Source organism: Bradyrhizobium ingae (assembly GCF_055791185.1).
Genome location: NZ_JBVUBB010000048.1, coordinates 1 through 51,762 on the forward strand (window position 1 = coordinate 1; position 51,762 = coordinate 51,762).

Annotated in this window: 49 protein-coding genes; 36 read left to right on the plus strand and 13 right to left on the minus strand. The window is 63.9% G+C overall.

Translation table 11 applies throughout. The features are described from left to right. Positions 1-538, plus strand: a 538-nt coding sequence (locus ACV1FX_RS37500; RefSeq protein ID WP_473122546.1) for a MetQ/NlpA family ABC transporter substrate-binding protein, incomplete at its 5' end; no start/stop codon positions are given. Positions 539-550: 12 nt separating this feature from the next. Here ACV1FX_RS37500 and ACV1FX_RS37505 read toward each other — a convergent pair. Further along, positions 551-961, minus strand: a complete 411-nt coding sequence (locus ACV1FX_RS37505; protein WP_473122547.1) for a nuclear transport factor 2 family protein — start codon at positions 959-961, stop codon at positions 551-553. A 129-nt stretch (positions 962-1,090) separates the two neighbouring features. Between ACV1FX_RS37505 and ACV1FX_RS37510 the strand changes: the two genes are divergently transcribed. Continuing rightward, entirely contained in the window at positions 1,091-1,294 is a 204-nt protein-coding gene (locus ACV1FX_RS37510) for a hypothetical protein (protein WP_027524742.1), read from the plus strand. A 17-nt stretch (positions 1,295-1,311) separates the two neighbouring features. Here the strand turns inward: ACV1FX_RS37510 and ACV1FX_RS37515 are convergent, their stop codons facing one another. Next, complete coding sequence (locus ACV1FX_RS37515; protein ID WP_473122590.1) at positions 1,312-2,778, minus strand: mannitol dehydrogenase family protein; 1,467 nt, start codon at positions 2,776-2,778, stop codon at positions 1,312-1,314. A 142-nt stretch (positions 2,779-2,920) separates the two neighbouring features. Between ACV1FX_RS37515 and ACV1FX_RS37520 the strand changes: the two genes are divergently transcribed. The 6 genes from ACV1FX_RS37520 (at position 2,921) to uxuA (ending at position 9,148) form a co-directional block, all read left to right on the plus strand. Further along, positions 2,921-3,733 (plus strand): FadR/GntR family transcriptional regulator, encoded by an 813-nt coding sequence (locus tag ACV1FX_RS37520; protein ID WP_473122548.1) that lies wholly within the window; start codon positions 2,921-2,923, stop codon positions 3,731-3,733. 74 nt (positions 3,734-3,807) lie between these two features. After that, positions 3,808-4,767 (plus strand): sialic acid TRAP transporter substrate-binding protein SiaP, encoded by a 960-nt coding sequence (locus ACV1FX_RS37525; protein ID WP_473122591.1) that lies wholly within the window; start codon positions 3,808-3,810, stop codon positions 4,765-4,767. A 139-nt stretch (positions 4,768-4,906) separates the two neighbouring features. Continuing rightward, complete coding sequence (locus ACV1FX_RS37530) at positions 4,907-5,485, plus strand: TRAP transporter small permease (protein WP_473122549.1); 579 nt, start codon at positions 4,907-4,909, stop codon at positions 5,483-5,485. 4 nt (positions 5,486-5,489) lie between these two features. Then, positions 5,490-6,896, plus strand: coding sequence for a TRAP transporter large permease (locus tag ACV1FX_RS37535; protein WP_473122550.1), 1,407 nt, complete (start codon positions 5,490-5,492; stop codon positions 6,894-6,896). Beyond that, positions 6,893-7,942: an L-idonate 5-dehydrogenase gene (locus ACV1FX_RS37540; protein WP_473122551.1), complete on the plus strand. Its 1,050-nt coding sequence runs from the start codon at positions 6,893-6,895 to the stop codon at positions 7,940-7,942. The genes ACV1FX_RS37535 and ACV1FX_RS37540 overlap by 4 nt, the downstream gene beginning before the upstream one ends. A gap of 15 nt (positions 7,943-7,957) precedes the next feature. Continuing rightward, complete coding sequence (gene uxuA, locus ACV1FX_RS37545; RefSeq protein ID WP_473122552.1) at positions 7,958-9,148, plus strand: mannonate dehydratase; 1,191 nt, start codon at positions 7,958-7,960, stop codon at positions 9,146-9,148. A 241-nt stretch (positions 9,149-9,389) separates the two neighbouring features. On the opposite strand, the gene ACV1FX_RS37550 is transcribed toward uxuA, so the two are convergent. After that, positions 9,390-10,337: a LysR substrate-binding domain-containing protein gene (locus ACV1FX_RS37550; RefSeq protein WP_473122553.1), complete on the minus strand. Its 948-nt coding sequence runs from the start codon at positions 10,335-10,337 to the stop codon at positions 9,390-9,392. A gap of 14 nt (positions 10,338-10,351) precedes the next feature. On the opposite strand from ACV1FX_RS37550, the gene ACV1FX_RS37555 reads away from it, so the two are divergent. Further along, a complete protein-coding gene (locus tag ACV1FX_RS37555) occupies positions 10,352-11,803 on the plus strand; it encodes an MFS transporter (protein ID WP_473122554.1) in 1,452 nt (483 codons plus the stop codon). Between the two features lie 424 nt (positions 11,804-12,227). Beyond that, complete coding sequence (locus tag ACV1FX_RS37560) at positions 12,228-12,656, plus strand: universal stress protein (protein WP_473122555.1); 429 nt, start codon at positions 12,228-12,230, stop codon at positions 12,654-12,656. A gap of 42 nt (positions 12,657-12,698) precedes the next feature. Here ACV1FX_RS37560 and ACV1FX_RS37565 read toward each other — a convergent pair whose 3' ends face one another. Beyond that, on the minus strand, positions 12,699-13,535 hold the full coding sequence (locus ACV1FX_RS37565) for a transporter substrate-binding domain-containing protein (RefSeq protein ID WP_473122556.1): 837 nt from the start codon (positions 13,533-13,535) through the stop codon (positions 12,699-12,701). Between the two features lie 111 nt (positions 13,536-13,646). On the opposite strand from ACV1FX_RS37565, the gene ACV1FX_RS37570 reads away from it, so the two are divergent. From ACV1FX_RS37570 to ACV1FX_RS37590, 5 genes are all read left to right on the plus strand, one after another. Then, a complete protein-coding gene (locus tag ACV1FX_RS37570; protein WP_473122557.1) occupies positions 13,647-14,564 on the plus strand; it encodes an NAD(P)-dependent oxidoreductase in 918 nt (305 codons plus the stop codon). Between the two features lie 151 nt (positions 14,565-14,715). Further along, positions 14,716-16,380, plus strand: a complete 1,665-nt coding sequence (locus ACV1FX_RS37575) for a thiamine pyrophosphate-binding protein (RefSeq protein WP_473122558.1) — start codon at positions 14,716-14,718, stop codon at positions 16,378-16,380. Further along, the gene (locus ACV1FX_RS37580; RefSeq protein WP_473122559.1) at positions 16,380-17,645 is read left to right on the plus strand and encodes an NAD(P)/FAD-dependent oxidoreductase; all 1,266 of its coding nucleotides are present in this window, start codon (positions 16,380-16,382) and stop codon (positions 17,643-17,645) included. Before ACV1FX_RS37575 ends, ACV1FX_RS37580 begins: the two co-directional genes overlap by 1 nt. Before the next feature lie 9 nt (positions 17,646-17,654). Further along, positions 17,655-18,398: an aspartate/glutamate racemase family protein gene (locus ACV1FX_RS37585; protein WP_473122560.1), complete on the plus strand. Its 744-nt coding sequence runs from the start codon at positions 17,655-17,657 to the stop codon at positions 18,396-18,398. Positions 18,399-18,406: 8 nt separating this feature from the next. Further along, on the plus strand, positions 18,407-19,120 hold the full coding sequence (locus ACV1FX_RS37590; RefSeq protein WP_473122561.1) for a GntR family transcriptional regulator: 714 nt from the start codon (positions 18,407-18,409) through the stop codon (positions 19,118-19,120). A gap of 225 nt (positions 19,121-19,345) precedes the next feature. On the opposite strand, the gene ACV1FX_RS37595 is transcribed toward ACV1FX_RS37590, so the two are convergent. Continuing rightward, entirely contained in the window at positions 19,346-20,875 is a 1,530-nt protein-coding gene (locus tag ACV1FX_RS37595) for a glycosyl hydrolase family 79 N-terminal domain-containing protein (RefSeq protein WP_473122562.1), read from the minus strand. A 154-nt stretch (positions 20,876-21,029) separates the two neighbouring features. Here ACV1FX_RS37595 and ACV1FX_RS37600 point away from each other — a divergent pair, with 154 nt between their 5' ends. Then, positions 21,030-21,830 (plus strand): fumarylacetoacetate hydrolase family protein, encoded by an 801-nt coding sequence (locus ACV1FX_RS37600; protein ID WP_473122563.1) that lies wholly within the window; start codon positions 21,030-21,032, stop codon positions 21,828-21,830. 134 nt (positions 21,831-21,964) lie between these two features. Continuing rightward, positions 21,965-22,351: a hypothetical protein gene (locus ACV1FX_RS37605; protein WP_473122564.1), complete on the plus strand. Its 387-nt coding sequence runs from the start codon at positions 21,965-21,967 to the stop codon at positions 22,349-22,351. Between the two features lie 44 nt (positions 22,352-22,395). Here the strand turns inward: ACV1FX_RS37605 and ACV1FX_RS37610 are convergent, their stop codons facing one another. Beyond that, positions 22,396-23,247 carry an HpcH/HpaI aldolase/citrate lyase family protein gene (locus tag ACV1FX_RS37610; RefSeq protein WP_473122565.1) on the minus strand — a complete coding sequence of 284 codons (852 nt, stop codon included), beginning with the start codon at positions 23,245-23,247 and terminating at the stop codon, positions 22,396-22,398. Positions 23,248-23,463: 216 nt separating this feature from the next. Between ACV1FX_RS37610 and ACV1FX_RS37615 the strand changes: the two genes are divergently transcribed. Beyond that, positions 23,464-24,630, plus strand: coding sequence for an acyl-CoA dehydrogenase family protein (locus ACV1FX_RS37615; RefSeq protein WP_473122566.1), 1,167 nt, complete (start codon positions 23,464-23,466; stop codon positions 24,628-24,630). A 2-nt stretch (positions 24,631-24,632) separates the two neighbouring features. Here the strand turns inward: ACV1FX_RS37615 and ACV1FX_RS37620 are convergent, their stop codons facing one another. From ACV1FX_RS37620 to ACV1FX_RS37630, 3 genes are all read right to left on the minus strand, one after another. Next, a complete protein-coding gene (locus ACV1FX_RS37620; protein WP_473122567.1) occupies positions 24,633-25,163 on the minus strand; it encodes a hypothetical protein in 531 nt (176 codons plus the stop codon). A 14-nt stretch (positions 25,164-25,177) separates the two neighbouring features. Further along, positions 25,178-26,488, minus strand: a complete 1,311-nt coding sequence (locus ACV1FX_RS37625) for a hypothetical protein (protein ID WP_473122568.1) — start codon at positions 26,486-26,488, stop codon at positions 25,178-25,180. 66 nt (positions 26,489-26,554) lie between these two features. Beyond that, positions 26,555-28,906, minus strand: a complete 2,352-nt coding sequence (locus tag ACV1FX_RS37630) for a hypothetical protein (RefSeq protein ID WP_473122569.1) — start codon at positions 28,904-28,906, stop codon at positions 26,555-26,557. A gap of 595 nt (positions 28,907-29,501) precedes the next feature. Between ACV1FX_RS37630 and ACV1FX_RS37635 the strand changes: the two genes are divergently transcribed. The 12 genes from ACV1FX_RS37635 (at position 29,502) to ACV1FX_RS37690 (ending at position 39,597) form a co-directional block, all read left to right on the plus strand. Continuing rightward, positions 29,502-30,197: an RNA polymerase sigma factor gene (locus ACV1FX_RS37635; RefSeq protein ID WP_473122570.1), complete on the plus strand. Its 696-nt coding sequence runs from the start codon at positions 29,502-29,504 to the stop codon at positions 30,195-30,197. A 144-nt stretch (positions 30,198-30,341) separates the two neighbouring features. Continuing rightward, positions 30,342-31,166: a flagellin gene (locus tag ACV1FX_RS37640; RefSeq protein ID WP_473122571.1), complete on the plus strand. Its 825-nt coding sequence runs from the start codon at positions 30,342-30,344 to the stop codon at positions 31,164-31,166. A gap of 64 nt (positions 31,167-31,230) precedes the next feature. After that, positions 31,231-32,934 carry a flagellar filament capping protein FliD gene (gene fliD, locus ACV1FX_RS37645; protein WP_473122572.1) on the plus strand — a complete coding sequence of 568 codons (1,704 nt, stop codon included), beginning with the start codon at positions 31,231-31,233 and terminating at the stop codon, positions 32,932-32,934. Between the two features lie 14 nt (positions 32,935-32,948). Further along, complete coding sequence (locus ACV1FX_RS37650) at positions 32,949-33,362, plus strand: flagellar export chaperone FliS (protein WP_473122592.1); 414 nt, start codon at positions 32,949-32,951, stop codon at positions 33,360-33,362. A gap of 158 nt (positions 33,363-33,520) precedes the next feature. Next, on the plus strand, positions 33,521-33,790 hold the full coding sequence (locus tag ACV1FX_RS37655) for a hypothetical protein (RefSeq protein ID WP_473122573.1): 270 nt from the start codon (positions 33,521-33,523) through the stop codon (positions 33,788-33,790). Positions 33,791-33,896: 106 nt separating this feature from the next. Further along, positions 33,897-34,184 (plus strand): hypothetical protein, encoded by a 288-nt coding sequence (locus ACV1FX_RS37660; protein ID WP_473122574.1) that lies wholly within the window; start codon positions 33,897-33,899, stop codon positions 34,182-34,184. Next, a complete protein-coding gene (locus ACV1FX_RS37665) occupies positions 34,184-34,849 on the plus strand; it encodes a flagellar hook assembly protein FlgD (RefSeq protein WP_473122575.1) in 666 nt (221 codons plus the stop codon). The genes ACV1FX_RS37660 and ACV1FX_RS37665 overlap by 1 nt, the downstream gene beginning before the upstream one ends. A gap of 19 nt (positions 34,850-34,868) precedes the next feature. Further along, on the plus strand, positions 34,869-36,134 hold the full coding sequence (flgE, locus tag ACV1FX_RS37670) for a flagellar hook protein FlgE (protein ID WP_473122576.1): 1,266 nt from the start codon (positions 34,869-34,871) through the stop codon (positions 36,132-36,134). A 3-nt stretch (positions 36,135-36,137) separates the two neighbouring features. After that, positions 36,138-36,398 (plus strand): hypothetical protein, encoded by a 261-nt coding sequence (locus tag ACV1FX_RS37675; RefSeq protein ID WP_473122577.1) that lies wholly within the window; start codon positions 36,138-36,140, stop codon positions 36,396-36,398. Between the two features lie 19 nt (positions 36,399-36,417). After that, entirely contained in the window at positions 36,418-36,873 is a 456-nt protein-coding gene (locus ACV1FX_RS37680) for a flagellar protein FlgN (RefSeq protein WP_473122578.1), read from the plus strand. 21 nt (positions 36,874-36,894) lie between these two features. Beyond that, positions 36,895-38,670 (plus strand): flagellar hook-associated protein FlgK, encoded by a 1,776-nt coding sequence (gene flgK, locus ACV1FX_RS37685; protein WP_473122579.1) that lies wholly within the window; start codon positions 36,895-36,897, stop codon positions 38,668-38,670. Positions 38,671-38,685: 15 nt separating this feature from the next. Continuing rightward, the gene (locus ACV1FX_RS37690) at positions 38,686-39,597 is read left to right on the plus strand and encodes a flagellin (protein WP_473122580.1); all 912 of its coding nucleotides are present in this window, start codon (positions 38,686-38,688) and stop codon (positions 39,595-39,597) included. Between the two features lie 5 nt (positions 39,598-39,602). Here the strand turns inward: ACV1FX_RS37690 and ACV1FX_RS37695 are convergent, their stop codons facing one another. The 4 genes from ACV1FX_RS37695 to ACV1FX_RS37710 all read right to left on the minus strand — a co-directional run bounded on the left by ACV1FX_RS37695 (position 39,603) and on the right by ACV1FX_RS37710 (position 42,687). Next, a complete protein-coding gene (locus ACV1FX_RS37695; protein ID WP_473122581.1) occupies positions 39,603-41,174 on the minus strand; it encodes an AMP-binding protein in 1,572 nt (523 codons plus the stop codon). Positions 41,175-41,207: 33 nt separating this feature from the next. Next, positions 41,208-41,843, minus strand: a complete 636-nt coding sequence (upp, locus tag ACV1FX_RS37700; protein ID WP_473122582.1) for a uracil phosphoribosyltransferase — start codon at positions 41,841-41,843, stop codon at positions 41,208-41,210. A 183-nt stretch (positions 41,844-42,026) separates the two neighbouring features. Next, positions 42,027-42,155 carry a hypothetical protein gene (locus ACV1FX_RS37705; protein ID WP_473122583.1) on the minus strand — a complete coding sequence of 43 codons (129 nt, stop codon included), beginning with the start codon at positions 42,153-42,155 and terminating at the stop codon, positions 42,027-42,029. 64 nt (positions 42,156-42,219) lie between these two features. Further along, entirely contained in the window at positions 42,220-42,687 is a 468-nt protein-coding gene (locus tag ACV1FX_RS37710; protein ID WP_473122584.1) for a hypothetical protein, read from the minus strand. A 562-nt stretch (positions 42,688-43,249) separates the two neighbouring features. On the opposite strand from ACV1FX_RS37710, the gene ACV1FX_RS37715 reads away from it, so the two are divergent. The 6 genes from ACV1FX_RS37715 to ACV1FX_RS37740 all read left to right on the plus strand — a co-directional run bounded on the left by ACV1FX_RS37715 (position 43,250) and on the right by ACV1FX_RS37740 (position 51,510). Then, positions 43,250-43,339, plus strand: coding sequence for a K(+)-transporting ATPase subunit F (locus ACV1FX_RS37715; RefSeq protein ID WP_018454042.1), 90 nt, complete (start codon positions 43,250-43,252; stop codon positions 43,337-43,339). Positions 43,340-43,449: 110 nt separating this feature from the next. After that, entirely contained in the window at positions 43,450-45,153 is a 1,704-nt protein-coding gene (kdpA, locus tag ACV1FX_RS37720) for a potassium-transporting ATPase subunit KdpA (protein WP_473122585.1), read from the plus strand. Between the two features lie 87 nt (positions 45,154-45,240). Further along, positions 45,241-47,352 (plus strand): potassium-transporting ATPase subunit KdpB, encoded by a 2,112-nt coding sequence (kdpB, locus tag ACV1FX_RS37725; RefSeq protein ID WP_473122586.1) that lies wholly within the window; start codon positions 45,241-45,243, stop codon positions 47,350-47,352. A 105-nt stretch (positions 47,353-47,457) separates the two neighbouring features. Further along, entirely contained in the window at positions 47,458-48,060 is a 603-nt protein-coding gene (locus ACV1FX_RS37730; protein ID WP_473122587.1) for a K(+)-transporting ATPase subunit C, read from the plus strand. A gap of 40 nt (positions 48,061-48,100) precedes the next feature. Further along, positions 48,101-50,824, plus strand: coding sequence for a DUF4118 domain-containing protein (locus ACV1FX_RS37735; protein WP_473122588.1), 2,724 nt, complete (start codon positions 48,101-48,103; stop codon positions 50,822-50,824). Further along, positions 50,821-51,510: a response regulator gene (locus ACV1FX_RS37740; RefSeq protein ID WP_473122589.1), complete on the plus strand. Its 690-nt coding sequence runs from the start codon at positions 50,821-50,823 to the stop codon at positions 51,508-51,510. The genes ACV1FX_RS37735 and ACV1FX_RS37740 overlap by 4 nt, the downstream gene beginning before the upstream one ends. Positions 51,511-51,762 lie beyond the last annotated feature (252 nt).

Sequence of the window (51,762 nt, forward strand, 5' to 3'; positions counted from 1 at the left end):
TCTCGACAACCAGAAGGCCGACCGTGGCTACAAGATCGAGGCGGTGGGGCTGACGGTCAATTTCCCGATCGGGGTCTATTCCAAGAGGCACAAGAATTGGGCCGACATCCCCGATGGCGGTAAAGTCTCGATCCCGAACGATCCGACCAACGGCGGACGCGTTCTGCTGCTGTTGCGCGACAAGGGCGTGATCAAGCTGAAGGACGGCGTCGGCTTCAAGCCAACGGTGCTCGACATCACCGACAATCCCAAGAAGCTGAAATTCATCGAGGTCGACGCGGCGCAGGCACCGCGCGCGCTCGACGACGTCGACGCTGCGGCGATCAACACCAACTATGCGACGCAGGCCGGGCTCGATCCAGTGAAGGACCCGATCCTGCGCGAGGATCCGAAGGGCCCCTACGTCAACCTGATCGCGGTCCGGGCCGCCGACAAGGACAAGCCGTGGGTCAAGATCCTCGTCGATAGCTACCACACGCCCGAGGTCAAGGAATTCGTGCTGACCAAGTTCAAGGGCGCGGTGCTGCCGAGCTGGTGATCTGCCGGATCGCTAGTGAACGCTGCGGCTCGGACCGGATGGATCGTCGTGCGCCTGCTCGACGATCTGCGCGATCGGGCTCGACTGGTGATGAACGAGCAGCCACGCATTGCCGATGCGCCGGAAATGATTGGTGGCGGCAAGCGCGGTGCCGTCGACGATCTCGATGCACAACACCCGTCCGCTGTCGCCTTCGACAATCGCGTGCGGCTCCGCGCAAGTGATCTGCGGCCGGCTCGGGTTCTGCAGGATGTCGCGCCAGCTTCCGATCACCGTGGCGCGGCCGATGATGCCGGGCCAGCCGGGATGAACGCAGGAGATGCCGTCCTCGTCGGCCCATAGCCGTTCCATGGCCGCGAGGTCGCCGGCCGCGAAGGCGGCATAAAAGGCGGCGTTGGCGGCGATGATCGCAGCTTTGCTCATACCTTCCGGGTGGGCCAAGCGCGGCTAAAAATCAAGAGCAATTTCCGTCGATTGGGCGGCGGAACAGCGGCTTATGGCCAGCGTTGTATCCGGCGAACGCAACAGGATCGAGCCTCGGGAGAGGGACCCATGGGACTTGCCCAATACGCGATCGTGCCGGTGCGCGACCAATGGGGCGTGCTGCATGACGGCAACATCAACGGCGAATACGAAACCAAGGAGTCCGCCTTCGAGTCGGCGGCGGCCGCGGCCTCGCTCGCCATCCGTCAAGGGCACGAGGTTCATCTGAGCGTGCCCGGGCGTGAGCCGGGCGAAGCTGCGCTCGGCGTCTGATCGTCAGGCTTTTGGGATCAGGAGATAAAGCTCTCCACCGTCCGGCGCGCGCCCCGTGCATAGAGCTTGCCGAGTGCGTCGGTCACGGCCTCGCGCAGGCGCGGATCAGAGCCGAGCGGGCCGAACACCTTGCCGATACCAAGCAACGCCGGAGCGAGTCGCTCTGCAACCGGACCCTGCTCGCGCGCGAGGCTCACGAATTCGCGCGCAAGCGGATCGCGCACGTCGATCGCGTGGCCCTGTTCGTCGCGTCCCGTGACGTAGCGCATCCAGCCGGCCACGGCGAGTGCATGCGTTTCTATCGGCAGGTCTCGGCGCAACCGGTCCTGGATCGTGCTGAGCAGCCGCTGCGGCAGCTTTTGCGAGCCGTCCATGGCGATCTGCCATGTGCGGTGGTGTAGCGCTGGATTGGCAAAGCGCTTCAGCAGCGATGCGCGATAGGCGGACAGATCGGTGCCTGCCGGCATCGTCAGCGTCACTGCTGCATCTTCCATCACGCCTGCGGCAAGCCGCGCGAAGTGCGGATCACGCATGGTGTCGGCAATGGTCTCGTAGCCCGCGAGGTAGCCGAGATAGGCGAGCGCCGAATGGCTGGCGTTGAGCAGCCGCAGCTTCATCAGCTCGAATGGCTTGACGTCAGTGACGAGCTCGACGCCTGCAGCGGCGAGATCCGGCCGGCCCGCGGAGAAGCGGTCCTCGACCACCCATTGCGTGAACGGCTCGGTCATCACCGGCCAGGCGTCCTGCATCCCGAGCGCGGTTGAGACGGCCGCGCGATCGGCATCGGTCGTTTCCGGCACGATGCGGTCGACCATCGTGCAGGGGAAGGCGACGTTCTCGCAGATCCACTTGCCGAGATCCTTCGACCGCAGCGCGGCGAACTGCGTCACGATCCGTTGCACGGTGTGACCGTTGGCGGCGAGGTTGTCGCAACAGAGCACGGTGAAAGGGGCCAGCCCCTGGGTTCTCCGCCGCGCCAGGGCGGCGACGATGAAGCCAGGTGCCGAACGCGGCGCGTCGAAATTGTTGAGGTCATGCACGACGTCGGGATGCCGCTCGTCGAGATCGCCGGTCTGCGGCGTGTGGCAATAGCCCTTCTCGGTGACCGTGAGCGACACGATGCGGATGGCGGGATCGGCCATTTTCGCAATCAGCCGCGCCGGGGCCTCGCGCGCGACCTCGCTGCCGACGAGTGCGCCGATCACGCGATGGTCGGTGCCTTCGGCCGAACGTACGACGAGCGTGTAAAGGTGATCCTGCGGGGCAAGCGCGTCGCGGGTATCGGGGCTGCGCAGGCTCGCGCCGATGATGCCCCAGGCGGGCGCGCCGGCAGCGAGGCAATCGTCGATGATGACGGCCTGATGGGCGCGATGAAAGGCACCCAAACCGAGATGCACGATGCCGGGCGTGACGCGTGAGCGATCATAGGCCGGGCGGCGGATGCCGGACGGCAGCCGGTCGAGATTGGCGCGGCCAAGCCGCATGGTCGTCTCCCCCTTTGCTTTCCTGCTGCTTGACATGCCGGCCTTCCTCGGTCAATGCTCTGGTCAATTGGTAAGACCAATTTTCCAAAATTGGCGGACCGGCGGGGAAAGCAACCGCTGCGGTCCTTTCAGGGAGGCCAGCGTGCCGCTGGAAGCTGTGGAGGCGAGACGGCTTTACCGCCAGGTCGCCGATCAATTGCGCGCTCTGATCGACAGCGGTGAATACGCTGTCGGAAGCCGGCTGCCGACCGAGCGGGAGTTCGCCGAGCAGCTCAAGGTCTCGCGCCCGACGGTGCGCGAAGCGCTGATTGCGCTCGAGGTCGAAGGCCGCGTCCGCATTCGCGTCGGCTCCGGCATCTACGTGATCGAGCCCGGTAGTCCCGCAAACTCCGTTCCTGCAACGCTGATTGAAGGTCCGTTCGAACTGCTGCGCGCCCGCGAATTTCTCGAAGGCGCCATCGCCGAGCAGGCCGCGCGCGTGGCGACAAAGGACGATCTCGCGCGCATCGACGCCTCCCTCATCGCGATGGAGAAGGTCGAGCACCCCGGCGAAGCCTCGATGGTTCACGATCGCGCCTTCCACATCGCGATCGCGGGCAGTCTCGGCAACGCCGTTCTGGTGCGCGTGGTCGGCGAGCTCTTCGACCAGCGCCTCAATCCCTATTTCTCGCAGCTCGCCCGCTACTTCGAAAGCCCGCGTACTTGGCGCGCCGCGCTGGATGAGCACCGCGTCGTGCGCGCCGCCATTGCGGCGCGCGACCCCGAGGCTGCCCGTGAGGCGATGCGCGATCATCTGGCGCGCTCGCAGGAGCGCTTTGCACGAAATTTCGGAGCCGAGCCCGGTGCGGCACCGGCGCCCGCGCGCACCCGGGCAGCGCGATCGACCGCGCGTCCGTCAAAACAAAAACGGCCGTCGAAAAAGCCGGCCGCGCGTAGCAGCACGCGGCGGCGATGACCATGGGCGACCATGGGGCCAACGAGAAGCAGACTTAGACAATGGAGGAAAAAGCAGTGTTCAAGAAGATGACGATGGTGCTGGCGGCTTCAGTTGCGGCAATGCTGGCTGCCACCGATCCCGGCATGGCGCAGACCAAGCTCAAATGGGCGCATGTCTACGAGACCTCGGAGCCGTTCCATACGGCCTCCGTCTGGGCCGCGCAGGAGATCGACAAGCGCACCAACGGGCGTTACCAGATCGACGTCTATCCGGCGTCCCAGCTCGGCAAGGAGACGGACCTCAACCAGGGCCTCTCGCTCGGCTCGGTCGACATCATCATCTCCGGCTCGAGCTTCGCAGCCAAGAGCTTCCCGCCGATCGGCGTGACCTATTATCCCTACACGTTCCGCGATGCCGATCATCTCCTGGCCTACACCAAGAGCGACATCTTCAAGGAGCTCACCAAGGGCTATGAGGACAAGAGCGGCCACCACATCATCGCGGTGACCTATTATGGAGTGCGTCACACATCGTCGAACAAGCCGATCAAGACCTGCACCGACATGAAGGGCCTCAAGATGCGCGTCCCCGACGTGCCGGCCTATCTTGCGATGCCGCGGGCATGCGGCGCCAACACCGCGCCGATCGCGTTCGCCGAGGTCTACCTCGCGCTTCAGAACGGCACCGTCGAGGCGCAGGAAAATCCGCTGACCACGATCGAGGCCAAGAAGTTCTACGAGGTGCAGAAGCACATCGTTCTGACCGGCCACATCGTCGATCACCTCAACACGGTGGTGTCGGGCGCGCTCTGGAAGAAGCTGAGCGATGAGGACAAGAAGATCTTCACCGACGTTGCCCAGGAAGCGGCCGCGAAGGCGACCGAGGAGATCAAGCAGAACGAGGCCAAGCTGATCGGCTTCTTCAAGGAGAAGGGCCTGACGGTGTCCGAGATCGACAAGAACGAGTTCCGCGACACCGTGATGAAGAACGTTTCGTTCGAGAGCATGGGCTATCGCAAAGCCGACTGGGAACGCATCCAGGCGGTGAAGTGACCGCTACGGTCATTCCGGGACTCGCGAAGCGAGAACCCCATTGCGCAATTGCGCAATGTGCAATCTCGAGGTTCCGGGTCTGGTGCTGACGCACCATCCCGGAGCGACGTGAGTTCTGGCCATTTTGGGGAGCAAACACATGTCCACCGCCGAATTGCACCGGCAGATCACTGCGGACGAGATCGCCCACACCTTCGAGGAAGAGGCGACGCCGAAGGTCGATCTCGGCCACTACGCTTTCGAGGACTGGCTGGCGCTCGCGATATTCTGGGTGATGGCGCTCTGCGTCTTCCTCCAATTCTTCACGCGCTACGTGCTGAACGACAGCTACGCCTGGACCGAGGAGATCGCGACCTACTGCCTGATCGGCGTGGTCTTCATCGGCTCGTCGATGTGCGTGCGGCTGTCGCGCCACATCCAGGTCGATCTCGTCTACCGCTATCTGCCGCATCTCGCGGCGCGTGCGCTGTCGACCGTGATCGACCTGATCCGCATCGCGTTCTTCGGCTACGCCATCCGCCTGGTGTGGATTTATATCCAGGTGATCGGCGATGAGCCGATGACGACGATCAATTTCCCAAAGAACTATGTCTACTACCTCGCGCTGCTCGGCTTCGTGTTGATGTGCGTCCGATCTCTGCAGGTAGCATTGGAAAACTGGCGGCAGGGCTATTCGATCCTCGAACGTCCCGGTGCCTACGACGGAACGGAAGGGTGATGCCATGCTGCTCTTGCTTGGGGGCTTTCTCATCCTGATGTTGCTTGGCCTGCCCGTGGCGCTCGCCATGGGGGTGTCCTCGCTGCTCTACATCCTGGTCAGCGGCATCACGCCCGATGTCACGCTGGCGCAGCGCATGATCGCGGGCGTCGAGAGCTTTCCTCTGCTCGCGGTGCCCTTCTTCATCCTCGCCGGCAATCTCATGAACATCGCCGGGGTGACTGGGCGCATCTACAAGTTCGCGGTCGCGCTGGTCGGCTGGATGCGCGGCGGACTTGGACACGTCAACATCATCGGCTCGGTGATCTTCTCCGGCATGTCCGGCACCGCGATCGCGGACGCCGCCGGTCTCGGCACCATCGAGATCAAGGCGATGAAGGACCACGGCTACACCACCGAATTCTCGGTCGGTGTCACGGCCGCATCTGCCACGCTTGGCCCGATCATTCCGCCGTCGCTGCCGTTCGTGATCTACGGCATGATGGCCAACGTCTCGATCGGCGCGCTGTTTCTGGGTGGCGTCATCCCGGGCGTTGTGATGACGCTGTTCATGATGGCGACGGTCGCCTATTTCGCCCACAGAAACCGCTGGGGCAGCGACACGCCGTTCTCCTGGCCGCAACTCGGCTCGGCCGGGCTCGAGGTCATCATCGTCTTCAGCTTTCCGCTCGCGATCTGGCTGATGACGCTCGCCGGCCTCTCGACCAACATGGCCGTCGTCATCGGCCTCGGTGCGCTGCTCGCGATCGACTGGTACTTCGACTTCTCCGCGGTGATGGCGCTGATGGCGCCGGTGATCCTGATCGGCGGCATGACGCTCGGCTGGTTCACGCCCACGGAGGCGGCCGTCGCGGCGGTGATCTGGTCGTTGTTCCTTGGTCTCGTGCGTTACCGCACCATGACGTTCAAGACCGTGGCGAAGGCGACCTTCGACACCATCGAGACCACAGCCTCGGTGCTGTTCATCGTCACCGCGGCGTCGATCTTCGCCTGGCTGTTGACCGTGTCGCAGGCGGCGCAAACGCTCTCCGACTGGATGCTCAGCGTCACCCACAACAAATGGGTGTTCCTGCTGCTGGCCAACATCCTGATCCTGTTCGTCGGCTGTTTCATCGACACCATCGCGGCGATCACCATCCTGGTGCCGATCCTGCTGCCGATCGTGCTCAAGCTCGGCATCGATCCGATCCATTTCGGCTTGATCATGACGCTGAACCTGATGATCGGCCTGTTGCATCCTCCGCTCGGCATGGTGCTGTTCGTACTGGCCCGCGTGGCAAAACTCTCCGTGGAACGCACCACCATAGCGATCCTGCCCTGGCTGGTGCCGCTGATCCTGGCGCTCATCGCCATCACCTACATTCCGGAGCTGACGCTCTGGCTGCCTAAATATATGGGACTTTCCAAATGACTTCAGTCGCTCTCGCTGCAACCCTGTTCGGCCCCGAAGACCTGCGCATGGTCGAGCATCCGCTCGAAACGCTCGCGCAAGGCATGGTGCGCATCCGCTTCGGTGCCGGTGGCATCTGCGGCTCGGACATGCATTACTTCCGCCACGCCCGCACCGGCGATTTCGTCGTGAAGTCACCGCTGGTGCTGGGACATGAGATCTCCGGTGAGGTCGTGGAGATCGCTGGAACTGCGCCGAACCTGAAGGTCGGCGACCGCGTCGCCGTCAATCCGTCACGTTGGTGCGGCCATTGCGTCGCCTGCCGCGAGGACCGACCGAACCTCTGCGAGAACATCTTCTTCATGGGCTCGGCCTCGAAGACGCCGCACATGCAAGGGGGCTTTGCCAACTACTTCGATGCGATCCCGGCACAATGCGTGAAGATCCCCGATCACGTCTCCTATCAGGCCGCGGCGCTTGCCGAGCCGCTCGCGGTTTGTCTCCATGCCGTCGCGCGGGCCGGTGACGTCAAGGGCAAACGCGGTATCATCTTCGGTGCTGGCCCGATCGGGCTCCTTACGATGCTTGCGGCGCACCGCGCCGGCATGGCCGACGTCACGGTCGCCGACATCGCGCCCGCGCCACTTGCTTTCGCGACCCGGCTCGGTGCCTCCCACGTCGAGAACGTTTCGGGCGGCGAGGACGGCCTGAAGGCGCAGGCCGCAGCGCGACCCTATGACGTCGCCTTCGAGGTCTCAGGCACGGCCGCGGGCCTCGCCAGTGCCATCGGTATCGTGCGTCGTGGTGGCACGGTGGTGCAGATCGGCAATCTGCCGGGCGGCCAGATTCCGACGCCGGCGAATGCCGTGATGGCGAAGGAGATCGACCTGCGCGGCTCGTTCCGCTTTGGCTTCGAATTTGCAACCGCGGTGGAACTGATTTCCAACGGCAGCGTCGATGTGCTGTCGCTGGTCACGGCCGAGCGACCGCTGTCGACCGCGCCGGATGCCTTGCGGCTCGCGCTCGACCGCTCGCAGAGCGTCAAGGTCGTGCTGACCGCGAACTAAGCCGGGAGAAATGGCATGATGTTGCAGGGATGGCGCTGGTACGGGCCCGATGATCCCGTGTCGCTCGACGATGTCAGGCAGGCCGGCGCGACGGATATCGTCTCGGCGCTGCATCAGGTGCCGATCGGCGAGGCCTGGACGCGCAAGGGCGTCGAGGAGCGCAAGAATTTCATCGAGAAGGGCCAGCCCGGCCGCTCGCAACTGACCTGGTCGGTCGTGGAGTCGATCCCGATCCCCGACGACGTCAAGCGGCTTGGTGGTAAGGCAACCCGCTCGATCGAGGCATGGATCGCGAGTCTGGAGGCGGTCGCTGCCGCCGGCATCAAGATCATCTGCTACAATTTCATGCCTGTCGTCGATTGGTGCCGTACCGATCTCGAATGGGAGTTGCCGAACGGCGCCCGTGCCATGCGCTTCGACGGGGATCGCTTTGCCGCGTTCGAGCTGCACATCCTCAAACGTCCCGCCGCGCTTCAGGAGTACTCGCCCGAGCAGCAGGCCCGCGCGAGACAGCTCTTCGAGAAGATGAGCCAGGCCGACATCGACTATCTCGTCATGGTCATCGCCAGCGCGTTGCCCGGCTCGACCACCGAGCCGATGACCCTTCCGCAATTCCGCGACCGGCTCGAGCAGTACCGCGACATCACGCCAGAGATCCTGCGCCAGCATCTCGCCGAATTCCTCGCCCGTGTCGCGCCGGTGGCGGAGCAGCTCGGGGTATCCCTGACGCTGCACCCCGACGATCCGCCACGCCCGCTCTTCGGCCTGCCGCGCGTGGCATCCACAGCCGACGACTATCAGGCGCTGTTCGACGCCGTGCCGTCGAAGGCCAACGGCATCTGCTTGTGCACGGGCTCGCTCGGCGTGCGCGCCGACAACGACCTGCCGGCAATGGCCGAGCGCTTCGGCCCGCGCATCGCGTTCGCGCACTTGCGTGCGACCAAGCGCGAGGCCGACGGCCTGTCCTTCTACGAGTCCGATCACCTCGACGGCGACGTCGACATGGTCGCCGTGCTGAAGGCGTTACTGAAGGAGAACGCGCTGCGCGCGCCGGACAAGCAGATCGTATTCCGCCCCGACCACGGCCATCGCATGCTCGATGATCTCGCCGCGACCAAGCGCACCAATCCCGGCTACACCGCGATCGGCCGCCTGCGCGGGCTCGCCGAGCTGCGGGGCGCGATCCGCGCGATCGAGCATCACTAGCAGGCGGCCATAGCCCGCTGCGTGAGGATAGGTGAGGCGGCCCATCGGGACGCTTCGCAACTAAAGGGTCGAAAACAATCCCATGCAAAGTAGAAGGGCGGCCGTCGGCCAGGGAGGCCTTGCGCACGGCAAGGCATTGATGCGCTTTGCAAATCGGTGAATCGCAAATGACTCTGGCCCAGACGCCCGCTAGTCGCCGGCGCATACGCGAAGGCGGCCGGGGGGTGGCAAGATGCGGGGCCTAACTGCCGGTTGACGTGCGATCCGCCTCGTTGGCAATCCAGTTAGCAAACCGATTCACGCGCTTGTCGCCCGTCAAGACGGCTTGCCAGCGGACAATATGTGTTTTGCTGGACGGCATATCCCACTTCGGCGGCAGCAAACGGCACAGCCTGCGCTCAGCTATCGCGTCCTGAACGAGCAGGGAACGCGCAAGGACGGCGCCCGCGCCCTCGATTGCCGCGGCGAGCGCCAAGCTCAGGGAGCTGAAGCGCATGCCGTCCGGCACCCGCGTTTCTATCCCGAGCCTCTCAAACCACACCGGCCATGACCACTCGGCGCCGTCGTTCCGGCCAAATGGTCCCTTGTGGATGATCGGCAGACTGGCAAATTTGAGCGGGTTCGACAGCGGTCGACCTCGTCGAACAAAGCGCGGTGCTGCAACCGGAAAGACCCGCTCATTGAAGAGCAGGCGTTGCGTGGAGTTCGATCGCGCCGTGGATTTGGGCAGCCACAGGATGAGGACGTCGACATCTGCGGCGCGCATCTGCGCTTCGCTTTCAAGGACGACGAGCTCGAGCCCAATGTCCGGGTTCGACGCCATGAAGCCTGGTAATCGACGCGCCAGCCAATAGTGCGACAGCGCTGTCCCGACGCCGACTTTCAAGTTCGCGCGAGCCTCGGCTCTGAATCGAGCCCGGAGACCCGCCATGTCATCGAGCAATCTAACAATATTCTCCAGCAGCGAGATGCCGGCTGGCGTGGGCGCCAATCCGGTGCCAGTGCGATTGAACAACGGCGCGCCGACAAAAGCTTCGAGCTTTTTCAGGCGATGACTGATCGCACTCTGTGTGAGATGGAGCTCGCCGGCTGCGAGCGTCATGCTGCGATGGCGAGCAGCCGCTTCAAAGGCGACGAGGCCGTCAAAGGGAGGAAGTGTTCGCATCCTCTCACTATGAACGAAATTCATGGTGATGTGAACGGATGATCATGTTTTTCTCTCGGCCTCCGCTGTTGATCTGGATGAATGCCGAGATGTCGCCAAGCGAACCACAAGCCGGGCCGGATGAGACTACGCAGCCAATTTCCATGCGGCCGGCACTTGCTTTAGGCTTGGCTGGTTTCTTGGGCAATTTCGACGTCACGGCGGTCGTCGTCGCCTTGCCGGCAATTTCGCGCGAACTGAAACTCGGAATCGCCGGCTATGCTTGGCTCATGGATGCCTACAGCCTTGCGTTCACAGGCTCGCTGCTGGTCGCCGGGGCGCTGTCCGACCGATATGGTCGTCGTAAGGTGATGCTGCGCGGCAACCTCGTATTTGCTGCGGCATCTCTGGTGTGCGCCCTAGCATGGGACGGTCTGTCGCTGTCGCTTGCACGCGCGGTCCAGGGTGTTGGGGCGGCCTTCGTGATCACTGGTGGCATTGCTCTGATCGCCACGACATATCCGCAGGCGGTGTCGCGGACGCGTGCCTTTTCCTGGCTTGGCGTAATGTCCGGAATAGCGATGGCATTGGGACCAACGCTTGGCGGCATCGTCGCGTCCTGGATCGGATGGCGATGGATATTTCTGGTAAACATTCCTGCGTGCGCCCTTGTCGCCTGGAGCGTCCCGCGTCTCGTCGATGATGCGCGTGAAGCGTTACCACGCCCGCCCGACGTTTCCGGAATGGCCATTCTCACTGGCGCTCTCTTCATGCTGATCGAGTCGCTTCTGCATGGTCGATCTTCGCCGATGGCATTTTGGGCGGGGTCTGGCCTTGCCATCGTGCTGCTCGCTGCCTTCGTTTTCCAGCAACGCGGGCGAGCCCAACCCATCTTTGATCCGGCAGTATTCTTGAATGGGGCGATGGCGGGGATAGCATTGCTTCTCACATCGGTCTCTATTGGGTATTGGGCCTTGCTCGTCTATCTGCCGCCGTTTCTCGCCACTGCTTTTGGCCTGAGCGTCGATGCAGCCGGAATGGTGATGCTCGCGGCAACAGTCCCGATGTTGTTGTTGCCACCGGTCGGCGGAAGGAGCGTCACCGCGCTTGGATGGCGATGGCATTTCGCATTGGCCCTCACCCTCATGACCACGGGGAGTGCGACCTTTATTGCAGCGCTGATTTCAAACGATGCGCCGCCGCAATGGTTGGTCGTGGCAGCAATGTTCCTAAGCGGCACTGGAGCCGCCCTGGCCCATCCTCAGCTATCCGGCGCCGTGGTCGCGTTGGCGCCAATCGAGCAGGCGGGCATGGCATCGGCCACGACCGTCGTTGTGCGACAAGCTGGCTTTGCCGTCGGCATCGCCGCACTGGGTGGCCTGCTCGGTACCGCGGATCGGGCCGATGCTTACGCCTCGCTCTTCGCGGGCGCGGCCATGGTCTGCGGATTGGGAACCCTCGCGGCCGTCACGCTGCTTCCTTCAAAGCCGCACGCCACTGTGCGGCAGTGACGGGAGCTATGTCGTATGTGCCTTGCGGGCATACCTAGCCGCCCCAACGACAGTAGGGGGCGCAGCGATAATGTCCGCCGTGCCAATGGCCCCAGTGCCAGCGCACCCGCGCCACGTCACTCTCCTGTGCCGTCGGCTTGGCGGTCGTGGATAAGGGAGTGATCGGGGCAGCCAATGCAGATGTGCCGAGTGATATCGCACCAACCACGAGAAGTGCTGCGGGAATTTTGATCATAGAGGCGTTCCTCCAATCCGGAACTTCCGACCACGATCAACTTGGCTGACTGTAATTCGTTGCACCCCGCAAGAAGGCGTCCGACCGTCCTCGCCGTGTTCATGGATTGATTTATCTCAAGACGGCACCGGGAACTCGTGCCTAACCTCCGGGAGGCAGGGATACGTCCGGACAACCGGGAGGTGAGGCATGTACCGGCATATTCTCATTCCAACAGATGGGTCGGAGCTGGCGGAGCATGGGGTGACGCATGGCTTGGCGCTGGCGAAATTCCTTGGAGCCAAGGCATCCGTCATCTTCGTCGTGGAACCGTTCTCGGAATTGACAGGGCGCTTCCTTGAAGCCGTCGCAACATATGCCGAGGTGCGCAAGGAGCAGGCCAGGAGCGTGCTCGATCGCGCGGCAAATGCGGCCAAGGCGGCTGGCGTTTCCTGCGAGACGATTCAAGTGGAGAGCGGGCATCCCCACCAAGCCATCATCGCTGCAGCCGAGGACAAAGGCTGCGATCTCATCGTCATGTCATCGCATGGGCGCAGTGGACTTTCGATGCTTCTCATCGGAAGCGTGACGAACAAGGTGCTGACGCAGGCGAAAATCCCTGTGCTCGTTTGTCAGTGAGTGCGTAGAGACACTCGATCTCAATGTGGTTGGCCGCGGCTGTCAGAATTGAATTTCGCCGGGAATGTCCTCCGCGCTGAGGCCGACGGTTTCAAAAGCCTTGAGCATCCATTCGCGGGTCTGGCCGAGCGCGCGGTTGTAATCGGCCCAGGCGCTGAGGAAATCCTTGTAGCGCCGATCGGCCTCCGCGCGGATGCCGAGATTGGTCGGCAGCGTGAGCAGCGGCCGTGGCACCGCGAGCTCGCCGAGCGTCGGGTTCTTCTTCAGCGTCGCGACCGAAAGCACGGCGAGCGATATGTTGCAGTCCGCCCGTCCAGTTGAGACGGCGAGGATCGCCTCGTTGCGCTCCTTGAAGCCGAGGATCGTCGCCTTCGGGCAATAGCGCCGCGCGATCGTCTCATGCGTCGAGCCGATGTCGACGGCGATCTTGACCTCCGGCTTGTTGATCTCCGCCCAGGTCTGCGGCTTGCCGAAACCCTTCTTGGTGATGACGGTGAAGGAGTGCACGAGGATGGGCGAGGAGAAGTCGATGACCAGCGCGCGCTCGGGCGTCGGGTTCACGGCAAAGGCGAGATCGATCTTCTCGGCCTGGAGATCGAGGATCTGATTGCCCCAGGTCGACTCCAGCGTCTCGACCTTGGCGCCGAGCTTGCCGGCGATGTCGTTCGCCATGTCGATGCAGGCGCCCGACCATTGATTGGTGGTGAGGTCCTTGTGAAAATAGGGATCCTGGCCGGCAATCACCGCGATCCGCAACACGCCGCTCTTCTTGATCCGGTCGAGGGTGGAGCTTGGAGCCGTGTCGGCGTTGGCTGAGGTCGCGGCGGCCATCGCAGCGCCGGCGAGGGCGACGGTGGTGAGTGCGTCCCTGCGATTCATGGCGGTTCTCCTGGGCAGTTACCCCTGAACATCCAATCCCGGCTTCTGGACTATTTCTGTATTCAGATTAAAATGCAATACGGTATTTAGCTGGAAGAGAAAGATCAGCCGATGCGTGCCCTGTTCGTCGATGCCAACGACACGCTTGCCGCCGTCACCGAAAAACTGCTGCGCAAGGAAAGCCTTCCGGTCGGCATCAACCGCGACCCGGCAATCTCACCCAACGACCTGCCGCGTCTCCTGGACGGCGTGGAGATCATGATCGTCGATCACACCGCGGTGCCGACGGCGGTTGCCGCGAAGTGCGCGGCTCTGAAGCACGTCGTCTTCCTCGGCACCGGCGCGCGCAGCTACATGAATCCGGATGAGCTTGGCCAGCACGGCATCGCCGTCCACACCATCAAGGGTTATGGCGACACTGCGGTCGCCGAATGCGCGATCGCGCTGATGTGGGCCTCCGCAAAAGGGTTCGGCGAGATGGATCGCGGCATGCGCGATGGCAACTGGCTGCGCCGCGACGCCCTCCAGCTCACCGGCAAGACGCTGGGCCTGATCGGTTTTGGCGGTATCGCCGCGGAAGTCGCGCGCATGGCGCTCGGCTGCGGCATGAAGGTGATCGCCTGGAACCGGACGCCGAAGACGCATCCGGGCGTCGACTTCGTTCCGTTGGAGAAGCTGCTTGCGGAAAGCCACGTCATCTCGCTGCATCTGCTGCTCAACGACGAGACCAGGAACTTCCTCTCCCGCGAGCGCATCGCGATGATGCGCCCAGGCAGCATTCTGATCAACACGGCGCGCGGCGCAGTGGTCGATGAAGAGGCCATGATCGAGGCGCTGCGCTCGGGCCATATCGGCCATGCCGGCCTCGACGTCTTCACCGTCGAACCGCTGCCGGCAGGCCATGCGCTGACCAAGCTTGCGAACGTGACGCTGTCGGCGCATTCGGCGTTCCGCACGCCGGAGGCGAGCGACAATCTGATCGGTGCGGCACTCGACCATTGCCGCCGCATCATCGCGAGCGGACGATAGTTGCAAACATCGGAGGCGGGCATGATGTCTGCGCAGGATACGAGAAGCCCTTCGATCTTGCGCGCACTGTCCGCCTGTCCTACGCCACCTTAGAAAAAAAACTGGCGCGACACGCTTCAAGCGCATCGCCAAAGCCTCTTAGGGAGCCGTCATGAGCATTCGTAACGCCCGCACCGGGGGCCAGATCCTGATCGACCAGCTGGTCGCGCAAGGCGTCGAGCGCGTCACCTGCGTGCCCGGCGAAAGCTACCTCGCCGCGCTCGATGCGCTGCATGACAGCCCGATCGATTTGATGATCTGCCGCGCCGAAGGCGGCGCCGCGATGATGGCGGAAGCCTACGGCAAGCTCACGGGACGCCCGGGCATCTGCTTCGTCACCCGCGGTCCCGGCGCGACCAACGCCAGCCATGGCGTCCACATCGCGATGCAGGATTCGAGCCCGATGATCCTGTTCATCGGCCAGGTCGACATCGGCATGCGCGAGCGCGAGGCGTTTCAGGAGCTCGACTACAAGGCAGTGTTCGGCACCATGGCGAAATGGGCTGTCGAGATCGATCGTCCCGATCGCATTCCCGAGCTCGTTGCGCGCGCGTTCCGTGTCGCGATGCAGGGCCGCCCCGGTCCCGTCGTGATCGCGCTGCCGGAGAACATGCTGACCGAGACGGCCGCAGTCGCCGACGCGCCGCGCGTCGAGCCAGCCGTGAGTTGGCCGGCGCCGGCCGATCTCGAACGCCTGACTGCGATGCTTGCGGGCGCAAAGGCGCCGCTCGTCATTCTCGGTGGTTCGGGGTGGACTGCGGAAGCCGCCAAGGGCATTGCGCGCTTCGCCGAGCGTTTCGATCTGCCGGTCGCGACCTCGTTCCGCCGCGCCTCGCTGATCGACGCCGATCATTCCCACTATGCCGGCGATCTCGGCATCGGGCCGAGCCCGGGCCTGAAGGCGCGCGTCACCGGCGCCGATGTCATCCTGCTGATCGGCGGCCGGATGTCGGAGATGCCGTCGTCGTCCTACTCGCTGCTCGACATTCCCGTGCCGAGCCAGAAGCTGATCCATGTTCATCCGGGCGCGGAGGAGCTGGGCCGCGTCTATCAGCCTGTGCTCGCGATCCAGGCCACGCCCAGTGCGTTCGCAGCGGCCGTCGAGACCTTGAAGCCTACCGCGCATCCGGCCTGGAAGGGCGAGGCGGCCAAGGCGCACGCAGACTATCTTGCCTGGACCGAGACGGCGCGCGAGCTGCCGGGTTCGTTCCAGTTCGGCCAGGTCATGACGTGGCTGCGCGACCGCCTGCCCAAGGACGCGATCGTCTGCAACGGCGCCGGCAACTATGCCGGCTGGCTGCATCGCCACCACCGCTTCCATGCCTTTGCCGCGCAACTTGCGCCGACCTCCGGCTCGATGGGCTACGGCGTGCCGGCCGGCGTGCTCGCCAAGCGGCAACATCCGGATCGCGTCGTCGTCGCGTTTGCCGGCGACGGCTGCTTCCTGATGAACGGTCAGGAGTTTGCGACCGCCGTGCAGTATGACGCGGCACTCATCGTCGTCGTCATCGACAACGCGCAATACGGCACCATTCGCATGCACCAGGAGCGCGACTATCCCGGCCGCGTGGTGGGCACGCAGCTCAAGAATCCTGACTTTGCGATGTACGCAAAGGCGTTCGGCGGTCATGGCGAGCGCGTCGAGCGCACGGAGGAATTCGCGCCCGCTTTCGAGCGCGCGCTCGCGTCGGGCAAGCCTGCGATCCTGCATTGCATCTTCGATCAGCGCGCGCTGTCCATCGGCAAGGATTTTGTGCCGCACGAGAAGTCGCGCTGATGTTGGAGGGCCGCCACGTTGCCATCATCGGCGCTGGCGCGGTCGGCGTGATCAGTGCCATCGAGGCGCTACGCGAGGGCCATCGTGTCACGCTGATCGATCCGGGCGAGCCCGGTGGTGAGCAGGCGGCGAGTTATGGCAATGCCGGCTGGCTGTCGTCGCATTCGGTGATCCCGCCGGCCGAGCCCGGCGTCTGGAAGAAGGTGCCGGGCTATCTGATGGACCCGCTCGGTCCGCTCGCGATCCGCTGGACCTACCTGCCGAAGGCATTGCCCTGGTTGGTCAAATATCTGCTCTCGGGCTGGACCGAAGCTCGTGTCGAGAAAACGGCTGTCGCGCTGCGCGCTCTCCTCAAGGATGCGCCGCTGCTGCACAGGAAGCTCGCGGACGAGGCTGGCGTTTCCGAGCTGATCGAACGCAACGGCGTCATGCACGTCTTCCCCTCGCGCGGGAATTTCGACAGTGATCCCGGCTGGCGCATCCGCAAGCGTGTCGGCGTCGAATGGCTGGAGCTTTCCGCAGACGAGATGCGCCAGCGCGAGCCCGAACTTGATCCGCGCTATAAATTCGGTGTGGTGGTCGAGGAGGCCGGGCGCTGCCGCGATCCCGGTGCCTATGTCGCTGCACTTGCCAATCATGCGTTCGCCAGTGGGGCCAAGCTGGTGCGCGCCAAGGCGACCGGCTTCAAGCTCGACGGCAACAAGCTCGTTGCCGTTCTGACCGAGAGTGGAGAGATCGCCTGCGATGCTGCAGTGGTCGCCGCCGGTGCACGCTCAAAGCTGCTCACCGCATCCGTCGGTGACTCGCTGCCGCTCGAGACCGAGCGCGGCTATCATGTCATGATCGAGCATCCAGAGGCGGGCCCGCGCTCTTCGATGATGGCCTCCGACGCCAAGATGGTCGTGAACTGGACCAACAAGGGCCTGCGGGCCGCCGGCACGGTCGAGATCGCCGGGCTTGACGCGGAGCCGAACTGGAAGCGCGCCGAGATCCTGCGCGACAATCTCCTCGGCATGTTTCCGAAGTTGCCGAAAAACATTCCGGCCGAGCGCATCAAGATGTGGTTCGGCCATCGCCCGAGCATGCCGGATGGCCGTCCCTGCATCGGCCATGCGCGCGCCTCGCGCGATATCATCTACGCGTTCGGCCATGGCCATATCGGCCTCGTCGGCTCCGCACGCACCGGCCGCCTCGTCGCGCAGCTCGCCAGCGGCAAGACGCCGGAGATTCCGCTCGAACCGTTCGCACCCAGCCGCTTCCTCTGAGGCCGCATCATGACCTATCCGCAAAATTCCTCCTCCCGCATCGCACGTGGCGGCAAGGCGCTCTATGGCGCGCCGCTCGGCATTTTGATGCTGGAGGCACGCTTTCCCCGCATCCCCGGCGATATGGGCAACGGCACCACCTGGCCGTTCCCGGTGCTCTATCGCGTGGTGAGCGGAGCGAGCCCGGAGAAAGTGGTGCTGAAGGGCGCGGCCGGGCTGTTGCCGGACTTCATCGACGCGGCGAGGGAGCTGGTGCGGCTCGGCGCCGAAGCCATCACCACCAATTGCGGCTTCCTCGCGCTGTTTCAGAAGGAGCTTGCCGCCGCCGTCGGCGTCCCGGTAGCAACATCATCGTTGATGCAGGTGCCCTGGGTGCAGGCGACCTTGCCGCCGGGCAAGCGCGTCGGCCTCGTCACGGTGTCGGGCTCGACGCTATCGCCGGCGCATCTGGAAGGTGCCGGCGTGCCGCTCGACACGCCGCTGGTCGGCACCGAAAACGGCAAGGAGTTCTTCCGCGTCCTGATCAAGGCCGAGAAGGACGACATGGACATCGCTGAGGCCGAGCGCGATGTGGTCGAAGCCGGCAAGGCGCTCGTCGCTGCGCATCCCGATGTCGGTGCCATCGTGCTTGAATGCACCAACATGCCGCCTTACGCTGCCGCATTACAGGCGGAGGTGGGTCTGCCTGTCTATGATATCTATTCCATGATCAATTGGTTTCATGCCGGACTGCGGCCGCGTCGGTTTGCCTAGAGATGTCTATGAACAAGGCCATGAACAAGCACCTGGAACTCGCCTCGGACAGCATCGTCGATCGCGTCTACGAACAGCTCAAGGCGATGGCCGTCAGCTATCAGTTCAAGCCGGGCGAACGGCTCAACGAGGGCGAACTGGCAAAGCGTCTCGGCGTCAGCCGCACGCCGCTGCGTGAAGCGCTCAATCGACTGAACACCGAAGGCTTCCTGCGCTTCACGCCCGGCAAGGGCTTCTTCTGCCGCGAGCTGGACGCGCACGAGATCTTCGATCTCTACGAGCTGCGCAAGTCGATCGAGGTCGCCGCGGTCCGTCTTGCCATCAAGCGCGCTAGGGATGAGGACATCGACGCGCTGCTCAAATTCCTCGAAGCGACGGGCCCCGACCCCGGCGAGCGTTCGTCGGTCGAGCTGGTCGAGCTGGATGAGACCTTTCACGAACGGCTGATGGCAATGTCCGATAATGCCGAGATGCTGCGTGTATTGCGCAACGTCAACGCCCGCATCCGCTTCGTGCGCTGGATCGACATGGACCGCGTCAATCGCTCCAACACGCAGGCCGAGCACCGTGCCGTCGTCGAGGGCCTCAAGGCGCGCGACGAGGCGCGTTGCGTCTCCGTGCTGGAAAAGCACATCGACCGGCGGCTCGATCGGATCACCTCCGCGATCAAGGAAGGCTACGCACAGATCTACATGCCGGCGGCGAGGCAGGCGGCGAACTGAGGCGTGCTGGCTGGATTGTCGAGCGACATTACCCCGGCCGGCCCTCGCCGGGACGACTTCGGTGAGGTCTGTGCCCACTCTCTCCGCAAACTCGTCATTGCGAGCGCAGCGAAGCAATCCAGAATCTTTCCGTGGTAAGATTCTGGATTGCTTCGTCGCTTCGCTTCTCGCAATGACGGAGCGAGCGGCGACCTCACGTCCGATTCAACTCGCACTTTAGGCGCTTCATCGGCACGCAGGGTTGGCAGCGTCCGGGATCACCAGGAAGGTGATGGTTTTCGGCGCCAGGGCAATCGTCCCGGCCGGTATCGCGCGCGCTTCGAGCAGGGGTAAATCGGCGTTGGCCGTGAGGGCGAGTGTCCTTCCGTTCAATCGCACGGTCGAGCTTTGTAGCTGCACCGCATCCAGCGTGTAGCGCTCTGACGCGATCGGCAGCTTCATGCTGCGCGATTCGCTCCGTGAAATATTGATCGCGAGGAGGGACACAGCGCCGGTCATCGTGGGATGGCAATGCGCATAGACGTGAAGTTCGGGGAGGCCGGCCACGCCGGCGTCGAGCACCGTCGTTCCCATCAGGCGATGCCACAGCAGCGCGCCCCAGTAGGTCGGCCGCGGCCGAAACGTCGTCTCGTCGAGCAGGCCGTAGTCGCTGGCGGCCAGCGTGTTGTGCATCACCACCTGTACGCCGGCTTTGGCGAGCCGTCCGAGCTGGTCGAGATAGCGGAACGTGTCCAGGAAGGTCGCGTCCCAGCGATTGCCGCCGCAGGCGGCGTCGGCCGTCTCCGTCAGCCAGATCGGCGTGCCAGGTGCGAATTCGTCGCGCAGGCCGCGGTAGACCGAAAGCGCGCGATCGGTGCGCGCGAGCCAATCCGGCGATAGAGCCTGCGCCGCATCATTGCGGACGCCGCAGCGCGGCGAGAGCGTGTTGTAGTGATGATAGGAGAAGCGATCGAGGCGAGCTCCGGATGCCGCGAGCAGGTCGCGCGTCCGGATGCCGCCGGCGGATCGAGTCGGCGAATCGCCGACGGAGCCGGGGCCGACGACCAGCGTGTCAGGGGCATGCTGGCGCATCCACGAATGGAAGGCGGCGAAGTCGTTGGCATAGGCCTTTGCGTCATAGCCCGGCGGTGCGCCGTTGGTGGCCGCGAGTGTCGGCTCGTTCATGAACTCGGCGGCTGCGACGTGGCCACCGAGCGACCGCGTGAATGAGAGAAGCTGCTGCGCCTGATCGGGTATCCAATGGCCGTCCGCGTTGCGGCTGCCCGCACTGACGGCAAACGACGTCATGATCTCCGCATTCACCGCGCGGGCAAAGTCGAGAACAGCACGCCACTGCGCGCGGTTCAGCACGGAGCTGAAACCGGGAGGCGGTGCAGCCGGCGCGTCATCCGCATCGGCAAAGAACGTGGCATTCGCCCAGGTGCCGCTGACGCGCATATAGGCCGGGCCCAGAGCAGCAGCGAGCATGCGCAGCTGCGCATTGGTGAGATCGATCGGCGGCCTGTAGCTGTAGCGGTCTCGCGCGACCTCGGCTTCGGCTCGCGAGCCTCGTGGATAGGGCTTCCAGAAACGCCCGCCCGTCACCTCGACCATCTCGACATTGTAGGACTGAAAGCGTGCGTCGATCGTGCAGATCGCCGTCATGCGCGCGGGTGCGATCGGCTGCGATCTCGCGCGGGCTGCAGCGGATGTCGCGATGACAAGCAGCAGCGCTGCGATGGCCCGGTTCTGGCGGATCTGCGGCGTGGCGTGCACGTCGTGACACCTTCGCTGATTGTCTCTCCGGATCGATCATACCGTGCGCCTGCCAATGGTGCGCTGCCGCATCGGCGTCAACGATGTTGATAGGAGGCGCCTGATCCACTATCCGTCGGTTCGGCCCAATTGGATGGCCTCAGGAGCAAAAAAGATGAAAAAGACCTCCTCGCCCTCGCGGCGCGACCTGCTTGCGACCGCCGCCGCGGCAGCGGCGGCCACCATGGCCGAAGCACCGCCAGCCGCCGCGCAAGCGGGATCCAAGCCGATCTTCCCGGTGCCGATGACGACGATTCCGATCGTCGGCGAGACGGATGTGTTCCAGGTCCGACGCATCTACTGCATCGGCCGCAACTACGCCGCGCATGCGATCGAGCGCGGCTCGGATCCGAACCGCGAGCCGCCGTTCTTCTTCCAGAAGCCGACCGATGCGATCCAGAATGTCGCGGTCGGCGAGGTCGCCGAGCATCCTTATCCGTCGCTGACCAAGAACTATCATCATGAGGTCGAGCTCGTTGCCGCGCTGAAATCCGGCGGCACGAATATCCCGCCGGAGAAGGCACTCGACCACGTCTACGGCTACGCGCTCGGCCTCGACATGACCCGGCGCGATTTGCAGAACGGCATGGCCGCGGAGAAGAAGCCGTGGGAGATCGGCAAGAGCTTCGATCATGCCGCAGTGATCGGCCCGATCCATCCGGCGAGCAAGACCGGCCATTTCGAGAAGGGAGCCATTTCGCTGGCGGTGAACGGGACCGTGCGGCAGAGCTCGGATCTCAGCAAGATGATCTGGAGTGTCGCCGAGCAGATCGCGAAGCTCTCTGAGGCCTTCGAGCTCAAGGCCGGAGACATCATCTATTCCGGCACGCCAGAGAATGTCGGCCCCGTGGTAAAGGGCGATGTGCTCCTGTGCAAGCTGGAAGGCCTGCCGGACATGTCGATCAAGATCGTCTAGAAGTCGCTCACGATGCGCTGCATCCGGGCTACTCATCCGAGTTCCATCGGCCGATTGCCCTGTGTTGGGCAATAAACAAACGTCCTGCCGCCATATTTGCGTAAGAAGTGATCTCCTGTGAGGGAGACGCTCCGATGAACAAACCTTCGATGGTCGTGGTTGCGATGCTCGTGCTTGCGCCGGCAGGTGCCGTTGCGCAGGAACGCGCAGGTGATGCGGCCTTGGGAGCCGTTTCGGGTGCTGTCGTGCTCGGGCCGATCGGCGCCGTCGCCGGAGCTTTCGTCGGCTATGCTGCCGGTCCTTCCATTGCGCGGTCGTGGGGTTTGCGGGGATCGCGCACGGCGAGGAGCCACCGCGCGCCACGTGATGGGGGTCGAGTGCCGAGCGCAAGCGCTCCGCCGCGCACGCAGGAGGCGATGAACGCCAATGGTCAAGTGAGACCCGCGAGCGTTTCGCCCGCTCAAGCAACGCCGGCTGCGCCGGCGCCGACCTCGGCGCCGCCCGTTCAGGGATTCGAGTAAAGCTCAGGCCGCCGATCGCCGTTTCGACCCGAACTCATTCTGATCTACGGCAGGCCAAGGATCCTCTTCGCGGCGCGAAGATGCGGCTTGTCGATCATCATGCCGTCGAGGCGCAGCGTGCCGGAATTGGGATTATTGGCGAAGGCCGCGATCACCTTCTCGGCCCAGATACGCTCGGCGTCGGTCGGAGCGAATGCGGCGTTGACGATGTCGACATGTTTCGGGTGGATCAGGGCCTTCGCAGAAAAACCGTCCCGCCGCGCCGCGCGCGTCTCCTGCTCGAGGCCCGTGAGGTTGTCGATGTCTGTATAGACGGTGTCGATCGGCGCCACCTCCGCTGCGGCGGCCGCCATCAGGCAGAGATCGCGTGCCAGCCGGTAGGGGCTATGGAAGACACCACCGCTCGCCTTCTCGGTGGCGCCGATGGAGGCGGAGAGATCTTCGGCACCCCACATCAGGCCAGCGAGGCGCGGGGAGCAATCCTTGTAGGTGCCGAGGCCAAAGACCGAGCTGGCGGTTTCGGTCGCGACACAGACGATGCGGGTCGAGCCAACCGTGGTACCGGCCGCGGCCTCGAACGCATCTAGCCACAGCGCGACCTGGCGGACATCATCGCCACCCTGCGATTTCGGCAGCACGATGCCGTCGGGCACGCCCGGCATGACGGCGGCGAGATCGGCGAGCGTCATGCCGGTGTCGAGTGCATTGACGCGGACATAGAGCTGGTGCTCCCCGCGGCGCCCCTTGAGCATCGCAAGTGCCAGCCCGCGCGCCTCGTCTTTCTTTTCGATAACGACGGAGTCCTCGAGATCGATGATCAAGGCGTCGGCCTTGCCTTCGCTCGCCTTCTCGAATTTGCGGGGGGAGTCGCCCGGCACGAACAACATGGAGCGCATCAGGCTGGCCTCGTCATCGCGATGCAGCGGAATTTGCCGACGATCTGGTCGTTCTGTCCTCGACGATGCCCGCCGTCGGCTGCGACTTGGACTCCCGCACTGCCAGCACCTCCCACGCAGAATTCATGAGCTTGACAGTAAAATTCACATATCTGTACGTTTGCCTCAAGCAAGAATTGGGCGCTGACTTACGAGCCTCCGGCAAAGGAGACCATCATGGATTTCGCGCTCACCGACCAGCAGGAAGCCATCCGCGACGCCATCGCAAAGATCTGCGAAGGCTTTGACGACGCCTATTGGCTGAACAAGGACCGCGAAGGCGGTTTCCCGCACGACTTCCACAAGGCGCTCGCCGATGCCGGCTGGCTCGGCATCTGCGTGCCCGAGGCTTATGGCGGCTCGGGTCTCGGCATCACCGAGGCCGCGATCATGATGCGGACCATCGCTGAATCCGGCGCCGGCATGTCCGGCGCCTCGGCCGTGCATATCAACGTGTTCGGCCTCAATCCCGTCGTCGTGTTCGGCACCGAGGAGCAACGCAAGCGCATGCTGCCGCCGATGGTGGAGGGCCGCGAAAAGGCCTGCTTCGCCGTCACCGAGCCCAACACCGGGCTCAACACCACGCAGCTCAAGACCCGTGCGGTGGCCAGGAACGACCGCTACATCGTCAATGGCCAGAAGGTCTGGATCTCGACCGCCCAGGTCGCGCACAAGATCCTGCTGCTCGCACGAACGACGCCACTTGAGGACGTGCGTTCGCCCACCCATGGTCTCAGCCTGTTCTACACGGATTTCGACCGCAAGCGCATCAAGGTCCACGAGATCGAGAAGATGGGCCGCAAAATCGTCGATTCCAACGAGCTGTTCTTCGAGGATTTCGAGATCCCGATGGAGGATCGGATCGGCGAAGAGGGGCGCGGCTTCGAGTATATTCTCGAAGGCATGAACCCCGAGCGTATCCTCATCGCGGCGGAAGCGGTCGGCCTCGGCAAGCTCGCGCTATCGCGTGCAACCGAATATGCCAAGACCCGCGTTGTCTTCAATCGCCCCATCGGCAAGAACCAGGGCATCCAGCACCCGCTTGCGGTGAACTGGGTCGAGCTCGAGGCGGCCTGGCTGATGGTGATGTCGGCGGCCTGGCAGTATGACAAGGGCATGCCCTGCGGCGCCGCCGCCAATGCCGCAAAATATCTCGCGGGCGAGGCCGGCTTTTCGGCCTGCGAACAAGCGGTGATGACGCATGGCGGCTTTGGCTACGCCAAGGAGTTTCACGTCGAGCGCTATTTGCGCGAGATCCTGATCCCGCGGATTGCGCCGGTCAGCCCGCAGCTCGCGCTCAGCTTCATCGCGGAAAAGGTGCTTGGCCTCGCCAAGTCGTACTAGCCTCAGTTCATCTGCGCGAAGCTCGGCCTGCTCTCGGTGCCGTCGATGATCCCCGGCAGCTCGGTCGCTTCATTCGCGATCATGCCGCTCATCCGCCAGAACAGGTGCGCGAGCCGGGTAAAGGTCTGCCGCTCGCGTTCCATCGGCGACGCCTCTTCCGGAACGGTCAGGGTTTCAAGTCCGACCACGCGGCGCGTGTCCGGCCAGATCGTCATCGATTGCGCGATCGCCGAGAAGCAACGCGGATCGTCGCTGTCATCGGGCGCCGTCGGCAGACCGGGATATTGAACGGGCGCGACGTAAAACTTATAGGCGCCGCATCCGAGCTGAAGCAGGAATTTCTCCGGGATTGCGATGTCGTTGGCAAACGACACCAGCCGCGCATCGCGCAGCATGTTCGGTGCGATCGCGAGCAGATCGCGGGCCGACAGCGCCGAGCAGAAGGACAGGTTCGGGTTGTGCTCGCGGAGCAGCGCGGCAAGCGGTAGCTGCTGTTGGCCGGTTTGGGTGAGCAGGATGATGGTCTTCAGCATCGGAGCGGCTCTCGTCAGGGGATGAGGTGGCAGCGCGTGGCTTCGGCCGCGGCGCTGGCGAAGAAGTCACCGGAAATTTTCTGTCCCGGCACGATCTCGAGGGTGCGATAGCGTGCGAGGCGCGCAGCCTCGCGTGCGGCGTTGACATCGTCCTGCCAGCCGCACAGCGACAGCTCGAACCGTCCGTAACCGCCGCAGTCGTTGGCAAAGGCACCGGTCACCGCCTCGACGGTGGTGGCGACCGCACGGGCCTCGTTGGCCTCGACGTCGCGCAGGATCACGGCCACGCCGTTGTCGGCTTCGGCCTCGGAGGTCATGACCATGAAGGTATCGCGCGCGCCGGTCCGGCCGGCACGGCGGGCCGCGCGCACGAGGGAGGCGAAGCTTGGATCGGGTCCGAGCTCGGTCGTGGTCGCCGTCTGGGCATGGATGATGGCGGCGCGGGTTGCTGCGAGGTCACCCGTCATCGCGTGATAGGAGCGGGGCAGCCAAACCGTGTCGAGCGGGCCATGTGAGGAGGCGTGGCTCCAGGCCTGGTCGAGCAGATAACCCTCCCAGATCGTGGGATGGGAGGCGGCGAGGTGATGCCATGCTTGCAGCAATTGCTCAGCGCCGGTCGTGCGGCCGAGATAGAGCGTGCGCGCCGACATCTCCCAGCGGTTCCACTTGTGAAGGGCGACGTCGCAGCCAAGCGAGGATGGCAGCAGAGGGGCCTCGCGGAGCACTGCGCCGGCCTCGATGAATAGCAGCGGTTCGCGGTAGCGGCTCCACATCCGCGCGATGAACTCGGCCTTCTCGAAGCAAAGCACCTCTTCGCCGAGCTCGGCTGCGATCGGCTCGATATGGCTGTCGAGCTCAAAAGCCTCGAGCGAGCGCTGCAAGGCGCGGATTGCATCGGGGTCCGTGCCGTAGGGGTAGTAGGAGATGACACGCGGCCGCACCGTGCATTCATCCGCGGCTGCGAGAACCCTCGACCAGCCGATCCCGCCCCACCACATCTCATGCGGGCCCTCGGCGCTCGGGCCGACCGTACCGAACTCGGTCAGCTTCGACTTGAGGAAGTCGAAGCCCGGGTTTTCGCTGAACGGAATGACGATCGCGCAGCCGGGAGTCAGGGTGCGGTAGAACAGCTCGGCCGCAGCGCCGCTCGGCGGCTCGGTCAGGATGATCACCCCGCCGCTCCGGCGGCCTTCATGCGTTATCCGCACCGTCGGGGCGCCGTAGCGGCCGACCAGCCAGCCGAGGCGATGGCCCTGCGCGTCGCCGAGCCTGATGCCGGCCGTGCGCAAAAGGCGCTCAAGATCTGTCTGCGTTCCGTCCGTCAACTCCGTGCCCCCTCATTTCGCATCGGCCCTTGGGCTTCAACGGGCGAGGGGGTGCGATCAGGCGGATTATTCGAGCGCGGTGGCGAGGATTCGAGCGTGACTGAGCGAGGTGAGCGCCACCGAATAGACCGCGATGTCCCGCGCCATCGGGGCAATCGGGATCAAGAGGCAGCCATCGTCGTTCTCGGCGTAGTAATGGGAGCCGTTACGCTGGAGCCCGGCATGGACCAGGCCGTCGGCGGCGATCCGCACCACCTCCTGGCTTTCCGCCGCGTCGCGAACGCTGTCGCCGCTCTGGACGGTCACGCCGTGAAGGAGCCCCTCGCGGGCCAGCTTTGCCAGCGGCACGGCAATCGTCGCGACCGCCATCGCCCGCGATAGCGGGATGCGCAGGCGCAGCTCGCCAAGTCCGGTACGATGGACGGTCACCGTTTCCATCGAGGCGGCGCCGTCGGCTCGGAACAGGCCGACCTGCAACGTACCGCAAGGTGCCTCCTCGAATACATCGGCCGGCAGTCGGTTTGCACCGAACAGTGCGTACAGATAGGAGTAAGACGGCGACAGGCCCGCAAAGCTGCCGGCGAGCCACATCGGCGGTGCTGCCGAGGTGCAGGCGGCGGAAAGGCCGCGCGCGGTAAGCTGGTTGCGGACGAACTCGCCATCCAGCAGCGGCGCCAAAGCATGGGTGCCGAGGTTGACATCGTGCTTCAAACCGCCGAGCAGCGCGATCTCGTCATCATCCGGCAGCAGCAACAGGCGCCCCAGCGTCGCCGCGCTCCAGCTTGCGGCGACATCGCGCGCAGCGAACGGCAGCAGGTCGTATTCGGAGGCGACCTTGTCCGCGCTCGCCGCGAAGGCCAGCGCACCCGACTGGATCTCAGCAGCCAGCGCGATCTGCTCGATGGGGCGCGGATTGATCTCGCGCAGGACGGTCTCGTCCTGATAGTCGCGCACCGAGCCGTCGGCCGAGCAGCAGATCTGCTCGAGCAATGCGACATTGCGGATCAGCATGCGCTTGACGTGGGGCGTGACCACGAGATCGGAAATGAAGCCTTCCGCAGTATCGCCCTCGGCGATGTCGTCGAAGGCGTCGTCGAGCGAGATCAGATATGCACCGTGCAGGCGGATATCGATGCCTTCCAGGTCGAAGATGCGGCGCAGCGCCTTCTGCACGCTGCCGGAATAGCCGAGATCGGCGAGCACGAGGTCGGTGCAATCGTCGAATCCGGGGATGGTGTGGCGGAGATAAGCGAGCAGGCGGGCGCGCAGGCCGGCGGCCAGCTCAGTGATCTCGGCGGCGTCCATCAGATCCGGCAGCGCGTCGGCGAGCTCGTCGCCGGGCGCGATCCCGTCCGGATAGTTTGCAAAGAAGGCGGCGACCTTCGGCGGCAGGATCTTGATCATGTCACGCAGCGTCGGTGCGTCGATTCTGAGCACCTTGCCGAGGAGATCGCAGAGCGGCTCCATCGAATCGGCCGAGCCGATCAGGCTGACGCGGCGATTGATCTCGACATAGGCCGACGTTGCGCCGTGGCGTTCCTGCCAGATCCGGTGCGACAAGAATCCGTCGCGGCCGAGGAAGCCGAGTGCGACGTGGCGGCCGGGCTGCGCCAGCGCCTCGTAGCGGGCCGCGACGAAGGCGTCGAACGCCGTCATCACCGAACCGACCACGGTCATGCCCAACTGGAACGCCGGCGACTTCTCCGCGCTGCGCGCCGCCACCATCCGCCGCAGCGTGCGCGCGCCATGGTCGAGCCGCGATGGCTTGCCCGGGCACAACAAGTCGAACATCGCGGTCTCGCGCTGGAGCTTCGCGGCCAATGGCGCCGAGGCCTGCGGATAGTAGCGGGGACGGATGCCGTGGCGCCGTGCGCCCTTGATGTCGGCGCTTTCATTGTCGCCGACGTGAAAGCACGCGGCCGGATCGACGCCCTGATCGGCGATGTATCTGGCGAACAAGGATTCGCCCTTGCTGCTGCCGTGGTCGCAGGACGCATAGAGGAAGTCCCAGGCAAGGCCGGGATGGCACGCGTGCAGCAGGCGGGCGAGCCGCATGGAATCCCAGTAGGTGTCCGAGATGAATCCGGTGCGATGACCGGCCCGCTTCATGTCGAGATATTGCTGAAGCATTTCAGGATTGACGCGGCATAGCTCGAGCTCGGCGGTGAACTCGGCCTCGACGAGGTCGTCGAGATTGCGGCGATCGAGCCCGAACAGCTTGAATGGAAAATAGGAATAGATCTCGGCGATGCGCACTTCGCTAGAGCCGCGTTCGTCCTTCGCGGTTCGGCGCGCGCGCGATTCGGCCTGGATGCGATGCTGAACGAAACTGACGGAAACGTTCGGACATATTCCTGAAATGCCGGACAGCTCGTAAGTCCTTTCAAATACGCCATCTGGCGTCGTGCATGCGCGCATCAGAAATGTATCGAAAACATCGAATGACCAAGCAGAAACAATTCTCGTCCGACGTTTCGCGTCGGCCGTCGCGATCTTCATGCTGCAATTCCCTGCCAATCGAATTGATTAACGCTGCTGTGTTGCAAGTCAGGCGCGATCGCGACGAAAAAAGTTCGCGCGCGATTCAAAACTGCGCATGTCGCGACTGACAGATTCAAAAAATCCGCTAGGTTCGAAAACGGTGATTCGGCAAAAATTGCCGAGTGAGAAAATCGTCTCGCGTTCATTCACACTTGGACACAATCGATCGCCGCGTGCCTCGCGCGCAGAGCGCGTGTTCGTTTTAGTGCCGTGTATCTCCTCGAGTTTTTGAAGCTGCATCTGTTCGGGATGAGTGATCCGCATATGACGCGAGACGATGTCGATGATTGCTGGACGGGGACGCGCGCTTCGCGCGACGTCGGCAATTGTTGCCGGTCACTCGGCAAAAGATTCCGGATAACATCTTGAAAAATAACAAAAATTCTCCGCCTGGATTGGTTTGCTCCTGCGTTCAACGCTTGGAAGCCGTGTGGAATATGCGCCGCCGGCATTGCGGGTTGGAGATTGCGGGATGAGTTACGCGCTTGATGTCTGGGCGCCCGCCGAGGCCGAAGTCACGACGACGGTGCCGGTCGACGAGACCTTGCCAGTGATGCCGTCGGCACCGCTCGCGCCGGACGCCCAACCGGTTGCCGAGATCGTTCTCGATGAAGACAGCGAGCTGCTCGATCGCCTTGCGACCGGTGACGAAGCGGCGTTCCGCATGCTGGTTGAACGTCATATCGATCGCGCCTATGCGATCGCGCTGCGCATCGTCGGCAATGCAGCGGATGCCGAGGACGTGGTGCAGGACACCATGCTCAAGATCTGGAGCCATCGCGGACGTTGGCAGCACGGTCGTGCCAAGTTCTCGACCTGGCTCTACCGGGTCATCTCCAACCGCTGCATCGATCTGCGCCGCAAGCCGCGCACGGAGAACGTCGACACGGTGCCGGAAGTCGCCGATGGTCAGCCTGATGCAGCCGACATTATCGAGCGCAACGAGCTGAACGACATGCTGGAGGTCGCGATGCAGCGGCTGCCCGAGCAGCAACGCATCGCGGTGATCCTGTCGTATCATGAGAACATGAGCAACGGCGAGATCGCCCAGGTGATGGACACCACGGTCGCTGCGGTGGAGTCGCTTCTCAAGCGCGGCCGCCAGCAGCTTCGCCAGCTTCTTCGGCGGCACGAGCGCGACATCCGCACCGCGTTTACCGACTGCTAACCATAAAATCCTGCATCTTAAAATTTTTTCGCCTGATCTTCTTGCGCTCCGTCGTTTGAGCGAACGGACGGGGCTGCGCCCGCGTCGTCGTCAATCGCTTAATCACGATGCGGCACGTCATGCCCATCAGCACAGGAGCCTGCAATGCCCGCGATTTCCACCAATACCGCTGCGAACGCCGCAGTCCGCTACCTCAACATCAACTCCTCGCAGGAGACCAGCGCCCTCTCGAAGCTGTCGAGCGGCTCGCGCATCACCTCCGCTTCCGACGACGCCGCCGGTCTTGCGATCTCGACCCGCATCTCCTCGGACGTCACCACGCTGCAGCAGGCCGCGACCAACGCATCGCAGGCGACCGCGATCCTGCAGACCGCCGACGGCGGCGCCTCGAACATCTCTGACATCCTCGCCCGCATGAAGTCGCTGGCGTCCGAGTCGTCCTCTGGCACCACGACCGACTCCAGCCGCGGCTATATCCAATCGGAATTCTCGCAGCTCACGAGCGAAATCGATTCCATCGCGAGCGGCACGCGCTATTCCAGCCAGAGCCTGCTCGACGGCACCAGCGTGTTCTCCTCCGGTGTTGCCGTTCTGGTTGGCTCGTCCAGCTCGGACACCATCACCATCACTCTGTCGAGTCTGACGGCGACCTCGCTCTCCGTCTCATCGCTCGACGTCAGCACACAGTCGGGTGCGACCTCGGCGCTGGACATACTGGACTCCGCGATCGACACGGTCTCGGCCGCGCGCGCCTCGATCGGTGCGCAGGAATCCCGTTTCAACTTCTCCTCGGACTCGATCTCGACCCAGACCCAGAATCTTCAATCGGCGAACTCGGCGATCAAGGACGTGGATATCGCGGCCGAGCAGGCCACGCTGTCCTCGGCCGAAGTGAAGACCCAGGCCGCGGTGTCGGCGGAATCCGCAGCGAACCAGATGCCGCAGTATCTGCTCAAGCTGCTCGGCTAACGATCGTATTTCCGGGCCGGCATGAGGCCGGCCCGGTTCTTCCTGCGATGGATCGGGCACTGAAGTGACCAGCGTCAGTTCGAGCACAAGCGGCACGTCGACCTCCAGTTCGAGCACCTCGAGCGCCTCCTCGGTGACCACGACCGGAACAACCACGTCGACCAGCCTCGACTGGAGCGCGCTGATCACTGCGGCGGTGAATGCCAAGCTCACGGCTGCGACGACGATCTCGACCTCGATCACGAACAACGAAGCCAAGGTCACAGCCTACCAGACTCTTCAGACCGATTTGAAGACGCTCTATTCCGGCCTTTCGTCGCTCGCAACGTCTACCATCAACTCGCTCGCGACCAACGTATTCGCAACGCGCGCTGCGACCATCAGCTCGACCGGCGACGTCAGCGCGTCATCCGCCCTGTCCATGAGTGTCGGCAATGGTGCCGCGACCGGCGACCATACGCTGACCATCAGTCAGATCGCGACCGCGCAGAAGGTGGTCGGCACGGCGCAGTCCAGCGAGAGCGACGCACTCGGCTATACCGGCACGTTCTCGCTCGGACTCGGCAGCGGCACCACCGCGAGCATCAGCGTGACGAGCACGATGTCGCTCCAGGACATCGTCGACGCCGTCAACGCCCAGACCTCGACGACCAATGTCCAGGCGTCGATCGTCCAGGTGTCGAGCGGCTCGTACGAGATGGTGCTGACGGGGACCGAAGATGCCGAGGATATCAGCTATTCCAGCACGTCCGGCGACGACATCCTGAACGAGTTGGGGGTGACCGACAGCTCGGGCTCGTTCTCCGATGTGCTCCAGACCTCGCAGGCGGCCGAGTTCACGCTCGACGGCATTTCGATGACCCGGGATACCAACGACATCACCGACGTCCTGACCGGCGTCACGTTCAATCTTTTGCAGCCGACGACGAGCGGCGCGACGCTGAACATCAGCATCGGGGCGGATACCAGCCAAATCACGTCGGCCCTCACAACCTTCGTCACCAACTACAACGCCTATCGTGATGCGGTCATCGCGCAGCAGGCGACCAATTCGGACGGCACTGCGTCGTCCAGCGCGGTCCTGTTCGGCGACGGCACAATGCGCGACATCACGACCCAGCTTGAAGCCGCGCTCAACAGCACGGTAGGCGGGCTGACCATGGCCGACCTCGGCCTGTCGTTCAACGATTCGAACGAGCTTGAGCTCGACACCAGCACGCTCTCCTCGATCCTGAGCACCAATCTGAGTGGCGTGACCACGCTGCTGTCGGCGCAGACCAAGACGTCGACAAGCCAGCTCAGCGTCGTCAATACCGGAACCTCGCCGCAATCGTTCACGCTGGACGTGGCGGTCGATTCCTCGGGCAATCTGACCTCGGCCTCGGTCGGCGGCGATTCCTCGCTGTTCACGGTGAGCGGCACCACCATCGTCGGCAATGCCGGCACGGCCTATGCGGGCATGGCCTTCATCTATTCGGGAACGACTTCGCAATCGATCACGGTGACGTCGACGTCGGGGATCGCCACGCAGCTCTACCAGATCGCCAAGAACGCGTCGTCGAGCACCGGTTCTCTGCAGACCCTGATCACGAATCTGGAGACGCGCGACGACGACCTGCAGCAGAAGGTCGACGACATCGAAAGCGCCGCGTCGGCCTACCAGACGCAACTGGAAGCCCAGTACGCCAAGTACCAGGCCGCGATCGAGAGCTCCAACAACACGCTGACTTATCTCAAGGCCTTGCTCAACTCCAGCTCGAGTAATTGATAATGCATAATCCGATGGCGTACATGGCCAATCAGGCCTATCGGGGCACGGCGACCACGGTGCCGCCGCTCAAGGCGGTTTCCATGCTGCTTGGCGGCGCGATCACGTTTCTTCAGAAGGCGCTGGCCTCGCAAGAGGCGCGGCGCTTCGAGGAGGGGCACGACTACCTGATGAAGGCGACTGCGATCCTGCGCGGGCTGAGCCACAATCTCGATTTCTCCAAGGGCGGGGCGGTGGCCGACCGGCTGTACGAGACCTACAATGCTCTGATCGTGGCGAGCCTGCGCGCCTATGGCCGCCCGCATGCGCGCGAGAGTTTCCGGCGGATCATCGCCGGCCTGACCGAGCTGCGTGAGGCCTGGGAATTCGTCGACGCCACGACGCGGACCGGCAAGGCCGGCGCAGGCGATTCGGCGCCGAAGCGCTGAGCCCTTCGGGCTGGCTTCCGCTTGGCGCAGGTTCCAGCGGCCCGAACGATGGTTTCTGCGGCCATTCCGCGGGGCAGTGTCGCGTCCGGATGGGCGAATTCGGTTTCCGTCGCCTCTGCAATGCTTTATGACAGGCCCGGGGGTGCGGGACCCGGGCGATGGATGTCACCGAGTTTGAGGATCTGATCGATCGGTTGGGCGAGGACCTGTCCCTCTGGCCCGATGACCGTCGTTCGTCGGCCGAAGGGCTGCTCGGTCATTCCGCCGATGCGCGCGCTCTGCTCGAAACGGCACGCGCTCTCCGCAATGCACTGGCCGCACCGCCGGTGCGGGCACCTGCCGGACTTGCCGATCGCATCGTCGCCGCTGCCAAACGGACGGCCGACCCCGCCAAGCCCCACACCCAGGACGAGACCGCGGGGAATTGAGCTTCCAGCTTCAGGTGCTTCTATAGCTTCGACTTCGAAGCAGACGCCAAACCTTTCGTCACCTCATTCCCACCCGCGCCAGAAGCAATCACCGTGACGTGAGCGCTTGATCCTGCCGCGACATCGTCGCGGCCGCGCTCGCGGATGTGCATATGCGATCATCCCCGATGCAGGCGAGACGAAGGAACACACGTTCTTCGGCGGCTTGTGGATCGGCTTGATCTCGTCGCTTCTCTGGGGCGCACGTACGGCAGATTTTGCCGCCTCGGAAAGCGCGTCGCAGCGCGCGAATCCCCGCCTGAATTCATCGGCCCACGCGTTTCATCAGCACACAGATTTCAACCGCAACCGGATGCGTTCGCCGCGCCGGTTGCAGATGAACCGGGGCTTCTGATGACGGTTTCCGCGACGACTTCCAGCTCGACCACGACAACGTCGACCAGCTCTTCGTCGAGCTCATCGTCGACTGCATTGTCGTCGAGCGAATTCCTGAACCTGCTCGTCAGTGAGCTGCAAAACCAGGATCCGCTCAACGCGACGTCGACAACCGACTTCATCAACCAACTGGCTTCCTACGCCAACTTCACCCAGCAGGAAACGATCAACACCAATCTCGGTTCGCTGGCGGGCTCGTTCTCGAGCCTCGTGACGCTGAACTCGGTCAACTACATCGGCCATACCGTCGAGGCGAAGGGCGATACGACGACGTTGAGCAGCGGTTCGGCGACGTATGGCTACTCACTGTCCGCAGCGTCCTCGAACGTGGCCATCACGATCAAGGATTCCTCCGGCAGCACGGTCTATACGACCACGACCACCGGCAGCGCTGGTTCCAACACCTTCACCTGGGACGGCAAGGATTCCAGCGGCAACCAGCTCACCGACGGCGGCAAGTACACGATCTCGGTGACCGCGACGGACTCGGCCGGCAACTCGGTCCTCAATTACACGACCGTCACCGGCACGGTGACCGGCATCGACACCTCGGACTCCACGCCATCGCTCACGGTGAACGGCGTCGCCATCAGCGCCGCCAACATCATCGGCGTCACGTCCTGATTTCTCCCGGAGTCCGATTATGAGTCTCAGCGGCGCACTTTCCTCGGCAATCTCCGCGCTCAACGCGCAGAGCCAGTCCTTGTCGATGATCAGCGACAACATCGCCAATTCCGACACGACCGGGTACAAGACGACGTCAGCGATGTTCGACGACCTCGTCACCGCGTCGAGCAACGCGACCTCCTATGCCTCGGGTGGCGTCACGGTCTCCGGCCGGGCCAATATCACCCAGCAGGGCCTCTTGGCCGCGACATCCAACGCGACCGACGTCGCGATCCAGGGCTCGGGCTTCTTCGTGGCGACCAACGCAACGTCCGGCGGCACGGTTTCCTATACCCGCAACGGCGCCTTCACGATCAACAATGCCGGCTATCTCGAGAACAACGGCTACTATCTCGAAGGCTGGCGCACGGATGCGGACGGAAACGTCACCGGGAATGAGTCGGCCAGCAACCTCGAAGCCATCAACACCCAGGTGGCGTCGACCAGCGGCAGCGCGACGACCAAGACGACGATTGCAGCGAACCTGCCGTCGGACGCCAGCACAGGCGACACCTACACCAGCTCGATGACGGTCTACGACTCGCTCGGTGCAGCGAACTCGATCGGGATCACCTGGACAAAGACCGGCACCAACACCTGGAGCGCGAGCTTTGCCGATCCGACCTCGGCATCGGATACCTCGACCACGACCGGAACGACCAGCGGCACGGTCGATATCACCTTCAACAGCGACGGTTCGCTGGCGAGCACGAGCCCGAGCCCGGCGACCATCTCCGTATCTGGCTGGACCGACGGCGCAGCCGACAGCACCATCACGCTGGATATGGGCACCGCTGGTGGAACCGACGGCCTGACGCAATATGCGTCCGGCGAGACGACGCCATCCGTCAACGTCACCAGCATCACCTCGGACGGCCTGTCCTACGGCACGCTGTCGAGCATCGCGATCGGCAAGAATGGCGTGGTCGATGCCACCTATTCCAACGGCAAGACGATCGCGATCTACAAGATCGCGGTGGCGACCTTCGCGGATCCCAATGGTCTTTCCGCCAGTAGCGACCAGATGTATTCGGCGACCGTGGCGTCGGGCGATCCCACGTTGCAAGCCTCAGGCGAGAACGGCGCCGGCACGATCTACGGCAGCGAGCTCGAATCCTCCACCACCGACACCTCCAGCCAGTTCTCCAGCATGATCTCGGCGCAGCAGGCCTATTCGGCCGCTTCGCAGGTCATTTCGACCGTCAACAAGATGTACGACACCCTGATCTCGGCGATGAGGTAGGCGATGCACGGCGAGAAAGCCAACGCTGTCGGCGAGGCGCTGCTCCTGCGGCTGCGGCGGCTGGTGGCCCGCGCCGGCTCCGCGCGCGGTGCTGACCGAAGGCAACTGCTTGCCTTGCTCGACGATATCGAAACCACGCGCCGTGGCCTGATCCGCGAATGCCAGACTATCGAGGACGAGACGCGGCGGACCACGGTGAGAACGACGGCGATCGGTGCGTATCTGCGCGGCTCGCAGATGAATCGCGGCCGGCGGCACAATTGAGACCATGAGAGCAATGAACATGAAACAGGCTCAAATCACCAGGAACAGCGCCACGGAGGGCGATGCACGCATCAAGTCGCTGATCACGCTGATCGATGGCTTGACCGCGCTGGTCGCCGAAGAGAATGCGGAACTCGCGAGGGGCCTTCCGGCCTCGCGCCTCAAGCAGGTGGACGAGAAGAACCGGCTGGCCGATATCTTCGAAAGGACCGTTGCGGAGTGCGCCGCCGGCTCAACCAGCCTGCATGTGCGCGACCGGATGCTGCGCGAGCAGCTCATGGAACGGATCCTGAAGCTGCGCGCGGCGATGGACGAGAACCTGGTGCGTCTGCGCGCGGCGATCGAGGCCAGCAACCGTCGGATCGAGGCCGTGATGCAGGCGATCCGCGAGCAGATCGCAGCGGTGTCGCCCTATGGCGCATCGGGCCGCCTTGCCTCGCGCGCGGTCTCAAGCGGCACGATCCGGCAGGCTTGAGACCAGGAAGGGGCAACCGCCGTGTCGCTCGATATCGCACGATTGGTCGCCTTCAGCGGGCTTTCGGCCACGCAAGTCCAGATCAGCGTGGCGTCGTCGAACATCTCGAACGCCGACACGACGGGCTATACCGAGAAGAGCGCGAACCAGTCGAGCAGCGTCACCAACGGGGTCGGTACTGGCGTCACGGTGACGGGTATCACCTCGAACGTCGACAAGCTGCTCCTGAAGTCGCTGGTCGCTGCGACGTCCGACCTCGGCTCGGCCGACACCACGAACTCGTATCTGACCTCGCTCGAGAAGCTCTACGGCTCGACCAGCAGCTCCGATTCATCCTCGACCGGGACGTCGCTTGCCAACACGATAGCGTCGCTGGAATCGGCGCTGACCTCGCTAGCCAGCACGCCGAGCAGCGCCTCGCTGCAATCCAACGTCATCAGCGCGCTCGACGACGTCGCGAGCCAGCTGCGCGAGACATCGAGCGGCATCCAGAAGCTGCGCTCCAACGCCGACCAGGACATCTCCTCCTCGATCGATGACGTGAATTCGGACCTGCAGCAGATTGCGGATCTCAACGCGGAGATCAAGCAGACCGCTGCGGCCGGCCAGTCGACCGCCGATCTGGAGGACCAGCGCAACACCGCGCTCCAGGACGTCGCCTCAAAGATGAACGTCAGCTACTATACGGCATCGAACGGCGATCTCCAGATCTACACCAACTCGGGGCAGGCGCTGGTCGACAGCATGGCGCACACGATCAGTTATACGACGGCGGCCAATGTCTCGTCGTCGACGGTATATACCGCCGGATCGTCGTCCAGCGGCTTCAGCGCCATCACGGTGAACGGGGTGGATATCACCTCCCAGGTCACCGGCGGGGACATCGGCGCTCTCGTCACGCTTCGCGACAAGACTCTTCCGGCTGCGCAATCCCAGCTCGACCAGCTGGCCCAGCAGCTTGCCTCGGCGGTGAACAGCGTGTCGAACAGCGCTTCATCGGTTCCGGCGCCGACGAGCCTAACCGGCACGGCCACCGTGACGAGCTCGACAGCGCTGTCCGCGACGGGCACGGTGCGTCTTGCCGTCACGGATCAGAGCGGCAACCTGGTTTCGTACAGCGATCTTGATCTCTCCTCCTATTCCACGGTCGGAGATCTCGTCAACGACATCAACGGCATTTCCGGGCTCTCGGCGTCGATCGATGCAGACGGTCACCTGACCATCACCTCGACCGACTCCAGCGACGGCGTCGCCATCAACGAGATGACGAGCTCTGTCGGAAGCGCCAGTGAGGGATTCTCGGAGTATTTCGGTCTCAACGATCTGGTCACGGGCACCGGCGCGTCGGATATCGCGGTCAACAGCAGCATCCTCTCCGGCACCGACGAGTTGCAGCTCGCAACGCTGGATTCTTCGTCCAGCCTGACAGTCGGCAGCCAGGTGCTGTCGTCCGGTTCGGCCACGGTCGTCAACGATTTATACGACGGGCTGACGAGCTCCCGGACATTCGCTTCGACCGGCGGGCTGGCCGCCACCACCGGCTCGTTCGCCGATTACGCTGCAGCAATCGTCTCCGACGTCGCAAGCAAGTCCTCGCAGGCGTCCTCCAACTACACTGCCAAGGAGACCGCGCAGTCGACCTATGCGAGCTCGCTTTCCTCGCAATCCGGCGTCAATCTCGACGAAGAGTCGGCGCGGTTGAGTACGCTCCAGAACAAATATTCGGCCGCCTCAGCGCTCATTCAGGCCATCAATACCATGTATTCGGCGCTCATCAGCGCCGTGCAATCGTCCTAAGACGGGAGCGGGCCCATGGTGGCGATGCGGGTGGCCACTTTCGCGCAGTCGAACACGATGGTCGCGGATGCGCTGCGCGTGCAGGCGGTCATGGCCAACGAGCAGGTTCAGGAATCGTCGGGTGTCAAATCGACCGATTTCGGCGGCTATGGCTCGACCGCGCAGCACGTGGTCAATCTGCAAGTCTCGGTGACGCGCGCGCAATCCTATGTCGACGCGGCGACGCTTGCCGATAGCAAGGTGCAGGTGATGTATTCCGCCGTCGGCTCGATGTCCGACATCGTCACCCAGCTCCGGTCCCAGCTCAGCGCCGCCTCGACCAGCAGTTCGACCGAGGTCACCTCGGTGATCTCGTCGGCGCAGCAGATGCTGGAGCAGATGGGCTCGCTGCTCAATACGCAATATGACGGCCAATACGTGTTTGCGGGCGGAAAGACGGAGACGGCTCCGGTCGATCTGACGAGCTTCGCCACGGGCGCGGGATCCACGACGACGGCCGACACCAGCTACTATGCCGGAGACAGCGAGATCGCCTCGGTCCGCGTCGCCGTCGACCAGAGCGTGTCCTACGGCGTCACCGCGGACAATTCGGCTTTCGAAGAGGTGATGCGCGTTCTCAAATTCGTCGCCAACAGCTCCTCGCTGTCGTCATCCGACATCAGCAGCGCGCTGGATCTGGCGAGCACGGCGCTGGACGATACCGCCGCCGTGCAGGCCAAGTTGTCGAGCTCGGCTTCGCAGATCGAGACCGCGAGTGCCCGCCAGAGCGACTACAAGAGCTATGCCGAGACGCTGGGAAGCGATCTCACCAGCGTCGACGTCGCGGCGGTCACGGCGCAGTTGTCGACTTATCAGTCTCAGCTCACCGCGTCCTATTCGGCACTCGCAAAAATTCTGAGCATGAATCTCGCGAGCTACCTGAAATAAGCCCGCTATTCCGCGGCGATTTTGTCCATGGCCATGGCGCGCAGCCTGGCGCGCTGGATCTTGACGCCATTGGCGCTGTCGGTGACGGGGAAAGCGTCGACGAAGTAGATGCGCGCTGGGACCTTGTAGCCGGCCAGCCGCTCGCGCAGGCGCGCGATCAGCGCAGCCTCCTGCGGCTGCTCTGCCGTGGAGATCACGAAGGCGGCGCAGCGGGCTTGTCCGTTCAGATCGACGGCGACGACCTGCGCATCGGCGATGCCCGCGCAAGACTTCAGTTCGTCCTCGATCTCGTCCGGCGCGACCAGGAAGCCGCCGAGCCGCATGGCATCGCCCGCCCGCGTCTCGTAGACGAAGGAGCCGTCGCCACGCAGTCGGCCGATATCACCGGTGCGGAAGAAGCCGTCGGCGGTGGTTGCCTCGCGCGTCGCTTGCGGATTGTTGAAATAGCCCAGGAAACGCGATAGCGCGCTGATCTCGATCTCGCCGGAGACACCGGGTCCCACCAGCTTGCCACTGTCCGTATCGCGTATGCGCACGCAAGCGTCCGGGGACATCGGCAAGCCGCCGCCTTCGATGCGTTCGGCGAAATCGGCCTCGCGCCGGCCAATCGAGAACAGGGCCTGCACCTCGCTCGATCCATACAGGCCGAACAGCGGCAGGCCCCTTGCCTCGGCCTCCACGGCAAACTCCCGCCATCCCGGCTGGAACGCAGCGAAGCCGAACACCTCCGCGTGCGGGAACGGCCGTGGCGCATCAGTGAGCGCCAGGATACGGCGAAACATCTCGTCCGAACCGAAGGCATGCGTGATCCCGTGTTTGCCGAGGATATTGAGCGCCGGTGCAGCCTCGAATGCGTCGAGCACGTAGATGGTGATGCCCGCCGCGAGGAAGGCGAGCAGGCCCGTCATTCCGAACGTGCCGCAGAAGGGCAGCATGGCGAGCAGGGAATGGCGCTCCGGCGAGAGCGCCAGCGCCTTGGCCACCCCAGCCGCATGCGTGGCTAGCGTCGCTTGCGAATGCGCCACCAGCTTCGGCCCCTTGGTCGTGCCCGAGGTGGTGTAGAGCAGCACCGGCAGGCCGACGTCACCTCGTGATGGGGCCTCGGGATAGACTTTCTCGAAAGCGTCGAAGCGTACGCAGGGCCATCGTGCCGGGATCGTAGCCGCGCCGACTACGGCGAGCCTTTCAAGTGCCGGCGCATCGCTCTCCGCGATATCGGCGAGAACAGCGGCAAAGTCGATCGAGTGGAACGCCGCCTCCATCACCAGAAGCCTCGCGCCGGAAAGGCGGAGCAGGTGGGCGACGTCCGCGCTGCGATAGCGGGTGTTGACCGCGGCAATGATTGCGCCAAGTCGCGCGCAGGCAAACAGCAGCGCGATCCATTCGATGCGGTTGACCAGCCAGACTGCGACCACGTCGCCTTTACCGACACCATGCGCGGCGAGCCAGGCTGCGGTCTGGTCGATCCTGGCCGACAATTCGGCGCGCGGAACCGGCGTGCCATCGAACACCAGCGCGGGATCGGAAAAGGTCTCGATCTCGATCAGCGATTGCAGGGAGCGATCGTTGGGACGCATGGCTCCCGCAGTAACCCGATCGCGCAAAACTGTCTACTTGGTGCCGAACATCCGGTCGCCGGCATCGCCCAGGCCCGGGACGATATAGCCGTGATCGTTGAGCCGCTCGTCGACCGCAGCGGTCCAGATCGGCACGTCCGGATGCTCCGACTGGAACTGTGCGACGCCTTCCGGGGCCGCCAGCAGGCAGACGAAGCGGATGTCGCGTGCGCCGCGGGCCTTCAGCAGTGATGCGCCGGCGCAGGCCGAGTTGCCGGTCGCCAGCATCGGGTCCATCAGGATGACGGTGCGGTCGGACAGATCCTGCGGCGCCTTGAAGTAGTATTCCACGGCCTGCAAGGTCCCGGGATCGCGATAGAGGCCGATATGGGCGATGCGGGCGGATGGCATCAGCGCCAGCATGCCGTCGAGGAAGCCGACGCCGGCGCGCAGGATCGGTGCAAGCGTAAGCTTCTTGCCGGCGATTTTCGGCGCCTGCATCGGCGAGATCGGCGTCTCGATTTCCACGAGCTCCAGCGGCAAGTCGCGCGTCACCTCGTAGCACAACAGCATCCCGATTTCGTTCAGGATCTCGCGAAAGCTCTTGGTCGAACGGTCCTTTTCCCGCATCAGCGAGAGCTTGTGCTGGACCAGGGGGTGATCGACGACGTGGACGTTGCTGCTACCCATGGTAACCGCTCTACACGGTTCCCCGAGTTTCCGCCAGATCGGCGGCAGCGTTTTCCCTGCGCATGCGCTGCCTAACCGGCGGGCATCACGAATTCCGTTCTCGCCCTGTTGCCGGCCTCGCACGCCGCATCGTCAACTCGTGCTCAGACGAGGCTGCTCGAGGCGGAAGCGATGCGCTGGCGGCTACACGCCCAATCCGCGCGCCATCAGCGTGATCACCAGCGTCAGGATCGCGCCCCAGATCACGCTCAGCGTCATGGTCAGGATGGTCATCGTGACCGCGTGCTCCAGATAAGTCCTGGCGGGCGGCATTCTGGTTGCTGGGCGCTGGATCGGCGGCATGCCTGCAGCCTTCTCTTGGGGTGGGGGATTGCGGTCAACCGAAATGGTCGCAGTTGACCGGTTCGTAGAGCGCGCTCGTGGTCTGGCGGACCGACGGCACGCTTGGCCGGGTCGCTTCGGCGGTGAGCGCCTGCGCCTCCGCGAAAGCCGAGAGCAATGCGATGGCGAGGTCCGAATGGCGTCCCTCGACCGAGTTCTCCAGCCAATCCGGCAATTCGCGCTCGCGGGACAGCGCGCAATACCATTCACCTCCGTCATAGGCGATGCGGCGGACCTGCCAGAGCGGCAGCTCTAGCTCCAACAGCAAGAACGCGGCATCGGCCCAGGCCTCGGCATCGATCAGGCGCGACAGCCGTGCGGTTCGTTCGCTCTGTCCGAGCGAAGGGAAGCGACGGCAAGCCCGGTCGATGACGCCGAGCATCAGGGGCCGCGTAGCCGCATGCGCGCTGCGAAGCTGCTCGCCGAGCGCAGCCGGGTCGAAGTTTTGCAGATTGCCAGACATGACGGCGTCTCGATCATGGGCCGGCTGCAGGTCCACAGCCGACGGCATCAAGATCGCGGGAAGGGTATTTGAAAGCGAGATGAGGCGAGGCGGAGAATTATAGGGATTTCATAAAGGTCGGTGCGACCAGCGTAAGGGTCGGGCAACGCTCACCCAACCCTCAACCGTCGTCGGCGAAGGCCGGGATCCATAACCACAGGATTTAGTTTAGCGAAGACTCGTTGTTGCCAACTCGCGCCGCAACCACTCTCCGGGATAATGGGTCCCGGCCTTCGTCGGGACGACGGCGTAACTTGTGGAGTCGGTCGGGTGATCTCCCGAGCATCCGCGTCGCCCGACCTTTATGAGATTCCTATATCGTCGCCAAAACCTCCATCTCGAAAACCTATGCCTCGCGTGGCACTTCTCCGCCCGACAGCGCGGCATTCGCCTGCGAACCGCGCGTGAATGCATAGGGATTTTCTCATGCTCGACCTCATCATGCTGGCGCTGGGCTTCGCCTTCTTCGCGCTTGCGATCGGCTACACCTACGCCTGCGAACGGCTGTGACGGGAGCGACGCCATGATCTTCGACTATTCGCTCGCCGGTGCCGTCTCGCTCGGCCTTCTCTTTTACCTCACCTACGCGCTGCTGCGGCCCGAGCGGTTCTAGGGGATGTTGCTCCCCAAGCTGCTTCTCGCCGACGCCGTCCTCGTGGCGGTGCTGCTCGCGGCCCTTCTGCCGCTCCTGCGCGGAAGGCCGGTTCTGAAGGACCACATGCCATGACTGTTATCGGTTGGCTCCAGATCATTCTCTTCTGCGTCATCATCCTCGCCCTGACAAAGCCACTGGGCTGGTACATGACGCGCGTCTTCAATGGCGAGCGTACCTTCCTGTCGCCGGTGCTCCGCCCGGTCGAGACCGGGCTCTACTGGATGTCCGGTGTCGACGAGAAGCGCGAGCAGCATTGGTTGACCTACACGGTTTCCATGTTGCTGTTCCATGTCGGCGGCTTCCTGATCATATACGGGCTTATGCGACTTCAGGCCATGCTGCCATTCAATCCGGCCGGTCAGTCCGCAGTTGCGGAGGATCTCTCCTTCAACACCGCGATCTCCTTCATCACCAATACCAACTGGCAGAACTACGGTGGCGAGAGCACACTGTCCTATCTGGTGCAGATGGTGGGCCTGACGCACCAGAACTTCCTGTCGGCCGCCACCGGCATCGTGCTCGCGCTTGTGCTGATCCGCGGTTTTGCGCGCGCATCCATGCGCACTGTCGGCAATTTCTGGGTCGATGTCACACGCTGCACGCTCTATGTGCTGCTGCCGATCTGCGTCCTCTATACGTTGTTCCTGGTCTGGGACGGCATCCCGCAGACGCTTGGGGCCTATGTCGAGGCGACCACGCTGGAAGGCGCCAAGCAGACCATCGCGGTCGGCCCGGTCGCATCGCAGGTCGCGATCAAGATGCTCGGAACCAATGGCGGCGGCTTCTTCAATGCCAACGCCGCACACCCGTTCGAAAACCCCACGGCGCTTTCCAACTTCGTGCAGATGATCTCGATCTTCGCACTCGGCGCTGCGCTGACCAACGTGTTCGGCCGGATGGTCGGCAACCAGCGCCAGGGCTGGGCGATCCTTGCCGTGATGGGCGTGTTGTTCCTCGCCGGCGTCGCCATCACCTATTGGGCGGAGGCCGGCGGCACCTCGACCCTGCAGGCGTTGGGCCTCACCGGCGGCAACATGGAAGGCAAGGAAGTCCGTTTCGGCATCGTGGCATCCTCGCTCTTTGCCGTCGTCACCACCGCGGCCTCCTGCGGCGCCGTCAACGCCATGCATGACAGCTTCACCGCGCTCGGCGGCATGATCCCGCTGATCAACATCCAGCTCGGCGAAATCATCGTCGGCGGCGTCGGCGCCGGCATGTATGGCATGCTGCTGTTCGTCGTCCTCGCGATCTTCGTCGCGGGCCTCATGGTCGGTCGGACGCCGGAATATGTCGGCAAGAAGATCGAGGCGCGCGAGGTCAAGATGGCGATGCTCGCCATTTTGGTGCTGCCGCTGATGATCCTCGGCTGGACGGCCGTCGCCGTCGTTCTTCCGTCGGCGGTGGCCTCGATGGCCAATGCCGGCCCGCACGGCTTCTCCGAGGTGCTTTATGCCTACACTTCGCAGACCGGCAATAACGGGTCGGCCTTCGCAGGCCTCACCGGCAACACGCTGTTCTACAACATCACCGGCGGTGTCTCGATGTTCGTTGGTCGCTTCTTCATGATCGTCCCGGCCATGGCGATCGCAGGCTCGCTCGCCGAGAAGAAATCCATTCCGCCGTCGATGGGCACGTTCCCGACCACAGGCGGACTGTTCGTCGGTCTCGTCGTCGGCGTGATCCTGATCATGGGTGGCCTGACCTTCTTCCCGGCGCTCGCGCTCGGCCCGATCGTCGAGCACCTCGCAATGAACGCCGGCCAAGTGTTCTAATCAATAAGTCTTCTAATCAATAGGTCTTCTAATCAATAAGTCTTCTGATCACCAAGGCTTCTGATCGAATTGTCTGGAGTGACCTCCATGGAAACCATGAAACTGCAAAAACGCGCTCCGACGTCGGCGATGCTCGATCCGAAGATCGTCCTGCCTGCGATCCGCGCTTCCGTCGTCAAGCTCGATCCGCGGTTGATGATCAAGAATCCCGTGATGTTCGTGGTCGAGATCGTGGCCGCGCTGACCACCGTGGTCTTTCTGCGCGACATCGTGACCGGCGGGTCCGGACTCGGCTTTACCTTCCAGATCATCCTCTGGCTGTGGTTCACGGTGCTGTTCGCCAATTTTGCGGAAGCCGTCGCGGAAGGTCGTGGCAAGGCGCAAGCCGAATCGTTGCGCAAGACCCGCACCGAAAGCCAGGCCAAGCTGCTGACCGGCCCGGACCGGACCTTCAAGCTCGTGCCCGGCACCAGCTTGAAGGTCGGTGACATCGTACGTGTCGAGGCCGGCGATACCATTCCCTCCGATGGCGAGGTGATCGAGGGCGTCGCCTCCGTCAATGAAGCCGCGATCACCGGTGAATCCGCGCCCGTGATCCGCGAGTCCGGCGGCGATCGTTCGGCGGTGACTGGCGGGACGCAGGTGCTGTCCGACTGGGTCCGTGTCCGGATCACCGCGTCGCAGGGCTCGACCTTCATCGACCGCATGATCAAGCTGGTCGAGGGCGCCGAGCGGCAGAAGACGCCGAACGAGATCGCCCTCAACATCCTGCTCGCGGGCCTCACCATCATCTTCGTGTTCGCCACCGTCACCATTCCGAGCTACGCGGCCTATGCCGGCGGCTCGATCTCGGTGATCGTGCTGGTCGCGCTGTTCGTGACGCTAATCCCGACCACGATCGGCGCACTGCTGTCGGCGATCGGTATCGCCGGCATGGACCGCCTGGTGCGTTTCAACGTGCTGGCAATGTCCGGCCGCGCCGTCGAGGCCGCCGGCGACGTCGACACGCTCCTGCTCGACAAGACCGGCACTATCACGCTCGGCAACCGCCAGGCGACAGCGTTCCGTCCCGTGCGCGGGGTGACCGAGCAGGAGCTCGGCGATGCCGCGCAACTTGCCTCGCTCGCCGACGAGACCCCGGAAGGCCGCTCGATCGTCGTGCTGGCAAAGGAGAAATACGGCATCCGCGGCCGCGACATGGCCGAGTTGGGGGCCACCTTCATTCCCTTCACGGCGCAGACCCGCATGAGTGGTGTCGATGCCGGTGGCGTGTCGGTGCGCAAGGGAGCGGTCGACGCCATGCTCAACTATATCGGCGGCGGTGCTCCGCTCGTCGCTTCGGGCAATACGGCACGCGCAATGCAGCCTGCTGCGCTCTCGGAGGTCGGACGGGAAATCCAGGCGATCGCGGATGAGGTGTCGAAATCGGGCGGCACGCCGCTAGCGGTCGCCAAGGACGGTCGCCTGCTGGGCATCGTCCAGCTCAAGGACATCGTCAAGGGTGGTATCCGCGAGCGCTTTGCCGAGCTGCGCCGCATGGGCATACGCACCATCATGATCACCGGCGACAATCCGATGACGGCGGCCGCGATTGCGGCGGAAGCCGGCGTCGATGATTTCCTGGCCCAGGCGACGCCCGAGGACAAGCTCAAGCTGATCCGCGACGAGCAGGCCAAGGGGAAGCTTGTGGCCATGTGCGGCGACGGCACCAACGACGCGCCGGCGCTCGCACAGGCTGACGTCGGCGTCGCCATGAACACGGGCACGCAGGCGGCCCGCGAGGCCGGCAACATGGTCGACCTCGATTCCAACCCGACCAAGCTCATCGAGGTGGTCGAGATCGGCAAGCAACTCCTGATGACGCGCGGTGCGTTGACGACGTTCTCGATCGCCAATGATGTCGCAAAGTATTTTGCGATCATCCCGGCGATGTTTCTGGCGTTCTACCCGCAGCTCAACGTGCTCAACGTCATGAACCTGACGAGCCCGCAGAGCGCCATCCTGTCGGCAATCATCTTCAACGCGCTGATCATCATCGCATTGATTCCGCTGGCGCTGAAGGGCGTCGCCTACCGCGCCGTCGGTGCCGGTGCGCTGCTGCGCCGCAACCTGATGGTCTACGGGCTCGGCGGGATCATCATTCCCTTTATCGGCATCAAGGCGATCGATCTCGTGGTCACCGCCTTGCACCTTGCTTGATCGTCATTGTGAGGAGCGAGGTGACGAAGCGATCCAGAATCTTTCCACGGCAACAGCCTGGATTGCTTCGCTTCGCTCGCAAGGATGGAAAATAGGAGAGACATCATGCTCAGAGAAATCCGCCCCGCCATCGTCCTGCTGGTCGCGCTGACCGTCATCACGGGGCTGGCTTATCCGCTCGCGATGACCGGTATTGCCGGCGTGCTCTTCCCAAGCCAGGCGCAAGGCAGCCTGCTCGAGAAAGACGGCAAGGTCATCGGCTCCGCCCTGATCGGGCAGGAGTTCGGCGAAGACAGGTATTTCCATGGCCGCTTGTCGGCAACGCTGGCGCCGGATCCGAAAGATTCGACCAAGACGGTGCCCGCGCCCTATAACGCTGCGAATTCCGGTGGCTCCAACCTCGGCCCGACCAGCAGGGCTCTGGCCGACCGGCTGAAGGAAGATGTGGACAGGCTGAAGGCGGAGAACCCGAGCCAGCCCGTTCCGCAAGACCTCGTCACGACATCCGCCAGCGGTCTCGACCCGCACATCTCGCCGGAAGCCGCCCAATTCCAGGTCCGACGTGTGGCCAAGGCGCGGAATATGTCGGAGGAGCAGCTCAAGCAGATCGTCGCGGCCAACACCGAGGGCCGCCTGCTCGGCCTGATCGGCGAGCCACGGGTCAACGTGCTGGCGCTGAACCTGGCGCTCGACCGCGCCGGCAAGTAGCGGCCTAGGCTCCCCGTGGCTGGATGATTATAATGCGCTGATGTTCCGAGAGCGCCGCGATCCCGAACAACGTCCTTCGCCCGAGGCGCTGCTGGAGGCAGCGCGCCGGGAGGAGAGCGCGAGCGGCAAGCTGAAGATATTTGTCGGCGCCGCCCCAGGCGTCGGCAAAACCTATGAGATGCTGCAAAGCGCACACGCCAAGCGCAAGGCGGGGATCGACGTCGTCGTCGGTTTCGTTGAGACCCATGGCCGCGCGGAGACCGAAGCGCTGCTCCGCGGGCTGGAGGTCATTCCGCGCAAGAAACTCGACTACCGCGGGCAGATTTTGGAGGAGATGGACCTCGACGCGGTGCTTGCACGCCGGCCGCAAATCGTCCTGGTCGACGAGCTCGCTCACACCAACGCGCATGGGAGCCGACATCCCAAGCGCTATCTCGACGTCGAGGAGCTGCTTTCGAACGGCATCGACGTCTACACCGCCGTCAACATCCAGCACATCGAAAGCCTGAACGACGTCGTCGCCCAGATCACCCATGTCCGGGTGCGCGAGACCGTGCCGGATTCGGTGTTCGACCGGGCCGATGCGATCGAGCTGATCGACCTCACGCCCGACGATCTGATCCAGCGGCTGAAGGAGGGCAAGGTCTATGTGCCCAAGCAGGCCGAGCGGGCGCTGGAGCATTATTTCTCGCCGGGAAATCTCACGGCGCTGCGCGAGCTGGCGCTGCGGCGCACGGCCGAGCGCGTCGACGAGCAGCTCCTCACGCACATGCAGGCGAACGCCATCGCCGGTCCCTGGGCCGCGGGCGAGCGCATCCTGGTCTGCGTCAGCGAGGATCCGCGCGCGGCAGGCCTCGTGCGCTACACCAAGCGGCTGTCCGACCGGCTGCACGCGCCATTTACGGCGATCTCGATCGAGACGCGGCGATCGCTCCAGTTCTCGGATGCCGAGCGTGATCGGCTCGCCGATACGTTGCGGCTTGCCGAATCGCTCGGCGGCGAGGCGCTGACGATCCCCGGCGTCGGCCGTCGTATCGCCGACGATGTCATCAACTTCGCGCAAGGCAATAACGTCACGCAAATCGTGATCGGCAAGTCGACCCGCTCGCGCTGGTTCGAGATCACGCGCGGCTCGGTGGTGCATGACCTCGTGCGCCGTTCCGGCAACATCACCGTGCACGTCATTTCCGGCGACGAATTGCCCGATGAGGCGGCGCCGAAGGCGGTGGTGCAGACGGCCGCGCGCGTCGAGCCGTTCGATCCGCGGCCCTACCTCAAGGCGCTCGGGATCGTGCTGGTCGGCCTCGGCGCCGCCAAGCTGATCCAGCCTTACTTCGGCATCGAGAACGTCGATCTCGTGTTGCTGACGGCCGTGATCGCGGTCGCGGTGCGTTATGGGCTCTGGCCGTCGCTGCTCGCGACCGTCGTGGCGTCACTTTCCTACAATTTCTTCTTCCTGCCGCCGATCTACACGTTCACGATCACCGATCCGACCAACGTTGCGGCGTTTGTTCTGTTCATGGTGGTCGCGATGCTGGTGTCCAACGTCGCGGCCCGCGTGCGCACCCAGGCCGATACCGCGATCGGCCGGATCAGGATGACCGAACAGCTTCATGCCTTCAGCCGCAAGCTGGCGGGCACCGCGACCCTCGACGACGTCTTGTGGGCGACCGCCTACCAGATCGCTCTGATGCTGAAGGTTCGTGTGGTGCTGCTGCTGCCGGAGGAGGGACTGCTGACGGTGAAGTCGGGCTATCCGCCCGAGGATGAGCTCGACCAGGCTGACCTTGCCGCCGCCAATTGGGCCTGGAGCAACGACCGGTCTGCCGGCCGAGGCTCCGACACGCTGCCCGGCGCAAAGCGTCTGTTCCTGCCGATGCGCACCGGGCGCGGCCCGATCGGCGTCATCGGCATTGACAACGACCGCACCGGTCCGTTGCTGACGCCCGATCAGCGCCGCCTGCTCGATGCGCTGGTCGACCAGGGCGCGCTCGCGATCGAACGCGTGCTGCTGGTCGAGGACATGGATCGCGTCAAGCGTACGGTCGAATCCGAGCGGCTGCGCTCGGCGCTGCTCACTTCGATCTCGCACGACCTGAAGACGCCGCTCGCCTCCGTGCTCGGCGCTGCCTCGACGATGCGTGACCTTGCCGGTGCTTTGTCCGATACCGAGAAGCGCGACCTGCTGGTGACCGTGATCGACGAGTCCGAGCGGCTCAATCGCTTCATCGCCAATCTGCTCGATATGACCAAGCTCGAATCCGGCGCCATCGTGCCGAACACGGCACTGTACGACGTCGGCGAGATCGTGGGCAGTGCGCTAAGGCGGGCGAACAAGATCCTGACGCGTCACAAGGTGGAGCTTCAGCTTGCCGCCGACCTGCCGATGCTGGAGCTCGACGCCGTGCTGTTCGAGCAGGTGCTGTTCAACCTGCTCGACAACGCGGCAAAATATTCGCCGCCGGATACCACGATTGCAATCCGCAGCCAGCGTGACAAGGACCGCGTCACGCTCCAGGTCGCCGACGAAGGCGACGGCATCCCGCCGGGCGAGCTCGAGAGCGTGTTCGACAAGTTCTATCGCGTGCAGAAGGGCGATCATGTCCGGCCCGGCACCGGGCTCGGGCTTGCGATCTCCCGCGGCTTCGTGGAGGCGATGGGCGGCACGATCATGGCGGCGAACCGCGGGGATCGCAGCGGTGCGGTGCTGACCATTCGCCTGCCGATCCCCGCGCAGACAAACGCACTGGACACCGCCGCATGAGCGCAACTCCGATCAAGGTCCTGGTGATCGACGATGAGCCGCCGATCCGCAAATTGTTGCGGATGGGGTTGACCACGCAGGGTTACGATATCCTGGAAGCGCCGAACGGCAAGACCGCGCTGGAGAAGCTTGCCGAGCAGCCGGCGCTGATCATCCTCGATCTCGGCCTGCCCGACATCCAGGGTCACGAACTGCTCCGCACCATCCGAGCGCGCAACGAGAGCGTACCGATCGTGGTGCTGTCGAGCCGCGGCGATGAGGCCGGCAAGGTGCAGGCGCTCGACCTCGGTGCCGACGACTATCTGACAAAACCGTTCGGCATGGACGAGCTTTTGGCGCGGTTGCGGGCTGCGCTGCGGCACCAGCTCCAGGTCCAGGGCGAGCGCCCGGTGTTCCGTACCGGCGATCTCTCCGTCGATCTCGTTCGTCGCATCGTCAAGGTCGGCGAGCGCGAGATAAAGCTGTCGCCGAAGGAATACGACCTGTTGCGGGTGCTGGTGCAGCACGCCGGCAAGGTGCTGACGCATCGGTTTCTTCTGAAGGAATTGTGGGACGAGCTGACCGATGCGCAATACCTACGCGTCTACGTCCGTCAGCTCCGCCAGAAGATCGAGGCCGATCCCGAGCGACCGCAATATGTGCTGACCGAGACCGGGATCGGGTATCGGTTGAAGTCGGGGGATTAGCGCTCTCGGTTGGCAACTCCGCGTGACAGCGGAGAATGTGTCGCGAATCTGCATCACCGTCATTGCGAGCGCAGCGAAGCAATCCAGGGTCTCTCCGCGGAAAGATTTCTGGATTGCTTCGCTGCGCTCGCAATTGTGCAAGTTCATTAATTCGGTGATCGAATCCAGCCCAGCAGGGAGGGTTCGATGCGCGACAATAGCTTCGATCGGACGATTGAACGGAATTACCTTCAGAAATGGCGGTTCCTGATT

Excerpts from the sequence above, each read along its gene's own strand:
- ACV1FX_RS37505 (WP_473122547.1), bottom strand. The coding sequence starts at position 961 with ATGAGCAAAGCTGCGATCATCGCCGCCAACGCCGCCTTTTATGCCGCC.
- ACV1FX_RS37510 (WP_027524742.1), top strand. The coding sequence starts at position 1,091 with ATGGGACTTGCCCAATACGCGATCGTGCCGGTGCGCGACCAATGGGGC.
- ACV1FX_RS37515 (WP_473122590.1), bottom strand. The coding sequence starts at position 2,778 with ATGCGGCTTGGCCGCGCCAATCTCGACCGGCTGCCGTCCGGCATCCGC.
- ACV1FX_RS37525 (WP_473122591.1), top strand. The coding sequence starts at position 3,808 with ATGGTGCTGGCGGCTTCAGTTGCGGCAATGCTGGCTGCCACCGATCCC.
- ACV1FX_RS37530 (WP_473122549.1), top strand. The coding sequence starts at position 4,907 with ATGTCCACCGCCGAATTGCACCGGCAGATCACTGCGGACGAGATCGCC.
- ACV1FX_RS37535 (WP_473122550.1), top strand. The coding sequence starts at position 5,490 with ATGCTGCTCTTGCTTGGGGGCTTTCTCATCCTGATGTTGCTTGGCCTG.
- ACV1FX_RS37540 (WP_473122551.1), top strand. The coding sequence starts at position 6,893 with ATGACTTCAGTCGCTCTCGCTGCAACCCTGTTCGGCCCCGAAGACCTG.
- uxuA (WP_473122552.1), top strand. The coding sequence starts at position 7,958 with ATGATGTTGCAGGGATGGCGCTGGTACGGGCCCGATGATCCCGTGTCG.
- ACV1FX_RS37550 (WP_473122553.1), bottom strand. The coding sequence starts at position 10,337 with ATGAATTTCGTTCATAGTGAGAGGATGCGAACACTTCCTCCCTTTGAC.
- ACV1FX_RS37555 (WP_473122554.1), top strand. The coding sequence starts at position 10,352 with ATGATCATGTTTTTCTCTCGGCCTCCGCTGTTGATCTGGATGAATGCC.
- ACV1FX_RS37560 (WP_473122555.1), top strand. The coding sequence starts at position 12,228 with ATGTACCGGCATATTCTCATTCCAACAGATGGGTCGGAGCTGGCGGAG.
- ACV1FX_RS37565 (WP_473122556.1), bottom strand. The coding sequence starts at position 13,535 with ATGAATCGCAGGGACGCACTCACCACCGTCGCCCTCGCCGGCGCTGCG.
- ACV1FX_RS37570 (WP_473122557.1), top strand. The coding sequence starts at position 13,647 with ATGCGTGCCCTGTTCGTCGATGCCAACGACACGCTTGCCGCCGTCACC.
- ACV1FX_RS37575 (WP_473122558.1), top strand. The coding sequence starts at position 14,716 with ATGAGCATTCGTAACGCCCGCACCGGGGGCCAGATCCTGATCGACCAG.
- ACV1FX_RS37580 (WP_473122559.1), top strand. The coding sequence starts at position 16,380 with ATGTTGGAGGGCCGCCACGTTGCCATCATCGGCGCTGGCGCGGTCGGC.
- ACV1FX_RS37585 (WP_473122560.1), top strand. The coding sequence starts at position 17,655 with ATGACCTATCCGCAAAATTCCTCCTCCCGCATCGCACGTGGCGGCAAG.
- ACV1FX_RS37590 (WP_473122561.1), top strand. The coding sequence starts at position 18,407 with ATGAACAAGGCCATGAACAAGCACCTGGAACTCGCCTCGGACAGCATC.
- ACV1FX_RS37600 (WP_473122563.1), top strand. The coding sequence starts at position 21,030 with ATGAAAAAGACCTCCTCGCCCTCGCGGCGCGACCTGCTTGCGACCGCC.
- ACV1FX_RS37605 (WP_473122564.1), top strand. The coding sequence starts at position 21,965 with ATGAACAAACCTTCGATGGTCGTGGTTGCGATGCTCGTGCTTGCGCCG.
- ACV1FX_RS37610 (WP_473122565.1), bottom strand. The coding sequence starts at position 23,247 with ATGCGCTCCATGTTGTTCGTGCCGGGCGACTCCCCCCGCAAATTCGAG.
- ACV1FX_RS37615 (WP_473122566.1), top strand. The coding sequence starts at position 23,464 with ATGGATTTCGCGCTCACCGACCAGCAGGAAGCCATCCGCGACGCCATC.
- ACV1FX_RS37620 (WP_473122567.1), bottom strand. The coding sequence starts at position 25,163 with ATGCTGAAGACCATCATCCTGCTCACCCAAACCGGCCAACAGCAGCTA.
- ACV1FX_RS37630 (WP_473122569.1), bottom strand. The coding sequence starts at position 28,906 with ATGCGCGCATGCACGACGCCAGATGGCGTATTTGAAAGGACTTACGAG.
- ACV1FX_RS37635 (WP_473122570.1), top strand. The coding sequence starts at position 29,502 with ATGAGTTACGCGCTTGATGTCTGGGCGCCCGCCGAGGCCGAAGTCACG.
- ACV1FX_RS37640 (WP_473122571.1), top strand. The coding sequence starts at position 30,342 with ATGCCCGCGATTTCCACCAATACCGCTGCGAACGCCGCAGTCCGCTAC.
- ACV1FX_RS37650 (WP_473122592.1), top strand. The coding sequence starts at position 32,949 with ATGGCGTACATGGCCAATCAGGCCTATCGGGGCACGGCGACCACGGTG.
- ACV1FX_RS37655 (WP_473122573.1), top strand. The coding sequence starts at position 33,521 with ATGGATGTCACCGAGTTTGAGGATCTGATCGATCGGTTGGGCGAGGAC.
- ACV1FX_RS37665 (WP_473122575.1), top strand. The coding sequence starts at position 34,184 with ATGACGGTTTCCGCGACGACTTCCAGCTCGACCACGACAACGTCGACC.
- flgE (WP_473122576.1), top strand. The coding sequence starts at position 34,869 with ATGAGTCTCAGCGGCGCACTTTCCTCGGCAATCTCCGCGCTCAACGCG.
- ACV1FX_RS37675 (WP_473122577.1), top strand. The coding sequence starts at position 36,138 with ATGCACGGCGAGAAAGCCAACGCTGTCGGCGAGGCGCTGCTCCTGCGG.
- ACV1FX_RS37680 (WP_473122578.1), top strand. The coding sequence starts at position 36,418 with ATGAAACAGGCTCAAATCACCAGGAACAGCGCCACGGAGGGCGATGCA.
- ACV1FX_RS37690 (WP_473122580.1), top strand. The coding sequence starts at position 38,686 with ATGGTGGCGATGCGGGTGGCCACTTTCGCGCAGTCGAACACGATGGTC.
- ACV1FX_RS37695 (WP_473122581.1), bottom strand. The coding sequence starts at position 41,174 with ATGCGTCCCAACGATCGCTCCCTGCAATCGCTGATCGAGATCGAGACC.
- upp (WP_473122582.1), bottom strand. The coding sequence starts at position 41,843 with ATGGGTAGCAGCAACGTCCACGTCGTCGATCACCCCCTGGTCCAGCAC.
- ACV1FX_RS37705 (WP_473122583.1), bottom strand. The coding sequence starts at position 42,155 with ATGCCGCCCGCCAGGACTTATCTGGAGCACGCGGTCACGATGACCATC.
- ACV1FX_RS37710 (WP_473122584.1), bottom strand. The coding sequence starts at position 42,687 with ATGTCTGGCAATCTGCAAAACTTCGACCCGGCTGCGCTCGGCGAGCAG.
- ACV1FX_RS37715 (WP_018454042.1), top strand. The coding sequence starts at position 43,250 with ATGATCTTCGACTATTCGCTCGCCGGTGCCGTCTCGCTCGGCCTTCTC.
- kdpA (WP_473122585.1), top strand. The coding sequence starts at position 43,450 with ATGACTGTTATCGGTTGGCTCCAGATCATTCTCTTCTGCGTCATCATC.
- kdpB (WP_473122586.1), top strand. The coding sequence starts at position 45,241 with ATGGAAACCATGAAACTGCAAAAACGCGCTCCGACGTCGGCGATGCTC.
- ACV1FX_RS37730 (WP_473122587.1), top strand. The coding sequence starts at position 47,458 with ATGCTCAGAGAAATCCGCCCCGCCATCGTCCTGCTGGTCGCGCTGACC.
- ACV1FX_RS37735 (WP_473122588.1), top strand. The coding sequence starts at position 48,101 with ATGTTCCGAGAGCGCCGCGATCCCGAACAACGTCCTTCGCCCGAGGCG.
- ACV1FX_RS37740 (WP_473122589.1), top strand. The coding sequence starts at position 50,821 with ATGAGCGCAACTCCGATCAAGGTCCTGGTGATCGACGATGAGCCGCCG.